At 61.8% G+C, this 56,882-nt stretch carries 53 protein-coding genes and 2 tRNA genes (1 of these 55 only partly in view); 25 read left to right on the forward strand and 30 right to left on the reverse strand.

What is annotated here, in order from left to right; translation table 11 throughout:
- The 6 genes from V8Z78_RS04340 to V8Z78_RS04365 all read right to left on the reverse strand — a co-directional run.
- Positions 1-218 carry the start of a hypothetical protein gene (locus V8Z78_RS04340; RefSeq protein WP_003065999.1) on the reverse strand. Its footprint begins 394 nt before the window's first position, so the window shows 218 of its 612 coding nt (coding positions 1-218); it begins with the start codon at positions 216-218; its stop codon lies off the left edge, out of view.
- Between the two features lie 139 nt (positions 219-357).
- The gene (locus V8Z78_RS04345; RefSeq protein ID WP_034362179.1) at positions 358-1,359 is read right to left on the reverse strand and encodes a Tim44 domain-containing protein; all 1,002 of its coding nucleotides are present in this window, start codon (positions 1,357-1,359) and stop codon (positions 358-360) included.
- A 51-nt stretch (positions 1,360-1,410) separates the two neighbouring features.
- Positions 1,411-2,142, reverse strand: a complete 732-nt coding sequence (gene ubiE / locus V8Z78_RS04350) for a bifunctional demethylmenaquinone methyltransferase/2-methoxy-6-polyprenyl-1,4-benzoquinol methylase UbiE (RefSeq protein ID WP_003065997.1) — start codon at positions 2,140-2,142, stop codon at positions 1,411-1,413.
- Between the two features lie 243 nt (positions 2,143-2,385).
- Positions 2,386-2,805 (reverse strand): gamma-butyrobetaine hydroxylase family protein, encoded by a 420-nt coding sequence (locus V8Z78_RS04355; RefSeq protein WP_003065996.1) that lies wholly within the window; start codon positions 2,803-2,805, stop codon positions 2,386-2,388.
- Positions 2,806-2,879: 74 nt separating this feature from the next.
- Complete coding sequence (locus V8Z78_RS04360; RefSeq protein ID WP_034389225.1) at positions 2,880-3,317, reverse strand: HIT family protein; 438 nt, start codon at positions 3,315-3,317, stop codon at positions 2,880-2,882.
- Between the two features lie 111 nt (positions 3,318-3,428).
- Complete coding sequence (locus tag V8Z78_RS04365) at positions 3,429-7,346, reverse strand: DUF3683 domain-containing protein (RefSeq protein WP_034357568.1); 3,918 nt, start codon at positions 7,344-7,346, stop codon at positions 3,429-3,431.
- Between the two features lie 503 nt (positions 7,347-7,849).
- Here V8Z78_RS04365 and ugpB point away from each other — a divergent pair.
- The 5 genes from ugpB to ugpQ all read left to right on the forward strand — a co-directional run bounded on the left by ugpB (position 7,850) and on the right by ugpQ (position 13,051).
- Entirely contained in the window at positions 7,850-9,163 is a 1,314-nt protein-coding gene (ugpB, locus tag V8Z78_RS04370) for a sn-glycerol-3-phosphate ABC transporter substrate-binding protein UgpB (protein WP_003065990.1), read from the forward strand.
- A gap of 123 nt (positions 9,164-9,286) precedes the next feature.
- Positions 9,287-10,168, forward strand: a complete 882-nt coding sequence (gene ugpA, locus V8Z78_RS04375; protein WP_003065988.1) for a sn-glycerol-3-phosphate ABC transporter permease UgpA — start codon at positions 9,287-9,289, stop codon at positions 10,166-10,168.
- 2 nt (positions 10,169-10,170) lie between these two features.
- On the forward strand, positions 10,171-11,019 hold the full coding sequence (ugpE, locus tag V8Z78_RS04380; RefSeq protein WP_003065986.1) for a sn-glycerol-3-phosphate ABC transporter permease UgpE: 849 nt from the start codon (positions 10,171-10,173) through the stop codon (positions 11,017-11,019).
- Between the two features lie 65 nt (positions 11,020-11,084).
- A complete protein-coding gene (locus tag V8Z78_RS04385) occupies positions 11,085-12,092 on the forward strand; it encodes a sn-glycerol-3-phosphate import ATP-binding protein UgpC (protein WP_279087373.1) in 1,008 nt (335 codons plus the stop codon).
- Positions 12,093-12,274: 182 nt separating this feature from the next.
- Entirely contained in the window at positions 12,275-13,051 is a 777-nt protein-coding gene (gene ugpQ / locus V8Z78_RS04390) for a glycerophosphodiester phosphodiesterase (protein WP_034362157.1), read from the forward strand.
- Between the two features lie 201 nt (positions 13,052-13,252).
- Here the strand turns inward: ugpQ and V8Z78_RS04395 are convergent, their stop codons facing one another.
- The 4 genes from V8Z78_RS04395 to V8Z78_RS04410 all read right to left on the reverse strand — a co-directional run bounded on the left by V8Z78_RS04395 (position 13,253) and on the right by V8Z78_RS04410 (position 18,134).
- Positions 13,253-14,236, reverse strand: a complete 984-nt coding sequence (locus V8Z78_RS04395; protein ID WP_349730993.1) for a Bug family tripartite tricarboxylate transporter substrate binding protein — start codon at positions 14,234-14,236, stop codon at positions 13,253-13,255.
- 183 nt (positions 14,237-14,419) lie between these two features.
- Positions 14,420-16,048: a tetratricopeptide repeat protein gene (locus tag V8Z78_RS04400; RefSeq protein WP_057091566.1), complete on the reverse strand. Its 1,629-nt coding sequence runs from the start codon at positions 16,046-16,048 to the stop codon at positions 14,420-14,422.
- A gap of 191 nt (positions 16,049-16,239) precedes the next feature.
- Positions 16,240-17,133, reverse strand: coding sequence for an N-formylglutamate amidohydrolase (locus V8Z78_RS04405; protein ID WP_179625553.1), 894 nt, complete (start codon positions 17,131-17,133; stop codon positions 16,240-16,242).
- An 11-nt stretch (positions 17,134-17,144) separates the two neighbouring features.
- Positions 17,145-18,134, reverse strand: coding sequence for a tripartite tricarboxylate transporter substrate binding protein BugE (locus V8Z78_RS04410; RefSeq protein WP_003058506.1), 990 nt, complete (start codon positions 18,132-18,134; stop codon positions 17,145-17,147).
- 158 nt (positions 18,135-18,292) lie between these two features.
- Between V8Z78_RS04410 and V8Z78_RS04415 the strand changes: the two genes are divergently transcribed.
- Positions 18,293-19,198, forward strand: a complete 906-nt coding sequence (locus tag V8Z78_RS04415) for a LysR substrate-binding domain-containing protein (RefSeq protein WP_314352983.1) — start codon at positions 18,293-18,295, stop codon at positions 19,196-19,198.
- A gap of 89 nt (positions 19,199-19,287) precedes the next feature.
- Here the strand turns inward: V8Z78_RS04415 and V8Z78_RS04420 are convergent, their stop codons facing one another.
- On the reverse strand, positions 19,288-19,563 hold the full coding sequence (locus V8Z78_RS04420) for a hypothetical protein (RefSeq protein WP_003065972.1): 276 nt from the start codon (positions 19,561-19,563) through the stop codon (positions 19,288-19,290).
- Positions 19,564-19,635: 72 nt separating this feature from the next.
- Here V8Z78_RS04420 and hemA point away from each other — a divergent pair, with 72 nt between their 5' ends.
- From hemA to paeA, 8 genes are all read left to right on the forward strand, one after another.
- Entirely contained in the window at positions 19,636-20,940 is a 1,305-nt protein-coding gene (gene hemA / locus V8Z78_RS04425) for a glutamyl-tRNA reductase (RefSeq protein ID WP_012837115.1), read from the forward strand.
- A gap of 126 nt (positions 20,941-21,066) precedes the next feature.
- Complete coding sequence (gene prfA / locus V8Z78_RS04430; protein ID WP_349730994.1) at positions 21,067-22,146, forward strand: peptide chain release factor 1; 1,080 nt, start codon at positions 21,067-21,069, stop codon at positions 22,144-22,146.
- Between the two features lie 70 nt (positions 22,147-22,216).
- Positions 22,217-24,193 (forward strand): PEP/pyruvate-binding domain-containing protein, encoded by a 1,977-nt coding sequence (locus tag V8Z78_RS04435; RefSeq protein WP_349730995.1) that lies wholly within the window; start codon positions 22,217-22,219, stop codon positions 24,191-24,193.
- Between the two features lie 9 nt (positions 24,194-24,202).
- A complete protein-coding gene (locus tag V8Z78_RS04440) occupies positions 24,203-24,736 on the forward strand; it encodes an SUKH-3 domain-containing protein (RefSeq protein ID WP_349730996.1) in 534 nt (177 codons plus the stop codon).
- A gap of 31 nt (positions 24,737-24,767) precedes the next feature.
- Positions 24,768-25,625 carry a peptide chain release factor N(5)-glutamine methyltransferase gene (gene prmC, locus V8Z78_RS04445; RefSeq protein WP_349730997.1) on the forward strand — a complete coding sequence of 286 codons (858 nt, stop codon included), beginning with the start codon at positions 24,768-24,770 and terminating at the stop codon, positions 25,623-25,625.
- A gap of 127 nt (positions 25,626-25,752) precedes the next feature.
- Entirely contained in the window at positions 25,753-26,073 is a 321-nt protein-coding gene (gene grxD / locus V8Z78_RS04450) for a Grx4 family monothiol glutaredoxin (RefSeq protein WP_003058519.1), read from the forward strand.
- A gap of 33 nt (positions 26,074-26,106) precedes the next feature.
- Positions 26,107-26,565 carry a ribonuclease HI family protein gene (locus V8Z78_RS04455; RefSeq protein ID WP_052951066.1) on the forward strand — a complete coding sequence of 153 codons (459 nt, stop codon included), beginning with the start codon at positions 26,107-26,109 and terminating at the stop codon, positions 26,563-26,565.
- A 97-nt stretch (positions 26,566-26,662) separates the two neighbouring features.
- A complete protein-coding gene (paeA, locus tag V8Z78_RS04460; protein ID WP_046461089.1) occupies positions 26,663-28,045 on the forward strand; it encodes a polyamine export protein PaeA in 1,383 nt (460 codons plus the stop codon).
- A gap of 111 nt (positions 28,046-28,156) precedes the next feature.
- On the opposite strand, the gene V8Z78_RS04465 is transcribed toward paeA, so the two are convergent.
- Both V8Z78_RS04465 and V8Z78_RS04470 read right to left on the reverse strand, forming a co-directional pair.
- Positions 28,157-28,810, reverse strand: a complete 654-nt coding sequence (locus tag V8Z78_RS04465; protein ID WP_046461088.1) for a lytic transglycosylase domain-containing protein — start codon at positions 28,808-28,810, stop codon at positions 28,157-28,159.
- Positions 28,811-28,822: 12 nt separating this feature from the next.
- Positions 28,823-30,565 carry a proline--tRNA ligase gene (locus tag V8Z78_RS04470; protein WP_057091559.1) on the reverse strand — a complete coding sequence of 581 codons (1,743 nt, stop codon included), beginning with the start codon at positions 30,563-30,565 and terminating at the stop codon, positions 28,823-28,825.
- 94 nt (positions 30,566-30,659) lie between these two features.
- Between V8Z78_RS04470 and V8Z78_RS04475 the strand changes: the two genes are divergently transcribed.
- Complete coding sequence (locus V8Z78_RS04475) at positions 30,660-31,364, forward strand: RNA pyrophosphohydrolase (RefSeq protein ID WP_349730998.1); 705 nt, start codon at positions 30,660-30,662, stop codon at positions 31,362-31,364.
- A 52-nt stretch (positions 31,365-31,416) separates the two neighbouring features.
- On the opposite strand, the gene proB is transcribed toward V8Z78_RS04475, so the two are convergent.
- The 4 genes from proB to rplU form a co-directional block, all read right to left on the reverse strand.
- Positions 31,417-32,556: a glutamate 5-kinase gene (proB, locus tag V8Z78_RS04480; RefSeq protein WP_034381631.1), complete on the reverse strand. Its 1,140-nt coding sequence runs from the start codon at positions 32,554-32,556 to the stop codon at positions 31,417-31,419.
- A gap of 110 nt (positions 32,557-32,666) precedes the next feature.
- The gene (cgtA, locus tag V8Z78_RS04485; protein ID WP_003062200.1) at positions 32,667-33,782 is read right to left on the reverse strand and encodes an Obg family GTPase CgtA; all 1,116 of its coding nucleotides are present in this window, start codon (positions 33,780-33,782) and stop codon (positions 32,667-32,669) included.
- 156 nt (positions 33,783-33,938) lie between these two features.
- Complete coding sequence (rpmA, locus tag V8Z78_RS04490; protein WP_003058534.1) at positions 33,939-34,196, reverse strand: 50S ribosomal protein L27; 258 nt, start codon at positions 34,194-34,196, stop codon at positions 33,939-33,941.
- A gap of 16 nt (positions 34,197-34,212) precedes the next feature.
- Positions 34,213-34,524 (reverse strand): 50S ribosomal protein L21, encoded by a 312-nt coding sequence (gene rplU / locus V8Z78_RS04495; RefSeq protein WP_003058536.1) that lies wholly within the window; start codon positions 34,522-34,524, stop codon positions 34,213-34,215.
- 344 nt (positions 34,525-34,868) lie between these two features.
- On the opposite strand from rplU, the gene V8Z78_RS04500 reads away from it, so the two are divergent.
- The 8 genes from V8Z78_RS04500 (at position 34,869) to V8Z78_RS04535 (ending at position 41,691) form a co-directional block, all read left to right on the forward strand.
- On the forward strand, positions 34,869-35,798 hold the full coding sequence (locus V8Z78_RS04500; RefSeq protein WP_003062198.1) for a polyprenyl synthetase family protein: 930 nt from the start codon (positions 34,869-34,871) through the stop codon (positions 35,796-35,798).
- A 39-nt stretch (positions 35,799-35,837) separates the two neighbouring features.
- Positions 35,838-35,914 (forward strand) — tRNA-Pro (locus tag V8Z78_RS04505).
- 137 nt (positions 35,915-36,051) lie between these two features.
- Positions 36,052-37,794 carry a type IV-A pilus assembly ATPase PilB gene (gene pilB / locus V8Z78_RS04510; RefSeq protein ID WP_046461087.1) on the forward strand — a complete coding sequence of 581 codons (1,743 nt, stop codon included), beginning with the start codon at positions 36,052-36,054 and terminating at the stop codon, positions 37,792-37,794.
- Positions 37,795-37,818: 24 nt separating this feature from the next.
- Complete coding sequence (locus V8Z78_RS04515; protein ID WP_003062193.1) at positions 37,819-39,036, forward strand: type II secretion system F family protein; 1,218 nt, start codon at positions 37,819-37,821, stop codon at positions 39,034-39,036.
- The gene (locus V8Z78_RS04520) at positions 39,036-39,905 is read left to right on the forward strand and encodes a prepilin peptidase (RefSeq protein ID WP_314351657.1); all 870 of its coding nucleotides are present in this window, start codon (positions 39,036-39,038) and stop codon (positions 39,903-39,905) included. Before V8Z78_RS04515 ends, V8Z78_RS04520 begins: the two co-directional genes overlap by 1 nt.
- Before the next feature lie 3 nt (positions 39,906-39,908).
- The gene (gene coaE, locus V8Z78_RS04525; RefSeq protein WP_314351658.1) at positions 39,909-40,535 is read left to right on the forward strand and encodes a dephospho-CoA kinase; all 627 of its coding nucleotides are present in this window, start codon (positions 39,909-39,911) and stop codon (positions 40,533-40,535) included.
- A gap of 87 nt (positions 40,536-40,622) precedes the next feature.
- On the forward strand, positions 40,623-41,378 hold the full coding sequence (zapD, locus tag V8Z78_RS04530; RefSeq protein WP_039049612.1) for a cell division protein ZapD: 756 nt from the start codon (positions 40,623-40,625) through the stop codon (positions 41,376-41,378).
- A 103-nt stretch (positions 41,379-41,481) separates the two neighbouring features.
- Positions 41,482-41,691, forward strand: coding sequence for a DNA gyrase inhibitor YacG (locus V8Z78_RS04535; protein ID WP_034357520.1), 210 nt, complete (start codon positions 41,482-41,484; stop codon positions 41,689-41,691).
- Between the two features lie 117 nt (positions 41,692-41,808).
- On the opposite strand, the gene V8Z78_RS04540 is transcribed toward V8Z78_RS04535, so the two are convergent.
- The 4 genes from V8Z78_RS04540 to secA all read right to left on the reverse strand — a co-directional run bounded on the left by V8Z78_RS04540 (position 41,809) and on the right by secA (position 47,843).
- A complete protein-coding gene (locus V8Z78_RS04540) occupies positions 41,809-42,279 on the reverse strand; it encodes an NUDIX domain-containing protein (RefSeq protein WP_052052682.1) in 471 nt (156 codons plus the stop codon).
- A 12-nt stretch (positions 42,280-42,291) separates the two neighbouring features.
- Entirely contained in the window at positions 42,292-43,227 is a 936-nt protein-coding gene (locus tag V8Z78_RS04545) for an ATP-binding protein (RefSeq protein WP_034381627.1), read from the reverse strand.
- 296 nt (positions 43,228-43,523) lie between these two features.
- Positions 43,524-44,753, reverse strand: a complete 1,230-nt coding sequence (argJ, locus tag V8Z78_RS04550) for a bifunctional glutamate N-acetyltransferase/amino-acid acetyltransferase ArgJ (RefSeq protein WP_057091555.1) — start codon at positions 44,751-44,753, stop codon at positions 43,524-43,526.
- A 330-nt stretch (positions 44,754-45,083) separates the two neighbouring features.
- Entirely contained in the window at positions 45,084-47,843 is a 2,760-nt protein-coding gene (secA, locus tag V8Z78_RS04555) for a preprotein translocase subunit SecA (RefSeq protein ID WP_057091554.1), read from the reverse strand.
- Positions 47,844-48,158: 315 nt separating this feature from the next.
- Between secA and V8Z78_RS04560 the strand changes: the two genes are divergently transcribed.
- On the forward strand, positions 48,159-48,464 hold the full coding sequence (locus tag V8Z78_RS04560; protein WP_003062178.1) for a hypothetical protein: 306 nt from the start codon (positions 48,159-48,161) through the stop codon (positions 48,462-48,464).
- A 56-nt stretch (positions 48,465-48,520) separates the two neighbouring features.
- Here the strand turns inward: V8Z78_RS04560 and V8Z78_RS04565 are convergent.
- The 6 genes from V8Z78_RS04565 to petA all read right to left on the reverse strand — a co-directional run bounded on the left by V8Z78_RS04565 (position 48,521) and on the right by petA (position 52,810).
- Positions 48,521-48,596: transfer RNA gene (locus V8Z78_RS04565), tRNA-Thr, on the reverse strand.
- A gap of 84 nt (positions 48,597-48,680) precedes the next feature.
- Positions 48,681-49,193, reverse strand: a complete 513-nt coding sequence (locus V8Z78_RS04570; protein ID WP_046461081.1) for a ClpXP protease specificity-enhancing factor — start codon at positions 49,191-49,193, stop codon at positions 48,681-48,683.
- A 99-nt stretch (positions 49,194-49,292) separates the two neighbouring features.
- Positions 49,293-49,904 carry a glutathione S-transferase N-terminal domain-containing protein gene (locus V8Z78_RS04575; protein ID WP_003058564.1) on the reverse strand — a complete coding sequence of 204 codons (612 nt, stop codon included), beginning with the start codon at positions 49,902-49,904 and terminating at the stop codon, positions 49,293-49,295.
- A gap of 100 nt (positions 49,905-50,004) precedes the next feature.
- Positions 50,005-50,760, reverse strand: coding sequence for a cytochrome c1 (locus tag V8Z78_RS04580; RefSeq protein WP_003062174.1), 756 nt, complete (start codon positions 50,758-50,760; stop codon positions 50,005-50,007).
- 17 nt (positions 50,761-50,777) lie between these two features.
- Entirely contained in the window at positions 50,778-52,193 is a 1,416-nt protein-coding gene (locus tag V8Z78_RS04585; protein WP_003062172.1) for a cytochrome b, read from the reverse strand.
- 14 nt (positions 52,194-52,207) lie between these two features.
- Complete coding sequence (gene petA / locus V8Z78_RS04590; protein ID WP_003062170.1) at positions 52,208-52,810, reverse strand: ubiquinol-cytochrome c reductase iron-sulfur subunit; 603 nt, start codon at positions 52,808-52,810, stop codon at positions 52,208-52,210.
- 149 nt (positions 52,811-52,959) lie between these two features.
- Between petA and mscL the strand changes: the two genes are divergently transcribed.
- A complete protein-coding gene (gene mscL, locus V8Z78_RS04595) occupies positions 52,960-53,394 on the forward strand; it encodes a large conductance mechanosensitive channel protein MscL (protein ID WP_003062168.1) in 435 nt (144 codons plus the stop codon).
- A 158-nt stretch (positions 53,395-53,552) separates the two neighbouring features.
- On the opposite strand, the gene pdxA is transcribed toward mscL, so the two are convergent.
- The 3 genes from pdxA to V8Z78_RS04610 all read right to left on the reverse strand — a co-directional run bounded on the left by pdxA (position 53,553) and on the right by V8Z78_RS04610 (position 56,864).
- A complete protein-coding gene (pdxA, locus tag V8Z78_RS04600; RefSeq protein ID WP_080554090.1) occupies positions 53,553-54,611 on the reverse strand; it encodes a 4-hydroxythreonine-4-phosphate dehydrogenase PdxA in 1,059 nt (352 codons plus the stop codon).
- A gap of 71 nt (positions 54,612-54,682) precedes the next feature.
- On the reverse strand, positions 54,683-55,435 hold the full coding sequence (locus V8Z78_RS04605) for a Nif3-like dinuclear metal center hexameric protein (protein ID WP_279088798.1): 753 nt from the start codon (positions 55,433-55,435) through the stop codon (positions 54,683-54,685).
- Between the two features lie 103 nt (positions 55,436-55,538).
- Positions 55,539-56,864, reverse strand: coding sequence for an MFS transporter (locus V8Z78_RS04610; protein ID WP_229228143.1), 1,326 nt, complete (start codon positions 56,862-56,864; stop codon positions 55,539-55,541).
- Positions 56,865-56,882: the final 18 nt, after the last annotated feature.

The following is a 56,882-nucleotide window of genomic DNA, read 5'->3' on the forward strand; positions in this document are numbered from 1 at the left end:
AGCAAGGCGACCGAATACTGGCGCCATTGCACGCGCGCAATACGCCCCTTCTGGCGCACGAGGCGGTCCATGGCCTCTTTTTCCTGCATCAGCACGTGATTGAGGAAAAGCACCAGACGCTGGTGCATTTCACTCACCAGCCATTCGGGAGCTTGGGGACCGGCCATCACGCGTTCGACGAGACCGCCCAGAAAAGAAAAAGGGGACTGTGTTGCCATAGTCCCCGATTATTCATGAAATTGATTCCCCCCTGTGGCGCTTTGCGCCTTCCCCCCAAGGGGGACGGCACCATCGCTGCGGGGCGGCCCTTGCTCGGTGCCCCTTGCATGGGCCGCGAGCAATCTCCTCCTGCGGCGCTTATTGCAGCGCCTGCACGCCTGCCACCAGCCAGCCGCTGGTGCCACTCTTGGGCTTGGTCATGTTCCAGACTTCACGGAAGGGGCTGGGGCCTGCCGATGCCTCTTCGCGGATCATGCCGGAGAACTCGACGCTGGCCATATAGCCATTGCCCAGATCTTCGATGCCCAGCAGTTGCGCATCGATCATCAACACGTCGGTGTGGTTGGGTTCACCGGCACGCTGGCTCTCGCGCTCGGACAGCTGGCTGCGGATTTCCGCGAGCATCTCGTCGGTCATCATCGAGCGCAGAGTGGTGATGTCGGACCTGTCCCAGGCCGACTGCAGCGTCACGAAGTTGCGCTTGGCTGCCGTGAGAAAGCCTTCGGCATCGAAGTCTGCAGGCACGCCCCAGTTCTGCGAACCCGACAGGGCAGAGCCGATCATGGAGCCGCCAGCTGCAGCTGCGGCTTCGGGAATATGGTTCTGTTCCCAAGGACGAGCCGACGCGTCATTGCCCACTTTTTCGGGGTTGTACTGGCGTGCCTGAGGTGCATTCACATCACCGCCCAGATTGCCTGCGCCCTGAAAGGCGAATGGACTGCTGGTGCTCTGCACGGCAGGCGCTGCCTTGCGACGGCGCATGATCATGCCAACCACCACCATGATCACCATGGCCAGCAGACCGAACATCAGCATATTGGCAAAGGCTTCGCCCATGCCCAGCGAGTTGGCCAGCCAGGCCAGGCCCAGGCCTGCGGCCAGGCCGCCCAGCATGGCGCCCCATGGCTTCTTGGGTGCAGCAGCCGGAGCCGCTGCAGGCGGAGCAGCACGGTTTTGCTGCGCCGCACTCTGCTGCGGAGCCTGCTGGGTATTCTGAGCGGGAGCACGAGACGCTTCGCGTTGAGTGACGTTGCCCGACTGCTTGCCGAACGATGAGCCACCGCCCATGCGTTTTGCATCGGCCTGACCATGTGCCACCACCAGCATTGCCACCAAGGCGATTGACCAAAGTTTCTTCATCTCATCTCCCTTCTTATAGAAAGTCGCTACAAATCTGCGCACAGGGCGCATTTAACATTTGATTCCCACATGCAAGGCACAGACGCCTCCTGTCATGTTGTGATAGTCCACATGGCCAAAGCCGCATTGCTGCATCAGGGCCTTGAGCTCCTTCTGGCCTGGGTGCATGCGGATGGACTCCGCCAGATAGCGATAGCTTTCGGCATCGCCGGCAATCATCTTGCCCATGGTCGGCAAAATCTTGAACGAGTACCAGTCATAGACTTTCTCCAGCGGTTTGGCCACCTTGGAAAACTCCAGCACCAGCAGCTTGCCGCCGGGGCGCAGCACGCGGTTCATTTCCTTGAGCGCTGCATCCTTGTGCGTCATATTGCGCAGACCGAAGGCCACGCTGACCAGATCGAAATAGTTGTCGGGGAAGGGCAGCTTTTCAGCATCGCAGACCAGCGTGGGCAGGATCACGCCCTTGTCGGTCAGGCGGTCACGCCCCACGCGCAGCATGGCTTCGTTGATGTCGGTGTGCACCACCTGACCGCTAGCTCCCACCTTCTTGGAAAAAGCCAGGGACAGATCTCCTGTGCCGCCTGCGATGTCCAGCGCCTTGTCGCCTTCCTTGAGGTTGGCCACCATCAGCGTGTAAGCCTTCCAGGCACGGTGCAGACCGCCCGACATCACGTCGTTCATGACGTCGTACTTGGAAGCCACGGAGTCGAACACACCGCGTACGCGCGATGCCTTCTCGCTTTCATCAACAGTCTGGAATCCGAAGTGTGTGGAGCTCATAACAAAGAATGCTAAGCAGGCAGTGCTTGCGCGTACAGCGACAACCCCGTATGGCTACAGGCTTTGAAGCACTATGGTTTTTTGAAAGAATTCGCCTTGAGCGCTTATTTCACATGCGCTGCCAGCTATTGGAAATATAGCACCAGCCTCAATAACCCTGTACCGTACGCATGGGCTATGTGGCGTGTACGGGACGTTGCTGCCGGCTTTTGAGCCGACATGCAAGCCCCTGGGAGTCAAAGCTCAATGCACGCTGCAGCCATGACCGCCGGCGCCCTTCTCGGGCATGGGCGTGTCGCGCTCCATCCCGGCCTCTTCAAGGCGCTGCAGATATTGCTGCCACAGAGCATCCTGCTGGCTGCCCAGCTGGTAGAGGTATTCCCAGGTGTACAGACCGCTTTCGTGCCCATCGCTGAAGAAGGGCTTGATGGCGTAGTTGCCGACCGGCTCTATGGTGTTGATGCCCACATCGCGCTTGCCGGTCTGCAGCACTTCCTGGCCCGGGCCATGGCCTTGCACCTCGGCCGAGGGCGAGTACACGCGCAGCAGCTCGAACGGGATGCGGAAAGTCTTGCCGTCCGAATAAGAAACCTCCAGCACGCGCGATGCGCCATGCACGGTCAATGACTGGGGGGTGGGAGTATTGGCTTGCAGTCCTGCCATGGTTCTCTCCTAATCAATGCATAAAAGGGCAGCCTCAAGCTGCCCTTTGAATCTCCCGACGGAGATGAAAAACATCACGCGGCCCAGAGGGCCAACGCCTTTTGCAGCACTTCATCCACCTGCGGCAGCTGGCGGGCGATCTCAGCTTCGCGCTCTTCATTGCGCTCGCGCTGGGCCGCTGCCCAGACCGAAGCGGGAAAGTGGCTGTCCCAGTCATAGCGCGCAATCACATGCCAGTGCAGATGCGCCACCATATTACCGAGAGCCGCCAGGTTGATCTTGGTTGGAGCCAGTTGCTCGCGCAGCACGCGCTCCACCAGGGCCACGGCATCCATGCAGACAATGCGATCCGCCGCGCTCAGATCCGAGAACTCGGCAGCATGCTCATTCCAGACCACGCGATAGAAGGCCGGAAAGCCAGCTTCCGCTGCGCGGATCACGCGCAGCTTCTCACCGCTCCAGATCAATGCGCCGCCATCGGTTGCACACAGAGGACAATTTTCAACCAGCATCTGAAATCTCCATTGCAATGCTTCTCGATGTGACCCCAGCATAGGCCGGAGACACCGAGGCAGGACCGCCCCGGCCTCCCTTGGGAAAGGCGCGGAGCGACTCAGGGGGCATCACACCAGCACACGCTCGATACCGCCCTGGTTGGCGCGATTGACATACTCGGCCATCCAGTTCTCGCCCAGAATGTCACGCGCCATCTCGACCACGATGTAGTCGGCTTCGAGCAGACCGTTGTTCAGATCGTTGCCATAGCGGCTCAGGCCTTGCAGGCAGCTGGGGCAGCTGGTCAGGATCTTGACGTTGTCCTGGGCGCCGAGCTGACCGTTGTCGCGCAGCGCGGCCTCGCCCTTGCGGATCTCCTCGGTCTTGCGGAAACGGATCTGCGTGGATATATCGGGACGCGTCACCCCCAGCGTGCCGGATTCGCCGCAGCAGCGCTCGCTCTTGAGCACGTTGTCGCCCATCAAGGCCTTGACGGTCTTCATCGGGTCCTGCTGCTTCATGGGCGTATGGCAGGGGTCGTGGTACAGGTAAGCACCCTTGTTCTGCAGCGTGATGCCCTTTTCGAGCAGATATTCGTGGATGTCGATGATGCGGCAGCCGGGGAAGATCTTGTCGAACTGGTAGCCCTGCAACTGGTCATAGCAGGTACCGCAGCTCACCACCACGGTCTTGATGTCCAGATAGTTGAGCGTGGTCGCCACACGGTGGAAGAGCACACGGTTGTCCGTGATCATCTTCTCGGCCTTGTCGAACTGGCCCGAACCGCGCTGGGGATAGCCGCAGCACAGATAACCGGGCGGCAGCACGGTCTGCACGCCGGCATGCCAGAGCATGGCCTGCGTGGCCAGACCCACCTGACTGAACAGGCGCTCCGAGCCGCAGCCGGGGAAGTAGAACACTGCCTCGGTGTCCGACTTGGTGGCCTGCGGGTCGCGGATGATAGGCACGTAATCCTTGTCTTCGATATCCAGCAAGGCGCGCGCCGTCTTGGTCGGCAGACCACCGGGCAGCTTCTTGTTGATGAAGTGAATCACCTGCTCCTTGATGGGAGCCGTGCCCACAGATGCGGGCGGATGTGCGGTCTGCTTCTTGGCGACAGCCCCCAGCACGTCGGCCGCCAGGCGCTGGGCCTTGAAGCCCACACCCACCATGGCCGTGCGCATGAACTTGATGGTGTCGGGGTTGGTGGCATTGAGCATGGCCATGGCCAGCTTGTTGCCGGGACGGAAGCTCTTCTTGTCCATCTTGCGCAGCAGATTGCGCATATTCATGGTCACGTCGCCGAAGTCGATCTTGACCGGGCAGGGGTTGAAGCACTTGTGGCAGACCGTGCAGTGGTCGGCCACGTCTTCGAATTCCTGCCAGTGCTTGATGGAGACGCCACGGCGTGTCTGCTCTTCGTAGAGGAAGGCCTCCACCAGCAGCGAGGTAGCCAGGATCTTGTTGCGCGGCGAGTACAGCAGATTGGCGCGCGGCACATGGGTGGCGCACACGGGCTTGCACTTGCCGCAGCGCAGACAGTCCTTGACGGAGTTGGCGATGGCGCCGATGTCCGACTGCTGCATGATGATGGATTCATAACCCATCAGGCCGAAACTGGGCGTGTAGGCATTGGTCAGATCGGCAAACATCAGCGACTCGCGCGGCGAGCGACCGTCGTGACTCTGGTGCGCCAGGGCATCCCACTCTTCGTTGCGGATCAGCTTGCCCTTGTTGAAGCGGCCTTCGGGGTCCACACGCTTCTTGTAATCGGCAAACGGAGCCAGCTCGGCATCCGAGAGGAATTCCAGCTTGGTGATGCCGATGCCGTGCTCGCCCGAGATCACGCCGTCCAGACTGCGCGCCAGCTCCATGATGCGGGCCACGGCTTCGTGCGCGGTCTGCAGCATTTCATAGTCATCGGAGTTGACGGGGATGTTGGTGTGCACATTGCCGTCGCCGGCGTGCATGTGCAAGGCCACCCAGACACGGCCCTTGAGCACAGTCTGGTGAATCTCGTTGACGGACTCGCGCAGCGGCTGGAAGGCAGCGCCCGCGAAAATCTTGGACAGCGGCTCCTTGAGCTGGGTCTTCCAGCTCGCACGCAGGCGGTGATCCTGCAGCTCGGGGAACAGGGTGGCCACGCCGTCCAGCCAGCCCTGCCAGAGCTCGCGCACCTCGGCCACCAGCGCCAAAGCCTGCTGCACGCGGTCTTCCAGCAGTTCGGCACTGGGGATGTCGCCGGCATCGTCGCTCTTGCCCAGGGGCAGATCGGAGTGCTTGAAAAAGCCGCTCAGCTCGTCGCAGAGCTTGAGCTTGTTGCGCAGCGACAGCTCGATATTGATGCGCTCGATGCCATCGGTGTACTCGGCCATGCGCGGCAGCGGAATCACCACGTCTTCGTTGATCTTGAAGGCGTTGGTGTGGCGCGAGATCGCTGCCGTGCGCTTGCGGTCCAGCCAGAATTTCTTGCGCGCCTCGGCGCTGACGGCGGTAAAGCCCTCGCCGTTGCGCGAATTGGCGATGCGCACCACCTCGGCAGCCACGCGGGCCACTTCGTCGGCATCGTCACCGGCGATATCGCCCAGCAGCACCATCTTGGGCAGACGGCCGTTGCCCTTCTTGCTCTTGGTCGCGTAGCCCACGGCCTTGAGGTAGCGGTCGTCCAGGTGTTCAAGGCCGGCCAGCAGCACGCCCGAGCGCTTTTGCTCGGCGAACATATAGTCCTTGATCTCGACGATGGAGGGCACGGCATCCTTGGCATTGCCGAAGAATTCCATGCAAACGGTGCGCGTATGCGCCGGCATGCGGTGCACCACCCAGCGCGCGCTGGTGATCAGGCCGTCCGTGCCTTCCTTCTGGATGCCGGGCAGGCCCGAGAGGAATTTGTCGGTCACGTCCTTGCCCAGGCCTTCCTTGCGGAAGGTGTGGCCGGGGATGTCCAGGCGCTCGGTGCGCACATGGGTCTTGCCGTCCGCCTCGAAGTACTTCAGCTCGAAACAGGCCATCTCGGCATCATGGATCTTGCCGAGGTTGTGATCCAGGCGTGTGACCTCCAGCCACTGCGCATCGGGTGTGACCATGCGCCAGGACACCAGATTGTCCAGGGCAGTACCCCAGAGCACGGCCTTTTTGCCACCCGCGTTCATGGCGATATTGCCGCCTATGCAGGAGGCCTCGATGGAGGTCGGGTCCACGGCGAACACAAAGCCGCCGCGCTCGGCCGCATCGGCCACACGCTGGGTCACCACACCGGCTTCGGAGTAGATGGTGGGCACTTCGTGATCCACGCCGGGAATCATGCGCATCTCGACTTCGGTCAGCGCTTCCAGCTTCTCGGTGTTGATGACCACCGAGCGCCAGGTCAAAGGAATGGCGCCGCCCGTGTATCCGGTACCGCCTCCTCGCGGAATGATGGTCAGACCGAGTTCGATGCAGCCCTTGACCAGACCGGCCATCTCGGCTTCGGTATCGGGCGTCAGCACGACAAACGGGTATTCGACGCGCCAGTCGGTCGCATCGGTCACATGGGCCACGCGCGACAGACCGTCGAACTTGATGTTGTCCTTGGCGGTATAGCGACGCAGCGTCTTCTGCGCGCGGCGGCGCAGCTGCTCGGCCTCGACAAAAGTGGCGTTGAATTCATGCACGGCGCGGTGGGCCGCTTCCACCAGCTGACCCACCAGCTGATCGCGCAGCGCATCCTCGTTGGGCTCGCGGCGCTTGTCGATCTCGGCCAGGCGATGCTCCAGCGCCTCGACCAGCGACTTGCGGCGGTCGGGGTTGTGGATCAGGTCGTCCTGAAGATAGGGATTGCGCTGCACAACCCAGATATCCCCCAGCACTTCGTAGAGCATGCGGGCGGATCGGCCGGTACGGCGTTCCTGACGCAGCTGATTGAGCACATCCCACATGGATGAGCCCAACAGACGAATCACAATCTCACGGTCAGAGAACGATGTGTAGTTATAGGGAATCTCGCGCAGTCGTGCGGGTTCGGCAGCCTGGGCCTGGAGGGCGGCAGCCAACGCAATCGGTACATTCATGGGGGTAGACCGTGTCGGGCGCCCTCTGTGTGGCGCCCCTAAGCCAGTGGGATGACGATTTTAAGCGACGGAGGCTCAGCCATGCTTTGCTATGGGTTCTGAGTGGCCAGCCCTGCTATCGCCAAAGCAGCAAGCCCCACCGACATTTCCCCGGCGATTCGCTGAATGACAGTGCACAAAGGCGCTGCGAACCCGTTCACCGCTGCACGCAGCCAAAGGGTAGATGAATCTTTCATAGGCTATTTAGACAAAAATCATACATTTCCGAATCAAAAACAACTCAATACGAAAGACTACCAACAACAAACGAAATGCCGTTGACCTAGAATGGCGCAGCTTCGCGCACCATCAAATGTCACCGGATCGTCATACAAAGGCTTGTGACTGCGGGTTCTGCCCATGGTGCGGCGCGTTGCCCATGCAAACAATGACATCCATATGTCATACGGATGACTTAGTGTGCATCACCGCATATTTCGTCAACGATCGTTAGAGGAGCCTTCATGCAATTCAAGCAACTGGCCATGGCCGCCGCCGTCGCCGCTACTACTTTCTCGGCACAAGCCGTCACCGAAATCCAATGGTGGCACTCGATGACTGCCGTGAATAACGAGTGGGTCAATGACCTGGCCAAGCAGTTCAACGAAAGCCAGAAGGATTACAAGGTCGTGCCCACGTTCAAGGGCGTGTACGACGAATCCATGACGGCCGCGATTGCAGCCTTCCGCTCGGGCAACGCCCCTCACATCCTGCAGGTGTTTGAAGTGGGTACCGCCACCATGATGGCTTCCAAGGGCGCGACCGTGCCCGTGGGCAAGGTGATGCATGACGCCGGCGTCGCTTTCGATCCCAAGGCCTATATCCCCGCCGTGGCCGGTTACTACACGGCCCCCAACGGCCAGATGCTGAGCTTCCCCTTCAACAGCTCGACAACCATCTTCTACTACAACAAGGACGCCTTCAAGAAGGCCGGCCTGAACCCCGACGTCGCCCCCAAGACCTGGCCCGAAGTCTTTGCTGCCGCCAAGAAGCTCAAGGAAAGCGGCCACAGCTGCCCCATGACCCTGGCATGGCAAGGCTGGACCCAGCTGGAGTCCTTCTCCACCTGGCACAACGTGGAATTCGCCACCGAGCACAACGGTCTGAGCGCCAACGGCTACAAGGCGCGCATGAAGATCAACTCGCCTCTGCACGTCAAGCACATCGACAACCTGGCCGCAGCAGCCAAGGCCGGCGAGTTTGTCTACAAGGGTCGTGCCTCCACTTCCCAGGCTTCGTTCACCGCCGGTGAGTGCGCCATGATCCAGACTTCGTCCGGCTTCTACGGCGACGTGGCCAAGAACGCCAAGTTCAACTACGCCCTGGCTCCCCTGCCCTACTACCCCGATGTCAAGGGCGCTCCCCAGAACACCGTGATCGGCGGCGCTTCGCTGTGGGTCATGGCAGGCAAGAAGGCCGAAGAGTACAAGGGCGTGGCCAAGTTCTTCGAGTTCCTGTCGCAGACCAAGGTGCAGGCCGCTTCGCACCAGCGCACCGGCTACCTGCCCGTGACCATGGCGGCCTATGACCTGACCGAAAAGTCCGGTTTCTACGCCAAGCACCCCGGCACCGACACCGCCGTGACGCAGATGATCCGCAAGGTGACCGACAACTCGCGCGGCATCCGTCTGGGCAACTACGTGCAGATCCGTACCATCGAGGACGAAGAACTCGAACAGGTGTGGGCTGGCAAGAAGACCGGCAAGCAGGCGCTGGACTCCATCGTGAGCCGCGGCAACGAACTGCTGGCTCGCTTCGAGCGCTCCTACAAACAGTAAACCCTCCAGGCACCCGCAAGGGTGCCGCCAAGGCCTGCGGGGCCTTCAAACAAGGCTCTGCACCCCCAAATACCCCGTTGACTGCACCCAGGCTCCGGCGGTTTTTTTTATTTGTAACTCCTCATGGAAAAACGCGTTCTTTTCCGATCCAAGTGGCTTCCCTGGGTGCTGATCGCCCCCCAGCTACTGATCATCGGCATCTTCTTCTTCTGGCCCGCCGGTCAGGCTGTGCTCCAGTCATTCCAGATGGAAGACGCGTTCGGCATGAGTACCGAATGGGTTGGCCTGGACAACTTCCGCCAGTTGTTCGCCGACCCCACCTATCTGAATTCCTTCAAGCGCACAGCACTGTTCTCCGTGCTGGTGGCCGGCGTCGGCATTGCCGTTTCGCTGGCTCTGGCCATCTTTGCGGATCGCATCATCCGCTTTGCCATGGTCTACAAGACCTTGCTGATCATCCCCTACGCAGTGGCTCCCGTGATCGCAGGCGTGCTGTGGGTCTTCATGTTCTCGCCCTCCATCGGTGTGGTGACCCATTACATGGGCAAGCTGGGCTATGAATGGAACCATCTGATGAACGAAAACCAGGCCATGGCCCTGATCGTCATCACCTCGGTGTGGAAACAGATTTCCTACAACTTCCTGTTCTTCCTCGCCGGGCTGCAGTCCATTCCCAAGGCACTGATCGAAGCCGCGTCCATCGACGGTGCCGGCCCATGGCGCCGCTTCTGGAACATCCAGCTGCCGCTGCTCTCGCCCACCACCTTCTTCCTGCTGGTGATCAACGTCGTCTACGCCTTCTTCGACACCTTCGGCATCATTGATGCAGCCACGCAGGGCGGCCCCGGCCAGTCGACATCGATTCTGGTCTACAAGGTCTACCAGGACGGCTTCAAGGCGCTGGACCTGGGCGGCTCCGCAGCCCAGTCCGTGATCCTGATGCTGATTGTTGTCGTGCTGACTGTGATCCAGTTCCGCTATGTTGAAAAGAAAGTGCAGTACTGATCATGGTCGATCGTAATCCCTGGCTTGCCTTCATCTCCCACGCCGTGCTGCTGCTGGGCGTGGCCATCGTGGCCTTTCCGCTGTATCTGGCGCTGGTCGCATCCACCCATACTGCGGACGCCATCGTGCAGTCCCCCATGCCGCTGCTGCCCGGCTCGCATATGTGGGAAAACTACCGCGAAGCCCTGCTCGGTTCGGGCAAGCTCGGCTCCAACACCAATGTCGTGCAGATGATGTGGGTGAGCTTTGTCGTGGCCATGGTCATCACCGTGGGCAAGATCGCCATCTCGCTGCTGTCGGCCTTTGCCATCGTCTACTTCCGCTTCCCGTTCAAGATGGTCTGCTTCTGGGCGATTTTCCTGACGCTGATGCTGCCCGTGGAAGTGCGTATCCTGCCCACCTACAAGGTCGTGGCCGAGCTGGGCATGCTCAACAGCTACGCTGGCCTGACCCTTCCCCTGATTGCCTCGGCAACCGCCACCTTCCTGTTCCGTCAGTTCTTCCTGACCGTGCCGGACGAGCTGGTGGAGGCCGCGCGCATCGACGGCGCCGGCGCCATGCGCTTTTTCAAGGACATCCTGGTGCCCTTGTCCAAGACCTCGATTGCCGCGCTGTTCGTGATCCAGTTCATCTACGGCTGGAACCAGTACCTGTGGCCGCTGCTGATGACCACCTCGGAAGACATGTACCCCGTGGTGATCGGCATCAAGCGCATGCTGGCCGGCGGTGAAGCCGCCGTGGACTGGAACATTGTGATGGCGACCGCCATTCTGGCCATGCTGCCCCCGACAGCCGTGGTGATGCTGATGCAAAAGTGGTTTGTCAAAGGCCTGGTGGATACCGAGAAATAAAGCTCGCCCCCACTGCCTCCACCACCTTCTTTTGACCCATTGAACGAATACCTGGAATACCTCTCATGGCATCCATCTCCCTGAAGAACATCGTCAAGCGCTACGGCTCCGGCAAGTCCGCCGTACCCGTCATTCACGGCATCAACGTCGAAATCAACGACGGCGAATTCATCGTGCTGGTCGGCCCCTCGGGCTGCGGCAAGTCCACCCTGCTGCGCATGATTGCCGGCCTCGAAGAAATCACCGACGGCGACCTGCTGATCGGCAGCAACAAGGTCAACGACCTGGAGCCCGCCAAGCGCAATATCGCCATGGTGTTCCAGAACTACGCGCTCTACCCCCATATGAGCAACTACGAGAACATGGCCTACGGCCTGAAGCTCGCCAAGGTGCCCGAGGACGAGATCAAGCGCCGCGTGGACAAGGCTGCCAAGATTCTGGAGCTGAGCCATCTGCTGGACCGCAAGCCGCGCCAGCTCTCCGGCGGCCAGCGCCAGCGCGTGGCCATGGGCCGCGCCATCGTGCGCCAGCCCCAGGTCTTTCTGTTCGACGAACCCCTGTCCAATCTGGACGCCAAGCTGCGCGGCCAGACCCGCCTGGAAATCCAGAAGCTGCACGCCGAGCTGGGCATCACCAGCCTGTTCGTGACCCATGACCAGGTCGAGGCCATGACCCTGGCCCAGCGCATGGTGGTGATGAACGGCGGCAATGTGGAGCAGTTCGGCACGCCCGAAGAGGTCTATCACACGCCCGCCTCTACCTTTGTGGCAGGTTTCATCGGCTCTCCTCCCATGAACCTGCTCAAGCACTCGCCCAACGGCAAGCCCGGCATGATCCTGGGCATCCGTCCCGAGCATATCGACCTGGTGGAAGCCGGCGGCGTGGAGTTCAAGGTCCAGACCGTGGAACTGCTGGGCGCCGAACGCCTGCTCTACGGCAAGGTGGGCGACGAAGACGTCACCGTGCGCGTGGAAGAAGGCAAGCCCTATCCCAAGCCCGGTGAAACGGCCCGCATCTCGGCACGCGAAGACCGCCTGCACTGGTTCAACGCCGAAACCGGCAAACGCGCCTAAATCGAAACTCCCCCTGAGCGGCTTCGCCGCTTCCCCCTCTCTGGCGCGAGCGCCGGAGGGGGACGACACCCTCGGTGCGGGGCGGCCCTTCCTCGGTGTCTCCTGTTTGAATGCTGCCTGCTCCAGGCGCAGCGCCAAACTCGCAGAAAAGTGTTGAGCCGCAAACCTTTGTTGGATTGATCATGACTACTGCTTTGAAACCCTGGCCCTATCCCCGCTGGGTGGCCCACCGCGGCGCCGGCAAGCTGGCACCTGAGAACACCATGAGCGCCTTCCGTCTGGGCGCGCAACATGGCTACCGCTTTTTTGAATGCGATGCCAAGCTCAGCCAGGACGGCGTGCTGTTTCTGATGCATGACGCCACGCTGGAGCGCACCACCAACGGCCACGGCATTGGCGGCGCACTGAGCATGGGAGAGATCGCCCAGCTCGACGCTGGCAGCTGGCACTCGCGCGCCTATGCGGGCGAAGCCCTGCCCACGCTGGAGGCCCTGGCACGCTGGTGCCTGGCCAACCATCTGCACCTGAATGTGGAAATCAAGCCGACCCCGGGCCAGGAACTGGAAACCGGCCGCGCCTGCGGCGAGCTGATGCAGCGCATCTGGCCGCAAACCGAGGTACAGCCGCTGTTCACCTCGTTCAAGTCCGAATCGCTCAAGGGCGCCCGCGAGACCGCAGCCCATATTCCGCGCGGCCTGCTGGTGGACAAGCTGGCCGACGCCAGCGGCGACGCCGACCTGAAGCTGGCCCTGGAGCTGGACTGCAGCGCCATGGTGCTCAACCATGCGCTGTGGACACCCGAGCTGGTGGCCAAGGTGCATGGCGCAGGCCTCTACTGCAGCAGCTATACCGTCAACGACCAATGGGCCGCACAACGCCTGATCGACCTGGGCACGGACGGCATCATCACCGACCGCGTGGATATGTTCAGCCCCGCGCAGACAGGCGATCAGCTGTAAATCAGTAGCTGCTTACGCAGATCCACCTTGAATTTCAGCATCAATCAATGCTGGAGTCCTTTCAAATCAAGCGCAAACAGCTTCGATACCCATAGCAAAACAAAAGCCCGGCCACCCAAAGTGACCGGGCTTTTTTGCGTTCACCACCTCCAATACTGGCACTGACAAATCAGGGCAGCCGCGCAAGGGCCTCAGGGGGTGTCAATCCAGTTTCGTGCCCGAGGCCTTGACGGCTGCCGCCCAGCGCGGCGTCTCGCCGGCCAGGAACTTGCCGAAGGCTTCAGAGCCCAGGAAGGCCGGGTCGGCGCCCTGCTCCACCATGCGGCTCTTCACATCGGGCATGTTCATCACCTGCTGGAAGGCATTGCTGAGCTTGGCCGTCACGTCCTTGGGCAGGCCGGCAGGCGCGAGGAAGCCATAGAAGCCCACCACCTCGAAGCCCTTGAGGCCGGACTCGATGGCGGTCGGCACCTCGGGCAGCGCGGGGTTGCGCTCCTTGCTGGTCACGGCCAGAGCGCGCACCTTGCCCTGCTTGTGATAGGCCGCAGCCTGAGGAATGCTCTCGGCCATGAACTGCACCTGGCCGCCGATCAGATCGGTGAACGCAGGCGCACTGCCCTTGTAGGGAATGTGCACCAGGTCCACGCCTGCGGCGCTCTTGAACATCTCGGGCACCAGATGGCTGATGCCGCCGTTGCCGGCCGAGCCGAAGTTGATCTTGCCGGGGTTGGCCTTGGCATAGCTAGTGAACTCGGTCAGCGTCTTGGCCGGCACCTTGTTATTGACCAGCAGCGCCAGCGGCTGCATGGCGGTGCGGGCAATCGGTGTGAAATCCTTGAGCGTGTTGTAGGGCAGTTTGCTGTAGAGCGCAGGGTTGATGACCATCACGCCGGTATTGGCCAGCATCAGCGTGTAGCCGTCGGCGGGCGAGCGCATCACGTCCTGCGCCCCCACCGAGCCGCCCGCTCCGGGCTTGTAATCCACCACCAGCGGCTGACCGAGCACGCCTTGCAGCTTGTCGGTCAGCAGACGGGCATGCTGGTCCAGCGGGCCGCCGGCGGGAAAGCCCAGCACGATGCGAATCGGCTTGATCGGAAAGGCGTCCTGAGCCTGTGCGCTCGCGGACAAAAGCAGGCCTGCACCAGCCATCAGGCCGGCCAGTATGTTCATTGAAGTCTTCTTCATTGTTGTCTCCATGGTTTTAGAAATCACCGGCCGCACAAAGCGCTGTCCGGGCAGGCTGATCTGGCAGCCAGCCTGCGCTGGATCGCTGCATTCGAGCCATGATTTGAACCATGGCGAGAGCCGGCCGGCATAAAAAAGCGCTTCTCGAGGGAAGCGCTTGGGTGCCTGAGTGCAAAGCGGCAATCAGCGCTTGGGTTGCCAGGCCAGCGCCTTGTTCTGCTGCTCGGCTACCTGGGCAATGCTGAGCTTGTTGGCCGCTTCATCGCGGCGCTTGGCGGCATCGCCGCCCAGCTCCATGGCCGCCAAGTTGTACCAGAAGTAGGCCCTGGCATTGTCACGCGGCACGCCCTGACCCTGTGCATAGACCATGCCCAGGTTGTACTGGGCGGCGGCATCGCCCTGCTCGGCCGCACGCTGATACCACTGCACGGCCTTGCCGTAGTCGCGCGCAGCGCCCTGGCCTTCGGCGTACATCACACCCAGGCGGTTCTGCGCACCGGAATGGCCTTGCTCGGCTGCCGCCGCATACCACTTCATCGCCTGAGCGGGGCTGGCGGCACTGCCCTGGCCATCGGCATACAGACGCGCCAGGTTGAACTGGGCCGAGGCATCGCCCTTGTCGGCCGCGCGGCGGAACCACTGCATGGCCGTCGCATAGTTCTGCGCAACGCCACGGCCTTCGGCGTACAGCGTACCCACGTTGTTGATGGCAGCAGCATGACCTTGCTCGGCCGCCTTCTGATACCACTGCAGAGCCGTGCCGTAGTTCTGGGGCGTGCCCAGGCCTTCGGCATAGATGGTGCCCAGGTTGTACTGGGCATCGGCATGATTCTGGTCGGCCGCGCGCTGGAACCATTGCGCCGCATAGGCTGGGCTTTGCTCCACACCCAGACCGTAGAGATACAGACGACCCAGATGGTTCTGGCCGTCGGCATTCCATTGCTCGGCGCTCTTCTGGAACCAGGAAGCCGCCAGCTTGTAGTCGCGCGGGACACCCACGCCATCCATATACATGCGGCCCAGGCTGTTCTGGGCCCTGGCATCGCCCTGCTCGGCAGCGCGCTGCAGCCACTGAGCGGCCTGCACGGGGTCCAGCTTCACGCCCACGCCGTCGGACAGCATGGAGCCCAGCTGGTTCTGCGCTTCCGCATGGCCTTGATCGGCCGCTTTCTTGAACCAGTCGGCAGCCGTCATGTAGTTCACGGCCACGCCATTGCCCTTGAGGTAGCGCTGGCCCAGCTCGAACTGGGCCGTCACATGGCCTTGAGCGGCAGATTTTTCCAGCCACTGGGCTGCGGTGCTGAAGCTCTGGGGCACGCCCAGACCTTCCTGATAGAGGTGGGACAGGTTGTACTGGGCCACGGCATTGCTCTGCTGCGCCGCGCGGCCATACCACTGGGCAGCCTCGCGATAGTTCTGCGGCAGGCCCTGGCCGTTGGCATACAGCGCCCCCAGGCTGTTCTGGGCACCCGCATGTCCCTGGGCCGCGGCCTTGCGGAACCATTGCGCGGCCGTGGCGGCATTCTGGGGCACGCCCTGTCCATGCACATACATCTCGCCCAGCTGGTTCTGCGCCTTGGCATCGCCGCGCTCGGCAGCCTGCAGCGGACCGGCCGTGGAGGCTACGCGCGAGCCTGCAATCGGCAGCGGGCCGTATTGCAGACGACTGAATTCAAACTGGGGGCCCGATGTGGCGGCTCTGGAATCGCGCAAAAAATTCATGCGACCTTCCGCACCGGTTTGCGCGGATGCGCTCTGGGCAAAGGCCGCCAGACTCGACATGACCAGCGCTGCGATGGGAGTGAACTTCATTCCGGTACGATTCCTAGACGCTTGTTGTTACATCAGACATACGATGACACCAACCTGCGAGCGTAACTGATTCTGATAGCAGCTTCGATAAGGAATCCCTCAATCGCGGCATCCTCGCCACAGTTTTTTTTGACATTTGACCGTGACATGAAAAAGCCCGGCAACGCCGGGCCTGGAGCGATGGACGGGTTTCAGCCTCTGATCATCTGCTGGCGCACATAGTCCGCCAGCACCTGCATGAGCCCGGCAAAATGCCTGCGCAGCGGCTCGAAGCCGGCATTCGGTTCGCGCGTGTCCTCATCCATATAGACGGGGCGACGGATCTCGATCTGCATGGAGTGGCGATTGAGCTGCGGCTGGCCTATGCGCCCGATCAACTCCACGCCCTTGTAGGGCTCGTTGTAGGCCACGCTGTAGCCAAAGCCCTTGAGCGTATCGCCCACCAGATGGATGAACTCGGGCGCGCAGGTCGTGCCGTCGCGGTCGCCCAGCACGAAGTCGGCCAGCGGCGGCGCATCGCTGCGCCCCAGTCGCTGGTACACATCGTTGGGCATGGAGTGCAGGTTCAGGTGCCACACGGCTCCGAAGCGCGCCACGCTGTCGTCGATGGCCTGCGCCAGCGCCGCGTGATAGGGGCGCCAGTAGCGCTCGATACGGTGCTGGACCTCGGCCACGGTGCGCTTGCGCTCATACAGGGGCGTGGCCACGCCGGCCTTGCTGATGCGCTGCCAGATCAGGCCCAGCCCCTGCTGGGTCTTGATGCTGGGCGACAGCGGCACCGGCCATTCGCCCTCGATCTGCGCGGGGTCCAGGTCGGACTCGTTGCGGTTCGGATCGACATAGGTGCGCGGGAAAGTCGCTTCCAGCAATGTGGCGCCGAACTCGGGCCAGCGGTCCCAGAGCGCTGCCACATGCGTGTCCTCGCCACGGCGCAGCAGGCTCATGGGCACGACGGCACCGAAATCCTCGGGATAGGCCGTGCCGCTGTGCGGCGAGTCGCAGACTATGGGCAGAACCTCGCCCCGGGCCGGGTGCACCAGCACCGGCTCGGCCGGTCTGGCTTGCAGAAAATCAGGCACAGACATTGAAGCCTTCATCAGTCCAGCTTGATATTGGCGCGCTTGGCCACGGCCGTGTAGCGCTCGATCGCAGTCTTGATCTGCTTGGCAAACTGCTCGGGCGTGTTGCCCATGGACTCGCCGGAGATGGACTTCTGCTTTTCCAGATAGTCGGGCGAAGCCATGACCTTGTGTGCCGCAGCATTGAGCTTGTCGATGATGGGCTTGGGTGTGCCCGCAGGCGCCACCAGGCCGAACCAGCCGCCGTCACCCATCTGGGGGTAGCCCAGCTCGGTATAGGTGGGCACATCGGGCAGCACATCGCTGCGCTTGAGGGCCAGCACGGCCAGGGGACGCAGCTGGCCGGCCTTGATATGAGGCAGGGTCGAAGGCAGGTTGTCCGTCATGGCATTGACCTGTCCGCCCAGTGCATCGGTGATCGCCTGGCCCGCTCCCTTGTAAGGAATGTGCAGCAGCTGGATACCGGCCAGGTTCATGAAGTTCTCGATATTGGCATGTCCCAGCGAACCCGTGCCCGGTGAGGCAAAGGTGTACTTGTCGGGGTTGGCCTTGGCCAGCGCGATGAATTCCTTCATGGTCTTGGCAGGCACGCTGGCGTTCACTACAAACACGCTGGGCACGCTCATCACATTGGTGATGGGAGCAAAGTCCTTGATCGCGTCATAGGGCAGCTTGCGGAAGATGGCAGGGTTGGAGCCATGGGTGGACACCGTGGCCATGCCGATGGTGTACCCGTCGGGAGCGGCCTTGGCAATTTCCGAAGCGCCGATGGAGCCGCCGGCTCCGCCACGGTTGTCCACCACCACGGCCTTGCCCAGTATCTGGCCCATCTTGTCGGCCAGCAGGCGCGCCACCATGTCGGTGGAGCCACCGGCTCCAAAGGGCACGATCAGGCGGATAGGGCGATTGGGGTAGTCCGCTGCGGCATTGGCAGCGAACGCAGGGGACAGCGCGGCTGCCGCTGCGCAGGCGGCAATGGACGACAGAACGGTACGACGAATGGCCATGCGGCATCTCCTTGGATCTCTTGAAAGACTGGTTATGGGCCGGTTCAGAGCGTTTCACCGGACGCTCCGACCTTTGTTTCATTCTGTGCCCCAGGCCGCATGGCGAAAAGCGACAAGACGGCACGCAAGTATTACCAGCCGTCATAATCCAAACCGTCATGCGCATGCACTCTCCGTCCCTCTCCGAACTTCACGCCTTTGCCGCGGCCGCCCGCCTGGGCAGTTACTCGCTCGCTGCGCAGGAGCTGTATGTGACGCAGGGCGGCATCAGCCGGGCCATTGCCAGGCTTGAGGAACATCTGGGTTTTGCCCTGTTCGAGCGCCTGGGCAGACGCAACGCGCTCACCGCGGCAGGACAGGACTATCTGCAGGCGATAGAGCCTGCCGTGATGGCGATAGAGGCCGCGTCGGCCGCCGCCCGCAGGCGCCGCCACGGGCCGCAGCTGCGCCTGTCGGTCATTCCCACGCTGTTCAGCCACTGGCTGATTCCGCGCCTGCCCGACTTCAACCGCCGTTATCCGCAAATCATGCTTTCCTTCGCGCCCTACCGGCGCGACGATCCGCTCAATGCGCCGGAGATCGATGCTTGGATTCGCGTCGGCAGCCAGCACTGGCCGGCAGGCGTGGAGGCCGAGTATGTGATCGGCCGCGACCTCATTCCCATATGCCACCCGCGCGAACTGCAGGGACCGAACCCCATCCGCAGCGAGCAGGATCTGCTGAACCGCCCGCTGCTGTTTCACACCAACTACCCTGGCAACTGGGCCAGTTGGATGCAGGCCCGGGGCATGAGCCAGTCCTGCCCCGCCCCGGTTGCGGACTTCGAGACCGTGGCCCTGCTGGTGCAGGCCGTGGCAGCCGGCATGGGTGTGGCCATGGTACAGCGCTGCCTGGTGGAAGAGGATCTCGCATCGGGCCGTGTGGCTCTGGCGCTGGATGCGCCGGTGCATATCGAGCGCGGCTACTTTCTGTGCCAGCAAGGCAACCGACCTCCCACGGAGGCCTTGAAGCAGTTTCGCAGCTGGATACTGGAGCAGGCCGAGCCCAGGGCCGTCAGCGACTGAGGCCTGGCCAGACACTGGCGCGAATACAACAGGCTCTCTTGAGTCAGATCAAGATTTCACGCAAAACAGCTTTCCGGCCGGTACGCCAATCAGCGCCAGGCTCTGGAAAGCACCCACTGGCAGCAGGCACTTGTGCAGACCAGTGCGGCATAAGCGAGCATCTTGCCGTCGCGTGAAAACAGCCAGAGACTGAGCAGCAAAACCGCTACACCCAATATGAAATTAATAGCTACCTGCGCAATAAAGGATTGGGCTCCAGCCTTGTTTTGCTTTAAAAAGCGAGCACAGATTGCCAGGCCCAGAGCGAGAAAAAACGCAGGGGCGAGGAAGTTGAGTAAATGATTAACGCTCGCAACAAAATCCATGGCAACAATCGATTCCAAGGCTTTGAGCCCGGGGGGTGCCCAATTCGGTACTAAATTTTATAATCCCCTGTTATGGCAGTCTGGGCTTTAGGTATCAATCACCACACGGCTCCGCTCGATATGCGGGGCCGTTTTGCGTTCGCGCTCGATCAGATCGCGCCGACGCTGCAAGGCCTGCGCGCATCCCTGTCCCACGCTGGCCGGGCTCACAGCGCCGTGGAAACCGCCATCCTCTCCACCTGCAACCGCACCGAGATCTACTGCGCTGCCGACGCCCCCGCCATGGATCACACCATGCACTGGCTGGCCAACAGCGGCGGCGTGGCGCCTGAATTGCTGCGCCAGCACTCGTATCTGCTGCAGGATGGCTCGGTCGCCCGCCACGCCTTCCGCGTGGCCTCGGGACTGGACTCCATGGTGCTGGGCGAGGCGCAGATCCTCGGCCAGATGAAGAACGCCGTGCGCGCGGCCGAGACTGCGGGCGCCCTGGGCACCACGCTCAACCAGCTGTTCCAGCGCAGCTTTGCCGTGGCCAAGGAAGTGCGCAGCTCCACCGAGATCGGTGCGCACAGCATCTCCATGGCTGCCGCTGCCGTACGCCTGGCCGGCCAACTGTTCGAAGACCTCAGCAAGATTCGCGTGCTGTTCGTGGGCGCGGGCGAGATGATCGAGCTGGTCTCCACCCACTTCGCTGCCCGCAACCCCAGGCAGATCACCATCGCCAACCGCACCATGGAGCGCGGCGAAAAGCTCGCCGCCCAGTTCGGCGCCGGCACCATGCGTCTGGCCGACCTGCCCGAGCATCTGCACGAGTACGACGCCATCATCAGCTGCACGGCATCCACCCTGCCCATCATCGGCCTGGGTGCCGTGGAGTCCGCTCTCAAGAAGCGCAAGCGCCGCCCCATCTTCATGGTCGACCTGGCCGTGCCGCGCGATATCGAATCCGAGGTCAAAGACCTCAACGACGTCTACCTCTATACCGTGGACGATCTGGCAACCGTCGTGCGTACCGGTCAGGCCCAGCGCCAGGCCGCCGTGCAACAGGCCGAAGTCATCATAGACACCGGCGTGCAGAGCTTTATGCAGTGGATGGACCAGCGCAATCCCGTTGGTGGCGCGGTCTCGCTGATCCAGCAGGTCAATGCCCAGGCCGACGAATGGCGTGCGCTGGAAATTGCCCGCGCCAAAAAGCTGCTGGCCAAGGGCGAAGACATCGATACCGTGCTGGAAGCGCTCTCGCGCGGCCTCACACAGAAAATGCTGCACGGCACCATGGCCGAGCTGCACAAGGGCGATGCCGAAGAGCGCGCCCAGACGGCGGACACCGTCTCCCGCCTGTTCCTGCGCGCCAGCCGCAACCCCAGCAAGCTTTAGCGACGCTCGCCCGCTTGGTCGCTGCCGTCCTCGCGCAGCGCAAGGCCCGACCGTGGCCTGCCCTCCCTCTTCCCTGACTCCACAAAGGTGAGCCCCTTCACCTTTCCCAAGCCCTCGGTACCCCCTATGCAAGACTTTTTGCGCAACCAGCTCGAACGCTATGCCCAACGCCTGCAGGAGCTGGATTTTCTGCTCTCGCGCGAAGACATCATGGGCGACATGAAGCAGTACCGCACCATCTCGCGCGAACATGCCGATGTGACGGCCATTGCCAGTCGCTACACCCGCTACCTGCAGACCGAAGCCGACATCGCCGCCGCGCGTGAAATGCTGGACGACCCCGACATGGCCGAAATGGCTCAGGAAGAGATCGGCAGCGGCGAGGCCGAGCTGATCAAGCTCGAGGACGAACTGCAGCGCCTGCTGCTGCCCAAGGACTCCGACGATGCGCGCCCCGCCTTTGTCGAAATCCGCGCCGGCACGGGCGGCGACGAATCGGCCCTGTTTGCCGGCGACCTGACCCGCATGTACACCCGCTACGCCGCCAATGTGGGCTGGAAGGTGGAAGTGATGAGCGCCAGCGAAAACGAAATCGGCGGCTACAAGGAAGTGGTGCTGCGCATCGAGGGCGACAATGTGTACGGCGCGCTGCGCTTCGAGTCGGGCGGCCACCGCGTGCAGCGTGTGCCTGCCACCGAAACCCAGGGACGCATCCACACCAGCGCCTGCACCGTGGCCGTGATGCCCGAGCCCGACGAGGCCGAGGCCATCACGCTCAATCCCGCCGATCTGCGCATCGACACCTTTCGCGCCAGCGGTGCCGGCGGCCAGCACATCAACAAGACCGACTCCGCCGTGCGCGTGGTCCACCTGCCCACGGGCATCGTGGCCGAATGCCAGGACGGCCGCAGCCAGCACAGCAACAAGGCCAAGGCACTGCAGGTGCTGCAGGCCCGCATCCAGGAAAAGGAACGCAGCGAGCGGGCCGCCAAGGAAGCCGCCATGCGCAAGGGCCTGATCGGCTCGGGCGACCGCAGCGACCGCATCCGCACCTACAACTTTCCCCAGGGCCGCCTCACCGACCACCGTATCAACCTCACGCTGTACAAGCTGCTGGCCGTGATGGAAGGAGATCTGGGCGACGTGATCCAGGCCCTGCAACATGCACGCGAGGCCGAGTTGCTGGCGGAGCTGGCCGCTTCCTGAGCAGCCAGGCTTCAGCCGGCTCGAGCCGGGTCCGTTAGAACGCTTCGCCAGAAATGGGAACAATTTCAAGATGACACAGCGCTTTTTGCCGGTTCTGGTTTCTGCTCTGCTATCCGGCCTGTTGTTCACATCGACCGCCGCCCAGGCTCAGGCCTTGCGCAAGCCATCGGCCTATGACTCGGGTGCGGGGCGCCCGGTCGACGCCAGCGGCAACCGCAACGCTCCTGCCAGCCTGCCGGCCCTGACCAGCCGCGCCGATTTCGATCGCGTGGCCCGCATCTTCGATCCGGTCAGCGCCATGCCCCATGTGCTGTTTGTGATCGACCGCCAAAGCAAGAGCACGTCGCTGCATTTCATCAACACGCCGCGTTACGCGTTTCACGAAGATTTTCTGCGCGCCAAAAGCCTGCTACAGGGCGGCAAGCCAGAGCTCAACCGCAATTACCGCGAGCCGGGCCGTCGCTTCATTCTCGGCACGCTGAGCTGGCAGCCCGTGCTCAAGGACTACAGCTACGAGTTCTGGGAAGGCGACCAGCTCACGCCCGAACTGCTGCAGACCACGGCGGCCGCGCTGAAAACCGGCTTCTTCGCCCCTGTGCGCTTCAAGGCCAACTCCACGCAGCAGGAAGCCGTGGCCCAGCAGGCCGGTGTTGCAGCGGTCACCCAGGCCCAGTTGCTGGGAGCCCAGACCTATCTGCCGCTGAACCAGGGCCAGGCCGTGGGCCGGCTGCGCATCCTGAACCAGGCCGAAGCCGTGAATGACCTCCAGCCCAGGGACATCGTGCTGTTGCGTGAAGTCCCCATCAGCCTGCCGCCCGTGGCCGGCGTGGTGACGGAGCGCCCTTCCACGGTGCTATCCCATGTCAATCTGCTGGCGCGTGGCTGGGGCATACCCAATGCCTATGTGCAAAAAGCGGCCGAGCAATACGCGGACTTCCACGGCCGCTGGGTGCATATCGACGTACAGCCCGCCGGCTTTGCGCTGCGCGCCGCCACGGCTGCCGAACAACAGAGCGCCGAAAAGCAGGCCCAGCAACCGCCGGCCAAGGGCCGCAAGGTCTTGCTGCAGCCCGATCTGCGTCGCAGCGAACTGGTGCCTCTGGCCGCTCTGCGCAGCGCGGACCGCCGCCGCTGCGGTGCCAAGGCCGCCAATCTGGGCGAGATCCAGTCCGCCCGCCTCGCGGACGTCAGCGTGCCCGATGGCTTTTGCATTCCGTTTGCCGCCTATGCCGACTTCATGCGCTCCAACGGCCTGGCCGAGCGCATTGCCCGCATGCGCCAGCAGCCCGGCTTCGCGACGGATGCCGGTATCCGAAGGCAGGCCCTGTCCGCGCTGCAGGCCGAAATCGAGCAATGGCCCGTCAGCCCGGCCGTGGCCGATGCCTGGACCCAGCGCTGGTCCGGCCAGCTAGGCAGCCAGGGAGTGTTCGTGCGCAGTTCGTCCAGCTCCGAGGACCTGCCCAACTTCAGCGGAGCAGGCCTCTACACCACCGTGCCCAATGTGCGCAGCGAGACGGACCTGGTCGCCGCCGTGCGCAAGGTCTGGGCCTCGATCTACAACTTCGAGGCCTGGGAAGCCAGACAGGCAGCGGGCATCGACGATGCGCAGCTGATGATGTCGGTGTTTGTGCAAAAAGCCGTGGACTCCTCCGCCTCTGGCGTGATGATCACCCGCGACCCCTTCGATGCCTCGCACCGCCACATGAGCTATATCGCCGCCAAGCGCGGCATAGGCATCCGCGTGGTCGAGGGCAAGCGGGTCGCTGAGCAAATCCTCTACTCCAGCCGCAGCAAGGCCGTGCAGGTACTCAACCGTTCCCAGGACGATGTGGCGCTGCAGCTGGACACCAGGGGCGGCGTGCGCGAAGTGGCCGTGACTGCCGGCCGCGCCGTGCTCAGCGACGCACTGGTGCAGCGACTGGCCCGCGCAGGAGCCGGCATCAAGCAACGCTTTGGCGGCCGGGATCAGGACATCGAGTGGGCCGTGCAGGGCAATCAGCTCATCATCCTGCAGGCGCGCCCCTTCATCTCGGCGCCCGGGCGTTGAAAATCCGCCATGCTGAATTTCGAGTCACCTGTCGTCATCGAGCTGCTGCAAGCCCGGGGCTGGACCCCGCAGCGAGAGGTCGCCATTCCCGTGCCTGTGCAAAGCGCTCTGGACCAACAGCCCAGTCTGACCAGCCACCCTGCCGTGGCGGCACTGCAGAACCTGGCGGGCTTGCACATAGGCCAGGTGGGCAAGGGCCGGGAATGCGCCAGCAGCAATATAGAGTTTGACTGGCTCGAAGCGTATTTCACCGGGGAAGATGCAGACGACGCCCTGCTCTCCTGGGAACAGCGCCTGCACACCCGGCTGATAGCAGTTGCCGAAGTTCACCACTCCCACGGCCAGCTGCTGATGGCAGGCGATGGACGCTGCTTTTCCTGGTCCTTTGTAGGCATGAGCTTCGAGGGCGAGAATCTTCAGCAGGCGCTGGAGCATCTGTTGCGGGGAATACGTTCGCGCCCCATGCTGGAGCCCGGCCAGTCGTCGACCCAGCTGTACGGCACGCTCTACAAGGCGGGCGACCCCGAGATATACCGCTACTGAATTTCTGAAGACGATCGCCACCGGCCAAGCCATGACCGAATTCTCGCCCCCCACTTTCTCCGTCGCCCAAGCCCTGCAGCAAGCCGCCCGCCAAGGCCTGGCGCGTGTCGATGCACAGATGCTGCTGCTGCACTTGATGCAGCAGCCAGCGCATGCCCGCGCCTGGCTCATCACCCATGACGGCGATGGGCTGAGCGCCGAGCAGCAGGCCCGCTGGGCCCAGCTCTGCGCCCAGCGCCAGCAGGGCGCGCCCGTGGCCTATCTGACCGGCAGCAAGGAGTTCTACGGCCTGGATCTCGCCGTGGACAGCAGGGTGCTGGACCCGCGCCCCGATACCGAGACCCTGGTGGATTGGGCGCTGGAGCTCATGCCCGAAGGGCAGCCGGTTAGCGTTGTAGACCTGGGCACCGGCAGCGGCGCCATTGCCCTGGCCCTGCAAAGCCAGCGCCCCTCAGCCCGGGTCATCGCCGTGGATGCCAGCGCCGATGCCCTGGCCGTGGCCCGCAGCAACGCCGCCCGGCTCCAACTGCCCGTGCAGTTCGCCCATGGCAGCTGGCTGCAGCCTCTGGACGGGCTGGAACCTGTCGATCTGATCGTCAGCAATCCGCCCTATATCCGCGCCGACGACCCGCACCTGGCGGCGCTGACCCACGAACCGCTGTCGGCCCTGGCCAGCGGCGCCGATGGGCTGGAGGACATACGCAGCATCATCGACCAGGCTCCGGCCCGCCTGAAAGACGGCGGCTGGCTGCTCTTCGAGCATGGCTGGGATCAGGCCGAAGACGTGGCGCAGCTCATGCAGGCGGCCGGCTTCGGGCAGGTCCAGCACCGCCACGACCTGGCCGGCATTGCACGCTGCACGGGCGGCTGCCGGACCGGCAAGGCTTGATTTCCAGACCTTCGCCCCCAGATAAACACGTAGCAAGATTTCCTCACAGCATCGCATTCCTTGCGGTCGGTGAAATAATTGCAGACATCGCGGCTGGTACCGCCATTTCCAAAATCCGGAGCCCACTATGAGCAACACTCAACAACGCATCGACGACCTGGTCAAGAACAACGACATCCTGCTGTTCATGAAGGGCAACGCCAGCTTCCCCCAGTGCGGCTTCTCCGGCCGTGCCATCCAGATCCTCAAGGCCTGCGGCGTGGACGCCAAGTCCATCGCCACCGTGAACGTGCTGGAAGACCAGGAAATCCGCCAGGGCATCAAGGACTACAGCCAGTGGCCCACGATCCCCCAGCTCTACATCAAGGGCGAATTCATCGGTGGCTCGGACATCATGATGGAGATGTACGAATCAGGCGAGCTGCAGCAAGTGCTGGCTGCCAAGTAAGCCCAACCCCGTCTGCAAGCCACCGGCACCCCGGTGGCTTTTTTCATGCCGCCCCCCAAACCTGTTCCCCCTCACCACTGCTGCATCCATATCGATGGCAGTGCCCTGCCCAACCCCGGCCCCATGAGCCTGGGCGTGTTGCTGCAGCTGCCCGATGGCAGCCGCCATACGCTGTCGCAGGATCTGCACCGCAGCGGCTGCAACAACGAAGCCGAGCTGCGCGCGCTGATGGCCGCCCTGAAGCTGGCACGCGATCTCGGCACGCGCAGCCTGACCGTGCGCACCGACTCCCAGGTGTTGCTGGAGCAGCTCGGCCCGCCCACGGCCAAGCCGGCGCGGCCCATCGCCCGGCTCGCCCCGCTGTTCGAGGCCGCCCGCGCACAGATGCAGGACTTTGACGAGCTGGTGCTGCAATGGGTGCCCAGACACCGCAATACCGAGGCCGATGCGCTGGCACGCATGGCCCGTTCGGCAGCCGCGCTTCAGCCCTGAAGCCAGTACAGCTGCCTGCCGCAGGCTTTATGTGGTCGAATAGAGACTCCTTGATAACCGGCCGCAGGCACTGCCAGGTGCCGCAGCAGCCCTGCCTATGAGTGTGTCCCAAAGCCTTGCGGTGATTGTTCTGCTGATTCTGCTCAGCGCCTTTTTCTCTGTGGCGGAGATTTCTCTGGCCGCCTCGCGCCGCCTGCGCCTGCGCCAGATGGCCGACGACGGCAACGAAGGAGCCGAGCATGCGCTGCGCGTACAGGAGCAGCCGGGCGAATATTTCACCGTGGTGCAAGTGGGACAGAATGCCGTCGCCATCCTTGGCGGCATCGTCGGCGAGGGTGCGTTCAGCCCCGCACTGACCGAGTTCTTCTCGATCTGGTTCTCGCCCAGCCTCTCGGCGACGCTCGGCTTCCTGCTCTCGTTTTTCATAGTCACCTCGGCCTTCATCCTGCTGGCCGACCTGCTGCCGCGCCGCATCAGCATGAACGAGCCCGAGCGCTATGTGGTGCGCGTGCTCGCCCCCATGCGCTGGTTTGTGGTGATCTTCAAGCCCATCATCTGGTTCTACAACCTGGCGACCGACACCTTGTTTCGCCTGCTGGGCCTGCCCGCGACGCGCGACGAGCGCATCACCAGCGACGACATCCTGGCCATGACCGAAGCAGGCACCAAGGCCGGCGTGCTGGCCGCCCGCGAGCAACAGGTGATTGCCAATGTCTTCGAGCTGGACTCGCGCACCGTGGCCTCTGCCATGACCCAGCGCGACAGCGTGGCCTTCTTCTACCGCGACGACAGCGACGCCATCATCCGCGCCCGCATTGCCGAGGAGCCCTTTTCCACCTACCCGGTCTGCGACGGCGATATCGACCATGTGATCGGCTATGTGGACGCCAAGGACCTGTTCCAGCGCGCGCTCAACAACCAGCCGCTGTCGCTCAGCGACGACAGCCTGATCCGCAAGGTGCTCATCGTGCCCGACCGCCTGACGCTGGCCGAGGTGCTGGAGCAGTTCCGCATGGTGCACGAGGACTTTGCCGTCATCGTCAACGAATACAGCCTGGTCGTGGGTGTGGTGACGCTCAACGACGTGATGAGCACGGTGATGGGCGATCTGGTCGGCCCGGCCGACGAGGAGCAGATCATCCGCCGCGACGAGCATTCCTGGCTGATCGACGGCATCACGCCCATCGAGGACGTGATGCGCGTGCTGCATCTGGACGATATGCCGCATGACGACGAGTACGAAACGCTGGCCGGCTTTCTCATGGTCATGCTGCGCCGCGTGCCGCGCCGCACCGATACCGTCACCTGGGGCGGCTTCAAGTTCGAGGTGCTGGACGTGGACAGCTACCGCATCGACCAGGTCATGGTGACCCATCTGCCCGAGCCCGCGGCCGAATCTGCCGCACCTTCTGCAGCCGCAGCGGCCAAGGTGCAGGGCAGCGCTGCCCAGTCCCAGGCTGGCAAAAGCACCCACTCCTGAATCAGGAGCTTCTTGCAATCATCTCCAAAGGACTTCAGGTTCTTTTCTTGCTGAAATCAATGAAAAGAGAGCGCCAGGCGCTCTCTTTTTTTTCTGTATATCGCCACGGCATCAGACCGGCTGCGGCTCTTCCACCAGCCAGCGCCGCTGGGCGCCGAACACGGCATTCGGATACTGGGGCTGGCCCCGGCTTCCGTTGTAGCGGCCCAGTGCCATATAGGCATCGCCTTTTTCGCGGTCCATGTAGTGGCGCAGGATCACGCAGCCGAAGCGCAGATTGGTCTGCATGTGGAACAGCTTGCCGATATCGCCGTCACCGATCAGCCGCATCCAGAACGGCATGATCTGCATATAGCCACGCGCGCCCACGCTGGAGATGGCGTATTTGCGATAGCCGCTCTCCACCTGTATCAGGCCCATGACCATGGACACATCGAGACCCGCGCGCTTGGACTCGTACCAGACGGTCTGCAGGAATTCGCGCCGTGCCTGAGGATCGGGCTTGCGCTTGGCCAGCTTGTCGCTGCTGGCCACCAGCCAGCGCAGATAGCTCATGCGCGCCGCTGTGGAGGCGAACTCCAGCTCGGGCGGCGCGCCCGAGCCCGCCACGGCCGCGCTGAGCGCCGTGCGCACGGAGTCGGCCAGCGGCTCTTCGAGCTGCCCGCCGGCCCAGGCCGCCTGCGGCCACAGCCAGCCGGCCGCCGGGGCGGCCAGCGCAGCGGCAGTCCTCAGGCAGTGGCGTCGGCTCAGCAGGGTCTCGGGCATGGAAACAGCAGCTTACAGGCCCAGGCGGCTCTTGAGGTGAGCCAGCACCTCATTCGTCGCCAGCTTTGTGGCTTCTGTGTCACGGCGCTGCTGGTACTCGACCACGCCTTCCTTCAGGCCGCGGTCGCCCAGCACCACGCGGTGGGGCACGCCGATCAGCTCCCAGTCGGCCAGCATGGCACCGGGGCGCTCATCGCGGTCGTCGAGGATCACGTCCACGCCCAGTGCCAGCAGCTCGCCGTAGAGCTTCTCGGCCTCGGTCTTCACGGCCTCGCTGCGACCCATGCCGATGGGGCAGATCACCACGGTGAACGGTGCAATCGCATCGGGCCATATCATGCCGCGCTCGTCGTGGTTCTGCTCCACGGCAGCGGCGGGCAGGCGGGTCACGCCAATGCCGTAGCAGCCCATCTCGAAGTGCTGGGGCTTGCCGTTGTCGCCGAGGAAAGTGGCTTCCATGGCCTTGGAGTACTTGGTGCCCAGATAGAACACATGACCGATTTCAATGCCGCGCTCGATCGCCAGCTCGCCCGCGCCGTCGGGCGAGCGGTCGCCAGCCACCACATTGCGCAGATCCGCCACCACGGCGGGCTCGGGCAAGTCGCGGCCGAAGTTCACGCCGGTGATGTGGAAGTCTTCCTCGTTGGCACCGCAGACCCAGTCGGCCATCACGGCCACATCGCGGTCCACCACGATGTTCACGGGCTTCTTGAGACCGATGGGGCCCAGATAGCCGGGCTTGGCACCGAAGTGCTCCTCGATCTCGCCCACGGTCGCGAAACGGAAGCCCGCCAGGCCCTCGACCTTGCCGACCTTGATCTCGTTCATCTCGTGATCGCCGCGCAGCAGCAGCAGCCACACTTGCGACTTGACGATCAGCCCCTTGTCGTCGAGCTCGTCCGTGGCCAGCACCAGCGACTTCACGGTCTGCGCCAGAGGCAGACCCAACTGCTCGGCCACGGCTTCGCAGGTGCTGTTGCCGGGCGTGGCGACCTTTTGCATGGCCTGGGCGGCAGCAGGACGGGCCTGGGTGGGCGCCAGGCTCTCGGCCTTCTCGATATTGGCCGCGTAGTCGCTGTTCGGGCAGTAGACGATGGCGTCCTCACCCGTGGAAGCGATGACCTGGAACTCCTCGCTCAGATCGCCTCCGATGGCGCCCGAATCGGCACGCACGGCGCGGTACTGCAGGCCGAAGCGGTCGAAGATGCGCTTATAGGCTTCGCGCATGGTCTGGTAGCTGATCTGGGCCGCATCGCGATCCTTGTCGAAGGAATAGGCGTCCTTCATGATGAACTCGCGACCGCGCATCAGGCCGAAGCGCGGACGGCGCTCGTCGCGGAACTTGGTCTGGATCTGGTAGAGGTTCTTGGGCAGCTGCTTGTAGCTCTTGAACTCCTGGCGCGCGATATCGGTGACCACCTCTTCGGACGTGGGCTGGATCACGAAATCACGGCCATGGCGATCCTGGATGCGCAGCAGCTCGGGGCCCATCTTCTCGAAACGGCCGGTTTCCTGCCACAGCTCGGCAGGCTGGACCACGGGCATGGTGGTTTCGATGGCGCCGGCGCGGTTCATTTCCTCGCGCACGATGGCCTCGACCTTGCGGATCACGCGCAGGCCCATGGGCATGTAGTTGTAAATGCCAGCACCCAGCTTTTTGATCATGCCAGCCCGCATCATGAGCTTGTGGCTGACCACTTCGGCGTCGGCCGGAGCTTCTTTCAGGGTGGAGATGAGAAATTGGGAGGCTTTCATGGAACTGGCAATTCAGTGGAAATAGGCATGGCCCGCTTGTCGATCACAAGGGGCCATGCATAATGAACACAATTCAAAAATTTGGGGTTTGATTATGCTTGACCGGGACGGATTTCGCCCGAACGTCGGCATCATCCTGCTCAACCAAAGAAACCAGGTGTTCTGGGGAAAACGCATTCGCACCCACAGCTGGCAGTTTCCGCAAGGTGGCATTGATCGGGGTGAGACACCCGAGCAAGCCATGTTCCGCGAGCTGCACGAGGAAGTGGGGCTGAAGCCCAATCACGTTCGCGTGGTTGCCCGCACCAGGGACTGGTTGCGCTACGAGGTGCCAGACAGGTACATCCGCCGCGACGCGCGCGGGCATTACAAAGGCCAGAAGCAGATATGGTTTTTGCTTCAACTGGTCGGGCATGACTGGGACTTGAACCTGCGTGCCACCGACCACCCTGAGTTCGATGCCTGGCGCTGGAATGACTACTGGGTTCCTCTGGATGTGGTGGTCGAATTCAAACGCGGCGTCTATGAAATGGCGCTGACCGAGCTCGCGCGCTTTTTGCCGCGCGGCGAGCAGCAGCGCAACCGCTATCTGCGCAGCGGCATGCGGCCGCGCGAGCAGGAGGCAGGCCAGACCACTGGCGGCACCGCCCATCCTGGGCAGCACCATCAGGTCATGTACCCCGCCCGCACAGGGAGCTTTCGCATCAACCCCGGCATAGAGCTGCCGCCCGGTGCCAGCTTTGACCCAGACCCGCAGACCGGCATAGACAATCCGCCCGATCACAAGCCTCTGCAATGAACAAAGCCGTAATGCCTCACAGCATTACGGCTTTTTTGTCGGCGGCCTGGGCTCAGTGTCCGGCCACCACCATATTGTCGCGGTGCATCATTTCGGGACCAGCGGAGTAGCCCAGCAGCGATTCAATCTCCGAGGAGCTCTTGCGGCACAGCAGCCGCGCCTCGGCGCTGGCATAGCTGGCCAGACCACGGGCGATCTCGGCACCGTTCTCATCACGCACTGCAATCACTTCCCCGCGCGAGAAATCGCCCTCCACGGTGATCATGCCTATGGGCAGCAGGCTCTTGCCTTCGTCACGCAGCTTGGAGACGGCACCCGCATCCACGGTCACCGAACCACGCAGCTGCAGATGGTCGGCAATCCACTGCTTGCGCGCCTGCATCTTGTGCGTGTTGGCAACCAGCAGCGTGCCTATGGACTCGCCACGCGTCAGACGCAGCAGCACGTCTTTCTCACGTCCCCAGGCGATCACGGTGGAAGCACCGGAGCCCGCCGCACGCTTGGCCGCCAGAATCTTGGTGATCATGCCGCCCGTACCAATGGACAGGCCCGCTCCGCCGGCCATGGCTTCCAGCTCGGGGTTGCCGGCTTCGGCCACGTCGATGAACCTGGCATCGGGGTTCTTGCGCGGATCGGCGCTGTAGAGGCCGCGCTGATCGGTCAGTATGACCAGTGCATCGGCCTCGACCAAGTTGGCCACCAGCGCGCCCAGGGTGTCGTTGTCGCCGAAGCGGATCTCGTCGATCACCACCGTGTCGTTCTCGTTGATGACGGGCACCACGCCCAGTTGCAGCAGCGTCAGCAGCGTGGTCCGGGCGTTCAGATAGCGCTCGCGATCGGCCAGATCCGCATGGGTCAGCAGCACCTGGGCGCTGGGCACGCCTTCGCCGCGCAGCTTGGTCTCGTACATCTGGGCCAGGCCCATCTGGCCGACGGCAGCAGCGGCCTGCAACTCATGCACCTCGGTCGGACGCGTGGCCCAGCCCAGGCGCTTCATGCCTTCGGCAATGGCGCCGCTGGAGACCATGATGACTTCGCGCTTGACGCCGTCTTCACCATTCACCAATGCCGCCAGCTGGCGACTCCACTCTTCAATGGCGGCCTCATCCAGACCACGACCTTCATTCGTAACCAGGCTGGAGCCGACTTTGACGACGATGCGACGGGCATCACGCAGCACATTGGAAGACATGAGAATTTACAGTGTTTTAAGCCTCTAACGCTTATAAGCAAAGCGCAAGAAGCTATTAAATTCAAAGCAAAACAGCGCACCAAGTGCGCTGCTGGGTTATACCCTCTAGCTTATTCCGGATCGTAAGAGGCAAAACGCGGATCGGTCATATCCAGACCAGAATCCTCACCTCCCGCAAAGCGAGGATCAATCTCCTTGGGTGCCTGCTCGGCGAGTTGCTGGTTGTGCACATGCTCGTAGATCTTGCGAATCAGCGGCTCGCAGCCTTCGCGGGTCAGCGCCGAGATCTCATAGACCGGGCCCTTCCACTTGAAGCGCTTGACGAAGTCCTTGACCTTGGCAGCACGTTCTTCCTCGGGAACCATGTCCAGCTTGTTGAGCACCAGCCAGCGCGGCTTTTCGTAGAGCTCGGCGTCGTACTTCTTGAGCTCGGCCACGATGGCCCTGGCCTGCTCGACCGGGTCCACGCCCTCGTCGAACGGTGCAATGTCCACGATATGCAGCAACAGACGCGTGCGCTGCAGATGGCGCAGGAACTGGTGGCCCAGGCCCGCACCTTCGGAAGCGCCTTCGATCAGACCGGGGATGTCGGCCACCACAAAGCTCTGCTCGGCAGCCACGCGCACCACGCCCAGATTGGGATGCAAGGTGGTGAAGGGATAGTCGGCAATCTTGGGACGGGCGTTGGAGACGGCCGTGATGAAAGTGGACTTGCCCGCATTGGGCATGCCCAGCAGGCCCACATCGGCCAGCACCTTGAGCTCCAGCTTGAGGTTGCGGCGCTCGCCGGGATAGCCGGGAGTCTTCTGGCGCGGCGCTCGGTTGATGGCGCTCTTGAAGCGCAGATTGCCGAAACCGCCGTCACCGCCCTTGGCGATGGTGATGACCTGGCCGGGCTCCAGCAGCTCGAACAGCACTTCGCCGGTATCCGCATCGCTAATGATGGTGCCCACAGGCATGTTCAGCGTGATGTCGTCACCGGCTGCACCGAACATGTCGGAGCCCATGCCGTGCTGGCCGCGCTTGGCCTCGTGGCGGCGCGAATAGCGGTAATCCACCAGCGTGTTCAGGTTCACATCGGCCACGGCATACACATGACCGCCACGGCCGCCGTCGCCACCGTCGGGGCCGCCAAATTCCTTGTATTTCTCGTGCCGGAAAGACACGCAGCCATTGCCGCCGTCACCGGCTGCAATGTCGATAAAAGCTTCGTCAACAAACTTCATGAGGCATCCAGTCTACAAAATCAGTGTGCACCAGAAGCTCCGGGCCACACTTGAGTGCTCTATTACCATGCCCCATCTGCCAGAAATCTGCTGCCTGGAGCCTTTTCAAACAACAAAGCCCCGACAAGTCGGGGCTTTGTTGGAGTCACAGACGACTTATGCAGCCGTGATGTTGACTGTTTGCTTGGACAGAGCGCCCTTCACACCGAACGACACGTGGCCGTCAACCAGTGCAAACAGGGTGTGATCCTTGCCCACGCCAACGTTCTCACCGGGGTGGAACTTGGTGCCGCGCTGACGCACGATGATGGAACCAGCTGTCACCAGCTCGCCACCAAAGGCCTTCACGCCCAGCATTTTTGGCTTGGAATCACGTCCGTTACGCGTAGAGCCGCCGCCTTTTTTCTGTGCCATGACTTAGCTCCTAAAATTAAGCAGCGATTGCCACGATTTGCAGTTCGGTGAACTGCTGACGATGGCCTTGGCGCTTTTGATAGTGCTTACGACGGCGCATCTTGAAGATGTGCACCTTGTCGTGCTTGCCGTGAGCAACCACAGTTGCCTTTACAGATGCACCGGACACCAGGGGGGCACCAACCTTGATTTCAGCGCCGTTGCCGACGGCCAAAACTTGGTCGATCACGATTTCCTGGCCTACGTCCGCAGCAATCTGTTCTACCTTGATCTTTTCGCCAGCTGCAACGCGATACTGCTTGCCGCCGGTTTTTATGACTGCGTACATTGAAAACCTCTAAAGTCTGAGAGTTCCATGAAATGATTTCCACGGAGCCGGCAATTCTAGCACGCATGCATTTTTTCTGCTGGCATACCCCTAGGAAGCGATTCAGGATCTCCGATGGCCGCGCGGAATGAGATGCCAGGCGCAGGTGCGCGGCAAGGCTTACTCCTTGCAAGCGACCGCAATGCCACAGAGTGCCCGCAAAGCCTCTGTTCACTTGAACGGGCTCTGAGGACACCACGCAAAACCCTGTTGCATCTTCCTATAATCGTGAGTCCACTTGGCGGTTCATCACCTTGACTACAGAAATTTCCACATCCAATCCGCTTGCCTTGATCGCAGATGACATGCGCGAAGTGGATATCGTCATTGCTCAGCGACTGACAACCAGCGTCCCCCTGATCGCACAGATCTCCCAATACATCATTGCCGCGGGCGGCAAGCGCCTGCGCCCGGCCCTGCTGCTGCTGATCGCCGGCGCCCTGGGACATCAGGGCAAGAACAAATACATTCTGGCCGCCGTGGTGGAGCTGATTCACACCGCGACCTTGCTGCACGACGATGTGGTGGACGAATCCACGCTGCGTCGTGGCAGGGCCACGGCCAACGAGACCTTTGGCAACCCTGCCAGTGTTCTGGTCGGAGACTTTCTGCACACCCGCTCCTTCCAGATGATGGTGGAAGTGGGCAGCATGCGCGTGCTGCAAATCCTGTCCGACGCCACCAACGTGATCGCAGAAGGCGAAGTCCAGCAGCTCATCAACACCCATGATGCTTCGCTGAATGAAGCCGGCTATCTGCACGTCATCCGCTCCAAGACCGCCCAGCTCTTCGAGGCCAGCGCACAGCTGGCAGCCGTGCTGGCCGGTGCCACGCCTGAAGTGGAGCAGGCCTGTGCCGCCTATGGCCAGGCACTTGGAACGGCATTCCAGATCATTGACGATGTGCTGGACTACACCGGCAACACTCAGGAAATGGGCAAGAACCTGGGCGATGACCTGCGCGAAGGCAAATGCACCCTGCCACTGATCGCCGCCATGCAGCGCGGCAGCGCCGAGCAGGCCGCCATCGTGCGCAACGCCATCGAACAAGGCTCTACGGATCAACTGGATGCCGTGGTGGAAATCGTGCGCAGCACCGGCGCCCTGGACGTTGCCCGAGCCGCCGCGCACGCGGAAGCCCAGCGCGCCATTGATGCACTGGCCTCGCTGCCAAGCAATGCATACACCGCAAGTTTGCTACAATTGGCCTCTCAGCTTTTGGAGCGCCGCACCTGAATCGCCAGGTGCACCACGGCGCTCGACAAACAAAGCCTGCGGGGTGTAGCTTAGCCTGGTAGAGCGCTACGTTCGGGACGTAGAGGCCGGAGGTTCGAATCCTCTCACCCCGACCAATCTCATTTTTGTCGCAGTTTCTTGCGCCATGTTCAATGACGCGGCATTGACACATGCATGCGCGCCTGGCGACCTGCCGTTTGCCACAACAAGAATGGTAGGATAGATCCTCTACTCCCCTCCCAGACTTGGATACATGGCTGCTGCCGACACTCTGCAAAAGAACACTCCTGCGCCCATTGCCATCCCAGGTTTAGGCAGGGCCCTGATTTCTGCAGGAAAGGTTTCGCAGCAAGCCGCCGAGAACGCAGCCAAGAAAGCCGCCACAGGCAAGACCCCGTTCATCACCGAGCTCAGCCAGTCTGGTGAAATCAGCGCACTGGAAATTGCCGAAACCATTTCCATGATGTTCAGCACTCCGCTGCTGGACCTCAACGCCATCGACGTCCAGCAACTTCCGCGCGAACTGCTGGACCCGAAAATCAGCAACGCCTATCGCGTGCTGGCACTCAGCAAGCGCGGCAATCGGCTCACCATCGCCACGGCAGACCCTACTCAGCAGGAAGCTGCCGAACAGATCAAATTCACGACTCAGTTGCTGGTGGACTGGGTGGTTGTCGAGGCCGACAAGCTGCAAAAGCTCATCGAGCAGACCGGCAAGAGCGTCAGCGAATCCCTGGACTCCTATTCCAGCTCAGGGGACTTCGACTTTGACGACGTCAAGATCGAGGATGCCCCCGAGGAAAAAGACAATGCCGTCGGCGCCGAGGTCGAGGATGCGCCGGTCGTCAAGTTTCTGCACAAGATGCTGCTGGACGCCTTCAATATGCGCGCGTCCGACTTGCACTTCGAGCCCTACGAACACAATTACCGCGTGCGCTTTCGTATCGACGGCGAGCTGCGCGAGATTGCCTCTCCTCCTATCGCGATCAAGGACAAGCTGGCTTCGCGCATCAAGGTGATCTCGCGCCTGGACATCTCGGAGAAACGCGTTCCGCAAGACGGCCGCATGAAGCTCAAGGTCGGCCCCGATCGCGTCATCGACTTTCGTGTCAGCACCTTGCCCACGCTGTTTGGCGAAAAGATCGTGATCCGTATTCTGGACCCGAGCTCGGCCAAGATGGGCATCGATGCCCTAGGCTACGAGCCCGAGGAGAAAGAGCGCCTGCTCAAGGCCATCAACCGCCCCTACGGCATGATTCTGGTCACCGGCCCCACGGGCTCGGGCAAGACCGTGTCGCTGTACACCTGCCTGAACCTGCTCAACCAGCCGGGCGTGAACATTGCCACTGCCGAAGACCCTTCCGAAATCAACATGCCCGGCGTCAACCAGGTGAATGTGAACGAGAAGGCCGGCCTGACCTTTGCTGCTGCGCTCAAGTCCTTTCTGCGCCAGGATCCGGACATCATCATGGTCGGTGAAATCCGCGACCTGGAAACCGCCGACATCTCGATCAAGGCTGCCCAGACCGGGCACCTGGTGCTGTCCACGCTGCACACCAATGACGCTCCGACCACGCTGACGCGCATGCGCAATATGGGCATCGCCCCTTTCAATATTGCCTCCAGCGTGATTCTGATCACCGCCCAGCGTCTGGCGCGACGCCTGTGTGCGCAGTGCAAGGAGCCCGCCGACATACCGCACGACGCCCTGATCGATGCCGGCTACGACGAAGCCGAACTCGACGGCAGCTGGGTCAGCTACAAGCCTGTCGGCTGCCCTGCCTGCAACAACGGCTACAAGGGACGTGTCGGTATTTATCAGGTGATGCCCATCAGCGAAGAGATTCAGCGCATCATCCTGCGTGACGGCAGCGCCCTGGAGATTGCCGCACAGGCCAAGGCCGAAGGAGTACGCTCTCTGCGCGGCTCGGGCCTGCATAAAGTCAAGCTGGGTCTGACCTCACTCGAAGAAGTGCTGGCGGTCACCAACGAATAAAACCAGTATCAGTGAGGGAACGCCATGGCAAGCGCAGCGTCCAAGGGAATCAAGGAATTTCTCTTCGAGTGGGAAGGCAAGGACCGCAACGGCAAGATCGTTCGCGGCGAGACTCGTGCCGGCGGAGAAAACCAGATCCAGGCCATGCTGCGCCGCCAGGGCGTGACTCCGTCCAAGATCAAGAAGCGCAGGACCCGCGGCGGCAAGAAGATCAAGCCCAAGGACATTGCGCTGTTCACGCGCCAGCTGGCCACCATGATGAAGGCCGGCGTGCCGCTGCTGCAGTCTTTCGACATCGTGGGCCGGGGCAACACCAACCCCAACGTCACCAAGCTGCTCAACGACATCCGCTCCGATGTGGAAACCGGCACTTCGCTGAGCGCCGCCTTTCGGAAGTTTCCGCTCTACTTCAACAGCCTCTACTGCAATCTGGTGGAGGCCGGCGAGGCCGCAGGTATTCTGGAGTCGCTGCTGGACCGTCTTGCCACCTATATGGAAAAGACGGAAGCCATCAAGTCCAAGATCAAGTCGGCGCTGATGTACCCCACATCGGTCATGATCGTGGCCTTCGTCGTGGTGACCGTGATCATGATCTTCGTGATCCCGGCCTTCAAGGAGGTCTTCACCTCCTTTGGCGCCGACCTGCCCGCGCCCACGCTGCTGGTGATGGGCATCAGCGATTACTTTGTCCAGTACTGGTGGCTGATCTTCGGCGTGCTGGGCGGCGGCATCTATTTCTTCATGCAGGCCTGGAAGCGCAACGAGCGCGTACAGCAGTTCATGGACCGCACCATACTCAAGCTACCCATCTTCGGCGTGCTGATCGAGAAGTCCTGCGTGGCCCGCTGGACACGTACGCTGTCCACCATGTTTGCCGCCGGCGTGCCGCTGGTCGAGGCGCTGGACTCCGTGGGAGGCGCCTCGGGCAACTACCTCTACAAAAACGCCACCGACAGGATTCAGTCGGAAGTCTCCACGGGCACCAGCCTGACCGTGGCCATGGCCAATGCCAACATCTTCCCTTCCATGGTGCTGCAGATGTGTGCCATCGGCGAGGAATCGGGCGCCATCGACCATATGCTGGGCAAGGCAGCCGATTTCTATGAAAGCGAAGTCGACGAAATGGTGGCGGGCCTCTCCAGCCTGATGGAGCCCATCATCATCGTCTTCCTGGGCACCTTGATCGGCGGCATCGTGGTGTCCATGTATCTGCCTATCTTCAAGCTGGGTCAAGTGGTCTGATGATTTCCGAACTGGTGTTGAATGCCGCTGCCGGCGGCGTGCTGGGCTTGCTGATCGGCAGCTTTCTGAATGTGGTGATCCACCGCCTGCCTCTGATGATGGAGCAGGAATGGCATGCCGAAGGTGCGCAATGGGCCGAGGAACAAAAGGACAAGGGCGCCAGAATCGAGCTGCCGCCGGCCAAGCCCGCCATCACGCTGAGCCAGCCTCGTTCGCGCTGCCCGCATTGCGGCCATCAGATCGCCTGGTACGAGAACATTCCCGTGCTGAGCTATCTGCTTCTGCGCGGACGCTGCGCCGAGTGCAAAACGCCCATCAGCCTGCGCTACCCTGTGGTTGAACTGGTCTGCGCCGCGCTGTTTGCCTTCTGCCTGGGCCGCGACGGCCTGACCGCCACCGGCTTTGCCTGGTGCGGCTTCAGCGCGGCGCTGCTGGCGCTTGCACTGATAGACTGGGACACCACGTTCTTGCCGGACTCCATCACTCTGCCCCTGCTCTGGGCCGGCCTGATCGCCTCCGCACTGCAGTGGACCAGCGTGCCTCTGCAACAATCGCTGTGGGGCGCCGTCGCAGGCTATATGTCGCTATGGCTGATCTTCTGGGCCTTCAAGCTGGCAACGGGCAAGGAAGGCATGGGCTACGGCGACTTCAAGCTGTTTGCCGCACTCGGTGCCTGGTTTGGCTGGCAGGCACTGGTGCCCATCATTCTCATGGCATCGGTCGTGGGCGCCGTCATCGGCATTGCGCTCAAGATCAACAGCAAGCTGCGCGAAGGCGGCTATGTGCCATTCGGCCCTTTTCTTGCCGGCGGCGGTTTCGTCAGCCTGATCTGGGGCCCGCAGGCGGTGCTCAGCTTTGCAGGCCTGTAAGCCATGAAAGTCGCACCTGAGCACTCACCATTCAGACTGGGGCTGACGGGCGGCATCGGCAGCGGCAAAAGCACGGTTGCAGCCAGGCTGCAGGCATGCGGCGCAACGCTGATCGATGCCGACCATATCTCGCGCAGCCTGACGGCAAGCGGCGGCATGGCCCTGCCCCTCATCGCTCAGGCTTTTGGTGCCGATCTGATCGACGCACAGGGCGCCCTCAACCGCGCCCGCATGCGCGAGCTGGTCTTCGCCGATCCGTCCGCGCGCCAGCGCCTGGAAGCCATTCTCCACCCCCTGATCGCCGAGCAGACCCGGCAGCAGCATGAAGCGGCCGTGGCTGCGGGCAGCAAGCTCATCGTGCACGACATTCCGCTGCTGGTCGAGTCCGGCCACTGGCGAACACGCCTGGATGGCGTGCTGGTCGTGGACTGCCGCGAGAGCACGCAGACAGAGCGCGTCATGGCGCGCAGCGCTCTCACACGCGAGGCCGTGCAGGCCATCATCGACGCCCAGGCCACGCGTGCCCAGCGTCTGGCCACGGCCGACTGGGTCATCTATAACGATGACGGGGTCACAATCGGAACTCTCCACGCATATACCGATCAAATCGCTGCATGGTTCGGGCTATGATGCAGACCATGGCTTGGCCTGTGCGTGTGATCGCCGCATGTGCACGTTGACCGCTGATTCCTGTGCACCCCGAGGAGCCCAGCAAACGTGATCCTGTACGAATATCCTTTTAACGAGCGTCTGAGAACTTATCTGCGTCTTGAGCAGTTGTATCGCCGTTTGCGCGAGCTGCTGACCCGCGCGCATTCGGTCGATCATCATTTCGCCCTGATCACCATCTTCGAGATCATGGACGTGGCCTCGCGCAGCGATCTGCGGGCCGACATCATCAAGGATCTGGAGCGCCAGAAGCACCTGCTAGACGTGTTGCGCGACAACCCCGATATTTCCCAGCACATGCTGCACCAGGTGGCGCGCCAGGTGGAGAGCTGCTTTGCCACCATCAATGCACAGACCGGCAAGACCGGCCAGGCGCTGACCGAAAACGAATGGCTGATGTCCATACGCAGCCGTGTGGGCATACCCGGCGGCACCTGCAGCTTTGACCTGCCGGCCTATCACGCCTGGCAGAACCTCGATCCGCGCTACCGCCAGCGCGACCTCGAAGACTGGGCCGGCGAGCTGACCCCGCTGGGTCAGGCGCTTGAGCTGATCCTGCAGCTGCTGCGCGAAACCGGCATTCCCCAGCGCGTGGTGGCCGAGCAAGGCGTGTTCCAGCAGGCCATGCCGGCCGGCCGCAGCTTCCAGCTGCTGCGCCTGCGCATAGACCCGCATCTGAATCTGGTGCCGGAGATCAGCGGCAACCGCCTGCTGGTGTCGGTGCGCCTGCTCAAGCTGGCCCATGGCAGCAAGCCCCAGCCCTGCAATGACGACGCCACTTTCGAGCTCACGCTCTGCGCATAAGCAAGTCCCCGGCAGTCTTCTCGTCCCGATTGAGCCGCACATTGCGGCTCAATGGCTTTCAGGGTCGGCCACCCGTGTTTTCCAGCTGTGATACATCTACGCCATGAGCACTGACAAGCAATCCCCCACCATGGTGAAATGCCCGACCTGCGGCGGCCCCAGCGTTTTTTTGCCCAGCAACAAATTCCGCCCCTTCTGCAGCGAGCGTTGCCGCAATATCGACCTGGGCGCCTGGGGCAATGAAGAATTCCGCGTTCCGGCTCAGACGCCTCCCGAAGATGCGCCGTTTGGTGATCCACGCACGGAAAACTAAGCGAGGCAGCAAAAACAAGAGCACCTTGCGCCTGGCATGTCTTGATTTCAGCTTGATTGATCAAGAAAATCGAGATTCAACCAGCGCAAGGCGCTCTTTATTTCAGAGCATCCCGTTTCAGGCCAGAGGCTGCTGCGCCTCGTAATGGCTTTGATCAAAGACCAGGCCGCGCTCCTCGCTCAGCCATTGCAGCACGGGATAGGCGCCGGGCAGGACGGGGTGCACATCGAGCGGCAACTGCTGCCAGGCCATTTGCTGGCCCTCGCGCATCTCGAACTCGCCTGTCCATTCCGTCACCTTGCACCAGTGCAGACGCACCAGCGCATGCGGGTAGTCATGCTCGGTCACCTTCCAGGCATGGGCCTGGCCAATGGTCACACCCAGCTCTTCGATCAGCTCGCGGCGCAAAGCCTGCTCCACGCTCTCGCCGGCCTCCAGCTTGCCGCCAGGAAACTCCCAGTAGCCCGCATAAGGCTTGCCTGCAGGGCGGCTTGAAATCAGCAGCGCCCCATCGGATTCGCGCAACAGCACGCCCACGGCCACTTCCGTGTGCTTGCGCTGCGCCTGTGTTTCAGCAGTCACTTCCACAACACTCTTTCTTCATTCCAGGTCGGCTTCTTCAGCCAGACCGTCCACATCTTCAATGCGCTTCTTGACCGTCACGGGGCGCTCGTTGCGGCCCGCGTAGTCGCGTGCGAACTGGTGGGCCACACGGCCGCTGCGCGAGCCGCGCTCCAGCGCCCAGACCAGGGCTTCGGGCCTGGCCGCCTCGATGGTGGCCTGATCCATGCCCAGCGCAGACAGCCACTGCGCCACCACGCGCAAATACTCGTCCTGGCTGAAGGGGTAGAAGCTCACCCAGAGACCGAAGCGCTCGGACAGCGATATTTTTTCCTCCACCACCTCGCCGGGGTGGATCTCGCCGTTCTCGCTTTTTTGCTGCGCCAGGTTGTCCGTCATGTACTCGGGCAGCAGATGGCGGCGATTGCTGGTGGCATAGACCAGCACATTCGGCGTGGCCGCGGAAACCGAGCCATCCAGCATGGATTTCATGGCCTTGTAGCCGGGCTCGCCCTCTTCAAAGCTCAGGTCATCGCAATAGATGATGAATTTCTCGCTCCGGCCGGCGACCACGTCGACGATGTCGGGCAGATCGGTTAGATCGGCCTTGTCCACCTCGATCAGACGCAGGCCCTGGGGCGCAAAGCTGTGCAGGCAGGCACGGATCAGCGAGGACTTGCCCGTGCCGCGCGCACCCGTCAGCAACACGTTGTTGGCCGTGCGACCGCTGACGAACTGCTCGGTATTGCGCGCAATCTTTTCCTTTTGCACGTCGATGTTCTGCAGATCGGACAACTGCATGGCGCCCACATGGCGCACCGGCTCCAGCACGCCGCAGCCGTTGGCGCGCTTGCGGTAGCGCCAGGCAATCGCCGCATCCCAGTCGGCGGGTGCCTGCAGGGGCTGGGGCAGCACGGACTCGATGCGCTGCATCAATTGCTCGGCACGCTCGACCAGGCGCTCCAAAGGGTTCATCACATCTTGCACGACCAGATCTCCATGTTTTTATAGCTTCTTGCGCTTGCTTAATCTTGATTTCAGAATAAAAAGCAATCAAAACTCAATATAGACAAGCGCAAGAAGCTCCTGAAATTGAAGCACACGCAGTCGCCTGCGAGGCATGAGGCTGGCGCGGCCCAAGCCAGAGATACCGAGCAAGAGCCGCCTCGCAGCGAAGGTATCGTCCCCCTCCCGATGCAACGCATCGAGAGAGGGGAAGGCGCGTTGCCCAGGCGGAACCGCCTAGGCAACGCGCCTCAGGGGGTGCTCAATTACGACCGGTAATCAGCGTTGATGGTCACATATTCGTGACTCAGATCGCAGGTCCATACCGTCTGCGCGGCATCGCCACGACCCAGCACCACGCGCACCACGATCTCCTGCTGCTTCATCACGCGCTGACCGTCTTCTTCCTTGTAAGAAGGATTGCGGCCGCCGTCGACCACCACATGCACATCGTCCAGGTACAGATCGATCTTGGTCTGGTCCAGGTCGGCAATGCCGGCATAGCCCACAGCGGCCAGGATGCGGCCCAGGTTGGGGTCGGAAGCAAAAAAGGCCGTCTTGACCAGGGGTGAGTGGGCAATGGAGTAAGCAACCAGACGGCACTCTTCCTCATTCTTGCCACCCTCGACCTTGACGCTGATGAACTTGGTGGCGCCCTCGCCATCGCGAACAATGGCCTGCGCGAGCTTTTGCGCCACTTCCAGCAATGCGGCCTTGAGCTGCTCGCCTTCGGCGCTGGAGAGCTCCTTGATCTGGGCGTTGCCTGCCTTGTGGGTGGCGATCAGCACGAACGAGTCATTGGTGGAGGTGTCGCCATCAATGGTCACGCGGTTGAAGGAGCCGTCGGCCAGCTCCTTGACCAGGGGCTGCAGCAGCTCGGGTGCGATCGCCGCATCGGTAGCCAGAAAGCCCAGCATGGTCGCCATATTGGGACGGATCATGCCAGCGCCCTTGCTGATGCCGGTGATGGCAACCGTCTTGCCGCCAATGCTGACGCTGCGGCTGAAAGCCTTGGGCAAGGTGTCGGTGGTCATGATGCCTTCGGCAGCCGTGGCCCAGTTATCCGCCTTGGCAGCAGCAATGGCCTTGGGCATGCCCGCCACGATGCGGTCAACGGGCAGCTCTTCCATGATCACGCCAGTGGAAAAAGGCAGGATCTGGCCTGCGTTCAGATCCAGCTCCTTGGCCAGAGCCGCGCAGGTGGCGCGGGCATTGGCCAGACCGGCGGCGCCGGTGCCTGCATTGGCATTGCCGGTGTTGACGACCATGGCGCGGATGCCGGTGCCGGCCGCCAGATGCTCGCGGCAGATCTGCACGGGAGCTGCGCAGAAACGGTTCTGGGTGAACACGCCGGCCACCGAGGCGCCTTCGTCGAGCAGGAACACCGTCAGGTCCTTGCGATTGGCCTTGCGCACGCCGGCTTCGGTAACGCCAATGCGAACGCCATTGATCGCCAGCAGATCAGCGGCGACGGGAGCGGAAAGATTCACGGACATTTCTGTATGTTCCTGAGAAAAGCCTCCCCCTGAGCCGCTGCGCGGCTTCCCCCTGAGGGGGACGACATCTTCGCCGCGAGGCGGCTCTTGCTCGATGTCTCCGGCCAAGAGCGCGCCCCGTGCAGCAGCCTAGGGGTCGAAAGTTAAAACGTTACCCATTATCGGAACAATCAAGCCGACCTCAGGCTTTACTGGCATTGCCCGAGTAAAAAGCCAACGCACAAATGCAAACACGGGCCAATGCCCGTGTTGTAAATGCAGCTTGAGAAGCCATCCTCACGGCTGGGCCGTGAGTTCCCCTTGGAGCAAGGCGCGAAGCGCCTCAGGGGGTCAGGACAGCTTGCCGTGGCAAAGCTTGAACTTCTTGCCGCTACCGCAAGGGCAAGGGTCGTTGCGGCCCACGTGCACGCCCTCGGGCATGGCCAGAGGCTCGGCCAGCATCACGTCGTCTTCGATGCTCATGCCTTCGGTCTCCGAGGGCGAGGCATAGCTCATGTGCTCCAGGCTCTGCGCACCGCGCTCGTTCATGGCGACGGCGGCTTCGTCCATCTCTTCGCGCGAGCGAACCTGGACCGTCATCAGCACGCGGGTGACTTCGGTCTTGACCTGATCGATCAGCTGGCGGAACAGCTCGAAAGCCTCGCGCTTGTATTCCTGCTTGGGCTGCTTCTGGGCATAGCCGCGCAGGTGAATGCCCTGGCGCAGATAGTCCAGCGCGGCCAGGTGGTCGCGCCAGTTGGTGTCGAAGCTCTGCAGCAGCACGGCACGCTGGAATTGCGTGAAGTTCTCCTGGCCGATCATGGCCACCTTGGCGTCGAACAGATCGTGGGCCGCCTTGACGACCTTCTCCAGAATGTCTTCGTCGGTGATGGATTCGGAACCCGCCACGTCCTGCTGCAAGGAAAGATCGATCTGCCATTCGCTGGCCAGCGCCTTCTCCAGGCCGGGCACATCCCACTGCTCTTCCATGGATTCGGCCGGCACGTACTGACGCACCAGGTCGGTGATCACGTCCTCGCGCATCGCGGCCAGCATGCCATTCAGGTCTGTGGAATCCAGAATGTCGTTGCGCTGCTGGTAGATCACCTTGCGCTGGTCGTTGGCCACGTCGTCATATTCGAGCAGTTGCTTGCGCATGTCGAAGTTGCGTGCTTCGACCTTGCGCTGCGCCGACTCGATGGAGCGGGTCACGATGCCGGCCTCGATGGCTTCGCCTTCGGGCATCTTCAGGCGGTCCATGATGGCCTTGACTCGGTCGCCCGCGAAGATGCGCATCAGCTGGTCGTCCAGACTCAGATAGAAGCGCGAAGAGCCGGGGTCGCCCTGGCGGCCCGAGCGGCCACGCAGCTGGTTGTCGATACGGCGCGATTCATGACGCTCGGTGGCGATGATGCGCAGACCGCCCAGTGCCACGATCTTGTCGTGAGCCACTTGCCAGTCGGCACGCAGCTGCTCGATCTGCTGCTGGCGCTCGGTCTCGCTGAGCGCCTCGTTGCTCTCGATGGCCTTGAGCTGCTTGTCGATATTGCCGCCCAGCACGATGTCGGTACCACGGCCGGCCATATTGGTGGCGATGGTGATCATGCCTTCGCTGCCCGCCTGGGCAATGATGTCGGCCTCGCGCTCATGCTGCTTGGCGTTGAGCACCTGATGGGGCAGCTTTTCGCGCGTCAGCAACTGGTCGATGATTTCGGAGTTTTCGATCGAGGTCGTGCCGACCAGCACGGGCTGGCCGCGCTCGTAGCACTCGCGGATGTCCTTGATCGCCGCGTCGTACTTTTCCTTGGTGGTCTTGTAGACGCGATCGAGCTGGTCCTGGCGCTTGCTGGGCTTGTTGGGCGGCACCACCACGGTTTCCAGGCCATAGATTTCCTGGAATTCGTAGGCCTCGGTGTCGGCCGTACCGGTCATGCCCGACAGCTTCTTGTACAGACGGAAGTAGTTCTGGAAGGTGATCGAGGCCATGGTCTGGTTCTCGGCCTGGATGGCCACACCTTCCTTGGCTTCCACGGCCTGGTGCAGGCCATCGCTCCAGCGACGACCGGCCATCAGACGGCCGGTGAACTCGTCCACGATCACGATTTCGTCGTTCTGCACCACATAGTGCTGGTCGCGGAAATACAGCTGATTGGCACGCAGCGCGGCGTACAGATGATGCACCAGAGAGATGTTGGAGGGGTCGTACAGGGACGAGCCTTCGGCGATCAGTCCGGCATGGGCCAGCAGGCGCTCGGCCGCTTCATAGCCTTGATCGGTCAGGTAGACCTGATGGGATTTCTCATCGACCGTGAAATCGCCGGGCTTGGTCACGCCTTCACCCGTACGGGGATCGGCTTCGCCCTCCTGACGCACCAGATTCGGCACGATCTGGTTCATGGCCACGTACATGGCCGTGTGATCTTCGGCCGGACCGGAGATGATCAGCGGAGTACGCGCCTCGTCGATCAGGATGGAGTCCACCTCGTCGACGATGGCGTAGTTCAGCACGCGCTGCACGCGGTCGCCGGGCTCGTACACCATGTTGTCACGCAGGTAGTCGAAGCCGTATTCGTTGTTCGTACCGTAGGTGATGTCGGAGTTGTATGCCTGCTGCTTTTGTTCGCGCGACAGATTGGGCAGGTTGATGCCCACCGACAGGCCGAGGAAGTTGTAGAGGCGAGCCATGGTCGTGGCATCGCGATTGGCCAGGTAATCATTGACGGTCACGACATGCACGCCCTCGCCCGACAGGGCATTGAGGTACACGGACAGCGTCGCGGTCAGCGTCTTGCCTTCTCCGGTGCGCATTTCGGCAATCTTGCCGTAATGCAGCGCCATGGCGCCCAGCATCTGCACGTCGAAGTGACGCATCTTCATGACGCGCTTGGAGCCTTCACGCACTACGGCAAAGGCTTCGGGCAACAACTCGTCCAGCGCCTCGCCCTTGGCAACGCGGTCCTTGAACTCCTGCGTCTTGGCGCGCAATGCCTCATCGCTGAGCTTTTCGTACTCAGGCTCCATCGCATTGATGCGAGCGACTGTTTTACGGTATTGCTTGAGCAACCGGTCATTGCGGCTGCCGAACAGTTTGGTGAGGAAATTGGTGGCCATGCGTGCGAAGGCACATTGCTTTTTTGCCTGTTGCGCAAAGCAATGTGTCCAGAATCCCTTGATTGTTGGTCTTCAGATGGGGCCGTCCCTGCGGCAGTCAAGAGCCACACCCGAAATGGGTGAAAAAACCTCCTGACGCACCCCAAACAGGGACAGGACCAAAAAATGATTCTAACCGCGCAAGCCTGCCTTGGCTTTTCGCCACTCCAGAGCACGTATGGGATTGCACCGGGCGCGCAAATAGCCGGCACTGCGGCATTCATTCCCGGCTGAGCTAAGCTCGGGCTTGCCCTTGCCCAACTGTTTGCCGCTCGCATGACCATTGTTCGCCGCCATCACGCCGTAACTGCCATCAATGCCATGGAGTCTTCTCCCACATTGGCGCGCCTGGCAGCACTGACTCAGGACTCCAGCAACCGGCTCAAAGCCGTTTTACCCCTGGTTCCGCCCATGCTGCGCGCCAGCTTGCAAGCCGGCCCCATTGATGAAGACGGCTGGTGCCTGATTGTGAAAAACAACGCTGCTGCGGCCAAAGTGCGCCAATTGCTGCCGGCCATGGCGGCTCATCTGCGCACCAAAGGCTGGGCTGTCAACAGCATCCGCATCAAGGTTCAGGCCTGACAAGACCTTTTTAGAGGCAGAAAAACAAAAAAGGCCTCCGAAGAGACCTATTTGTTTGGTGCCGGTTGTCGGATTCGAACTGACGACCTACCGCTTACAAGGCGGGTGCTCTACCAACTGAGCTAAACCGGCGAAGACTGAATTCTAACGTAGAAATTCAGCCCCAAAAGAAGAATCCTGAAATTTCCCGATCTGCCGGCAAAAACACTGGCCGGACTACTTCACACGCTTGAGCGCCGGACGACCACCTGCGGGTGGCGGCGTACGAGGAGCATCATCTTCGCCGGAAGCTTCTGCTTCCGCCTTGACGGGAACCAGTTGCACCACACGCTCGGCCGAGGACTCCTCATCCGACTCCATGTCGGGCTCGGCGTCCTCCAGCGCATCGTCGTCCTCGGGGACTTCGTCCTCCTCGGGCGGGAAGGCCATGCCCTGGCCGGTCTCGCGGGCATAGATGGCCATGACGTTCGCCACAGGCACCATGATTTCCCGTGGCTGGCCGCCAAAGCGTGCCTTGAATTCAACATACTCATTGCCGATCAGCAGGCCGCTGGTCGCGTCATAGCTGATGTTGAGCACGATCTGGCCATCACGCACAAACTCCATGGGCACCTGGGTGCTGCGGTCCACACGCACGGCAATATGCGGCGTCAAACCATTGTCGGTACACCATTCAAACAATGCCCGCAGCAGATACGGACGGGTTGAAGTCGTTTCAGGGGCTGTCATCTCATTTCCTGACGAATCAAATCCAGAAGATCGCAAAGACAAAAAAGCGGGCAGATGAAGGAAAGCCCTTCAACATGCCCGCTATGCGCTCATGTGCAATTACTTGCGCATGACCTTTTCAGAGGGAGTCAGTGCTTCAATGTAAGCGGGGCGCGAGAAAATGCGCTCGGCATACTTGAGCAGAGGGGCAGCATTCTTGGACAGCTCGATGCCGTAATAGTCCAGGCGCCACAGCAGGGGAGCAATCGCCACATCCAGCATGGAGAAGTTCTCGCCCATGATGTACTTGTTCTTCAGGAAGATGGGCGCCATCTGGGTCAGGCGGTCACGGATATGGGCACGAGCCTTCTCCAGAGCCTTTTCATTGCCCTTGACGTTGCGCTCTTCCAGAGCGCTCACGTGCACGAACAGCTCCTTTTCGAAGTTCAGCAGGAACAGGCGCACACGGGCACGGTCCACAGGGTCGCCAGGCATCAGCTGGGGATGGGGAAAGCGCTCATCGATGTACTCGTTGATGATGTTGGACTCGTACAGAATCAGGTCGCGCTCGACCAGGATTGGCACTTGACCATAGGGGTTCATCACGGCGATTTCTTCGGGCTTGCTGAACAAGTCCACATCGCGGATCTCGAAATCCATGCCTTTTTCAAACAGCACAAAGCGGCAGCGGTGTGAGAAGGGGCAAGTCGTTCCCGAATAAAGCACCATCATGGTGGAGACTCCTAAAAATCAAAAAGAGTGGGTTGCCCACGGCACCCCACTCTGCACTAACACGGTTTGGCTGCAGACAACTTCTGCACGGCGGCAAAGCCTATTTCACGTCTTTCCAGAACGCGGCATTCAGGCGCCAAGCGATAAAGATGAAGAAGGCCAGGAAAATCAACACGCCCACCCCGATACGGGTTCGGGTGTTCTGAGCCGGCTCCCCCATCCATTGCAGGTAATTCACCAGATCGCCAACTGCCTGATCGTACTGCACTGCGCTCATCTTGCCAGGAGACACCTGCTCCCAACCCTTGAAGACCTGGGTCTTAGTTCCATGGTCGTCATGCTCTTCGAAGATGGCGCGACGCTCACCCTGCAGCTCCCACAGCGCATGCGGCATGCCTACGCTGGGAAAGGCAAGATTATTCCAGCCCGTGGCCTTGGTGTCATCCCTGTAGAAAGTACGCAAGAAGGTATACAGGTAATCAGCGCCCGAGCCGCCCGAGCCGGCACGCGAGCGCGCGATCACGGTCAGGTCGGGAGGGTTGGCACCGAACCACTCCTTGGCTTCCTTGGGATTGATGGCTGCCTTCATGGTCTCACCCACCTTGTCGGTGGTGAACAACAGATTGTCCTTGATGTCCTGATCGGTCAGGCCGATGTCCTTCAAGCGATTGAAACGCATGAAGGCAGCGGAGTGGCAGCTCAGGCAGTAGTTGACAAAGATCTTGGCACCATTTTGCAGGGATGCCGTGTCGCTGGTGTTGACTGGCGCCTTGTCCCAGTGGATGCCGCCTTCAGAAGCTTGCGCTGCACCGGCAATACCCAGGGCTGCAACCAGGGTCAGAATCAGTTTCTTCATTCTTGTTCTCTCCTGCTTCAGTGAGGCTTGAAGGTGACACGCTCGGGCACGGGCTTGGTTTCACCCAAGCGGCTCCACCAGGGCATGAGCAGGAAGAAGCCGAAGTAGAACAGCGTGCCGACCTGCGACACCTTCTCGCCCACCGGCGACGGAGGCTGCACCCCCAGATAGGCCAGGACGACGAAGTTCACCACAAACACTGCATACACATATTTGTGCCAGCTGGGACGATAGCGGATCGACTTGACCGGGCTGCAATCGAGCCAGGGCAGGGCAAACAGGATGATGACCGCACCACCCATGACGACCACGCCCCAGAACTTGGCATCGATGGACAGCATCATGGCGATGGCACCCAGGGCCACGATGGCGACGGCACCCTTGGCAAAACCGGGCAGACGCGACTTGAGAATGCCGTAGCCGGCACCCAGCACCACGCAGGCGATCAGCACATACATCATCTCGCTGGTGATGGCACGCAGCATTGAATAGAAGGGCGTGAAGTACCAGACAGGGGCAATGTGATTGGGCGTCTTGAGTGGGTCGGCAGGGATGAAGTTGTTGTACTCCAGGAAGTAGCCGCCGAACTCGGGCGCAAAGAACACCACGGCCGAGAACAGGAACAGGAACACCGTCACGCCAAAGATGTCATGCACCGTGTAATAAGGATGGAAGGGCACGCCATCCAGAGGGCGGCCCTTTTCATCCTTGGGCGCATTCGGGCCCTTGATCTCGATACCGTCGGGATTGTTGGAGCCCACGTCGTGCAGCGCCAGCAAATGCGCAACCACCAGACCCAGCAGCACCAAAGGCACGGCGATCACGTGGAAGCTGAAGAAGCGGTTCAGAGTCGCATCGCCCACCACATAGTCGCCACGAATCAGCAGAGCCAGATCGGGACCGACAAAGGGGATGGCGGAGAACAGGTTCACGATCACCTGGGCGCCCCAGTACGACATCTGGCCCCAGGGCAGCAGATAGCCCATGAAGGCTTCGGCCATCAGCACCAGGAAGATGGCGCAACCGAAGATCCAGACCAGTTCTCGCGGTTTGCGGTAAGAACCGTACAGAAGACCGCGGAACATATGCAGATAGACCACCACAAAGAACGCCGAGGCGCCCGTGGAGTGCATGTAGCGGATCAGCCAGCCCCAGGGCACATCACGCATGATGTATTCCACCGAAGCAAACGCCTTTTCGGCATCGGGCTTGTAGTGCATCACCAGGAAGATGCCGGTGACGATCTGGATCACCAGCACCAGCAGCGCCAGCGAGCCGAAGATGTACCAGAAGTTGAAGTTCTTGGGAGCGTAGTACTCCGACATATGGACGCGGTACGCATCGAATGCCGTCGGAAACCGGTTCTCCAGCCAGTTCATGGCCTTCGCTCCGGTTGTGGAGTTCGGGTCGATTTGCTTGAATTCGTGAGCCATTGTTCTTGTCTCCCTCAGGCTGCCTTGGTGTCTTCACCAATCAGCAGCTTGGTGTCGGACAGATACATATGTGGCGGCACTTGCAGGTTGTCCGGCGCTGGCTTGTTCTTGAACACCCGGCCGGCCATGTCAAAGGTGGAGCCATGGCATGGGCACAGGAAACCGCCCTTCCAGTCTGCAGGCAGCGAAGGCTGAGGCCCGGCGACGAACTTGTCGGTGGGAGAGCAGCCCAGATGCGTGCAGATGCCCACGACCACCAGGATTTCAGGCTTGATGGAGCGCGCTTCATTGCGTGCATAGGGAGGAGTGAACTCTTCGGGATGACGCGCCGAGGTCGGGTCTGCCAGTTCGCCATCGAGGCCGGGCAAGTCCTTGAGCTGCTCGGGTGTGCGCTTGATGATCCACACCGGCTTGCCACGCCACTCGACGGTGAGCTTCTCACCATCCTTGAGATTGGAGATATCCACCTCTACCGCAGCGCCTGCTGCTTTGGCTTTTTCAGAAGGCTGGAAGGAGCTCACGAAAGGGACGGCCGTTGCCACACCGCCCACGGCACCAGCACATGCTGACGTGATGATCCACGTGCGCTTGCTGGAGTCGACTGGAGAGTCACTCATGGATTTCCTCGAAGTACATCGCTTGATTTGGGGTCAACTGCAAATTCTAGCGGTGGGGTTATGGTTATTCCAGCCCCAGTCCGACGTTGACAACCGCCAAAGTCACGCAATACTGCGCTATCTCAAACTCTTAGTGACTGGAACTGCTTATGGGCATGATGCAAGAATTCCGCGAGTTCGCAATCAAGGGAAACGTCATGGATCTTGCCGTGGGCGTGATCATCGGCGGCGCGTTCGGGAAAATCGTTGATTCCGTGGTCAACGACCTCATCATGCCTCTGGTGGGCCTGTTCTTTGGCAAGCTGGATTTTTCCAACCTGTTCGTCGTTCTGGGCACCATGCCCGAAGGAGTTCCACGCACTCTGGATGCACTGAAAAAAGCCGGCATTCCCGTATTTGCCTATGGCAACTTCATCACGGTTGCGGTGAACTTCGTGATTCTGGCCTTCATCATTTTCATGATGGTCAAACAGATAAACCGCCTCAAACGCGAGGCTCCGCCTGCACCGGAGCAAGCGCCCGCTACGCCTGAAGACATTCAGCTGCTGCGCGAGATCCGCGACAGCCTCAATCGCAAGGCCTGAGAGCGTTCAGCCCAGTGAAGAAAAGCCTGCTGACCTCCAGCAGGCTTTTTTCATGGCATCGAGCATTCGGCGCGACCCAGCACAATGCATGAATCCATCCGGCAAACGCTTGGATGCCTGAAGCATTGACGACTGGTGAACCTGCAGTTGAAGTCCCATCAACTCGCCAGGCTACGGGCCATATGCACGGCTTCAAGCAGGCTGGCCTCATCGGCCACGCCCTGACCGGCAATATCAAAGGCCGTGCCATGATCGGGACTGGTGCGTACCAACGGCAAACCCAGGGTCACATTGACGCCTTTTTCCACACCCAAATATTTGACTGGGATCAACCCTTGGTCGTGGTACATCGCCAACACCACATCGAATTCACCCGGGTGGGCTGGCGTATTTCGCGCCCGCATGAAGACCGTGTCCGGCGCAAACGGTCCCTGCACATTCATGCCTTCGGCCTGCGCTGCCGCGATCGCCGGGGCAATGATTTCGATTTCTTCACGTCCGAAGATGCCGCCCTCGCCCGCATGCGGATTGAGCCCTGCCACGGCAATGCGAGGCCTACGCCCCAGGTTCCTGCCCAGCGCCTGATGCGTGATGCGCAAGGTCTGCAGAATCTGCGACCCGGTCACGGCCTCGATGGCCTCGCGCAGCGAGACATGGATGCTGACCAGCACGGTGCGCAACTCGTCATTGGCCAGCATCATACGCACCGGCATCTGCTCCAGCGAAACGCCCGCATGGGCGGCCGCCTCGGCCTGCAGCAGCTCCGTATGCCCGGGGAACGTCACGCCGGCCAGATGCAGTGCCTCTTTATGCAAGGGCGCCGTAACCATGGCGGCAATCTCGCCACGCAAAGCCGCCTGCGCGGCCCAGACCACGCATTGCGCCGCGGCCTGCCCAGCAGCCGCGCAAATCCGACCATAGGGCTGAGGCCCCGCCAGCCCCGGCAGGTTCAGCAGTGCAACAGCACCCTCCGGAACAGACCAGGCTTCGCCCGGCTCATCGATCACCACCACGGGCTGGGCGATGGCCTGATCGCCGTCGGCGGCCCGAGCTGCCAGCGCCGTGGCTCGGCGCAGAGTCTGCAACTCGCCCACCACAAAACAGCCACGCATGGCCTGCGGCGCAGCCCGGAAGGCCTTGGCGATGATTTCAGGCCCTATGCCTGCGCAGTCGCCTTGGGTGATGGCGATGGTTTGGGTTGAAGCAATGACGGACATAGGCATCAGAGTTGCCGCAAGCCCCCTGTTCCAAAGTGCTTGCAGTCATCAAAGTGAAAGGCGGAGGCGGATCAGGCCGGGTTGTCGATATCGATGAAGCGGTGCTCCAGCCCGCACTCCTGGGCTACATGGGCCGCCACGGCCGGCGCGCCGTAGCGCTCGGTCGCATGATGGCCGGCAGCGATGAAGCTCACGCCCATCTCGCGTGCCAGATGCATCTGGGGCTCGGAGATCTCGCCGGTGATATAGGCATCGGCGCCGGCGGCAATCGCGGACTCGAAAAAGCCCTGCGCCCCTCCGGTGCACCAGGCCAGCCTGCGGATCGGCTTGTGCTCTTGCGCACCGGCCAGCGTCACCTTGCGCCCCAGCACGCTTTGCACATGCCCTGCCAGGGCGGCGGCATCGGCAAAGTCCACATCGGCCAGCCAGCCCAGGTTCTGCTCGCCAAAGGCCGCCTGGCCCCGCACGCCGAGCCTGGCACCCAGTTGCGCGTTATTACCCAGTTCGGCATGGGCATCCAGCGGCAGGTGATAGGCAAACAGATTGATGTCATGCGCCAGCAGCAGACGGATGCGCTCCTTGAGCCAGCCCGTGATGCGACCATCCATGCCGCGCCAGAACAGACCGTGGTGCACGAAGACGGCATCGGCCCCGGCCTCAATCGCCGCCTCGATCAAGGCGCGACTGGCCGTCACACCGCTGACGATGCGACGAATCTCGCCCTTGCCTTCGACCTGCAGGCCGTTGGGTCCGTAGTCCTTGAAACGTTCGGGCTGCAGCAACCCGTTGAAAACGGATAACAGGGTGTTTCGCTCAATGCTCATGGCTCGATTGTGCCCAAGCCCGCACGCAGACCCGGCCAGCAAGGCTTTGACAGACGTAAAAAGGGCAGCTCAGAGCTGCCCTTTTTTATCAGAACAAGTGACTTCAAGCCTTCTTGGCTTGCCAGCCCTTGCAGGCCAGAGGCCAGAAGCCCATGGCCATGCCCAGCACGCCCATGGCCGCCACATAGTGGGCGGGAGCCATCACATCCACCTGCTGCCATACGGACACCAGCATCGGTGTCAGACCGCCGAACACGGCATAGGCCATGTTGTAGGAGAAGGACAGACCGGTGAAGCGCACCTCGGGCGGGAAGGCCCGCACGCCCACCACGGGCAGCAGCGAGATGGAGCCCACGAAGAAGCCCACGGTCGCATAGTTGCAGATCAGAGACGCCTCGTTGCCAGGCAGGTTCAGGTAGAACAGATAGGCCGTGGCCGTCATGCCGCCCCAGCCGATGAGCATGGTCAGCTTGGTGCCGATCTTGTCGGACAGCCAGCCCCAGAACACGCAGCCTATGGTCAGCGTCACGGTCGCCACGGCATTGGCCTTCAGGGCCATGGCAGGTTCGATGTGGAACACCTTTTGCAGATAGGCTGGTGTGAACAGAATCACCACCACGATCGCCGTGGACAGCACCCAGGTCATCAGCGCCACGACGACACAGGCTTCGCGGTGGTCGCGCAAGATGGTCTTGATCGGCAGTTCGCGGTCGGCGGCCTTGCGGGCCTGCAGCTCCTGGAAGATGGGAGTCTCGTGCAGGAACTTGCGCAGATACACCGACACCAGACCGAAGACACCGCCCAGGATGAAGGGCAGGCGCCAGGCCCAGTCGTGGATCTCGCCCTGGCTGTAGGTGCTGTTGAGCCACACCCCGATGATGGAGCCCAGGAAAATGCCGCCGGTAATGCCGGAGGTCAGTGCGCCGATCGCAAAGCCGTAACGCTTCTGGGGAGCATGCTCGGCCACGAACACCCAGGCACCGGGCATTTCACCGCCGATGGCAGCACCTTGCATCACGCGCATCAGCAGCAGCAGGATGGGAGCGGCCAAGCCTATGGTTTCATAAGTCGGCAGCAGGCCGATGACCAGTGTGGGCACGGCCATCAGGAACACCGACAGCGTGAACATCTTCTTGCGGCCCAGGATGTCGCCGAAGTGGGCAATCAAGATGCCACCAATGGGGCGCGCCAGATAGCCGGCCGCGAAAATGCCCAGCGTCTGCAACTGGCGCATCCACTCCGGCAGCGAGGCTGGAAAGAACAGGCTGCCGATCACATTGGCAAAAAAGACGAACACCACGAAGTCGTAAAACTCCAGCGTTCCGCCCAGGGCCGATAAGCCCAGGGTCTTGTAGTCCTCCCGGTTCAGGAGACGATTCGGCGCTGCAGCCGGCGCGTCAGCCGATGCAGCGTGGTCAAGCGTAGTCATGGTGTTTCCTAGATCGAA

Origin of the sequence: Comamonas sp. wu1-DMT, from assembly GCF_040187805.1 — a bacterium.
Classification (GTDB): domain Bacteria; phylum Pseudomonadota; class Gammaproteobacteria; order Burkholderiales; family Burkholderiaceae_C; genus Comamonas; species Comamonas thiooxydans.

Coding starts and splice junctions, on each gene's coding strand:
- V8Z78_RS04345 (WP_034362179.1), bottom strand. CDS start 1,359: ATGAAGAAACTTTGGTCAATCGCCTTGGTGGCAATGCTGGTGGTGGCA.
- ubiE (WP_003065997.1), bottom strand. CDS start 2,142: ATGAGCTCCACACACTTCGGATTCCAGACTGTTGATGAAAGCGAGAAG.
- V8Z78_RS04355 (WP_003065996.1), bottom strand. CDS start 2,805: ATGGCAGGACTGCAAGCCAATACTCCCACCCCCCAGTCATTGACCGTG.
- V8Z78_RS04360 (WP_034389225.1), bottom strand. CDS start 3,317: ATGCTGGTTGAAAATTGTCCTCTGTGTGCAACCGATGGCGGCGCATTG.
- V8Z78_RS04365 (WP_034357568.1), bottom strand. CDS start 7,346: ATGAATGTACCGATTGCGTTGGCTGCCGCCCTCCAGGCCCAGGCTGCC.
- ugpB (WP_003065990.1), top strand. CDS start 7,850: ATGCAATTCAAGCAACTGGCCATGGCCGCCGCCGTCGCCGCTACTACT.
- ugpA (WP_003065988.1), top strand. CDS start 9,287: ATGGAAAAACGCGTTCTTTTCCGATCCAAGTGGCTTCCCTGGGTGCTG.
- ugpE (WP_003065986.1), top strand. CDS start 10,171: ATGGTCGATCGTAATCCCTGGCTTGCCTTCATCTCCCACGCCGTGCTG.
- V8Z78_RS04385 (WP_279087373.1), top strand. CDS start 11,085: ATGGCATCCATCTCCCTGAAGAACATCGTCAAGCGCTACGGCTCCGGC.
- ugpQ (WP_034362157.1), top strand. CDS start 12,275: ATGACTACTGCTTTGAAACCCTGGCCCTATCCCCGCTGGGTGGCCCAC.
- V8Z78_RS04395 (WP_349730993.1), bottom strand. CDS start 14,236: ATGAAGAAGACTTCAATGAACATACTGGCCGGCCTGATGGCTGGTGCA.
- V8Z78_RS04400 (WP_057091566.1), bottom strand. CDS start 16,048: ATGAAGTTCACTCCCATCGCAGCGCTGGTCATGTCGAGTCTGGCGGCC.
- V8Z78_RS04405 (WP_179625553.1), bottom strand. CDS start 17,133: ATGTCTGTGCCTGATTTTCTGCAAGCCAGACCGGCCGAGCCGGTGCTG.
- V8Z78_RS04410 (WP_003058506.1), bottom strand. CDS start 18,134: ATGGCCATTCGTCGTACCGTTCTGTCGTCCATTGCCGCCTGCGCAGCG.
- V8Z78_RS04415 (WP_314352983.1), top strand. CDS start 18,293: ATGCGCATGCACTCTCCGTCCCTCTCCGAACTTCACGCCTTTGCCGCG.
- V8Z78_RS04420 (WP_003065972.1), bottom strand. CDS start 19,563: ATGGATTTTGTTGCGAGCGTTAATCATTTACTCAACTTCCTCGCCCCT.
- hemA (WP_012837115.1), top strand. CDS start 19,636: ATGGCAGTCTGGGCTTTAGGTATCAATCACCACACGGCTCCGCTCGAT.
- prfA (WP_349730994.1), top strand. CDS start 21,067: ATGCAAGACTTTTTGCGCAACCAGCTCGAACGCTATGCCCAACGCCTG.
- V8Z78_RS04435 (WP_349730995.1), top strand. CDS start 22,217: ATGACACAGCGCTTTTTGCCGGTTCTGGTTTCTGCTCTGCTATCCGGC.
- V8Z78_RS04440 (WP_349730996.1), top strand. CDS start 24,203: ATGCTGAATTTCGAGTCACCTGTCGTCATCGAGCTGCTGCAAGCCCGG.
- prmC (WP_349730997.1), top strand. CDS start 24,768: ATGACCGAATTCTCGCCCCCCACTTTCTCCGTCGCCCAAGCCCTGCAG.
- grxD (WP_003058519.1), top strand. CDS start 25,753: ATGAGCAACACTCAACAACGCATCGACGACCTGGTCAAGAACAACGAC.
- paeA (WP_046461089.1), top strand. CDS start 26,663: ATGAGTGTGTCCCAAAGCCTTGCGGTGATTGTTCTGCTGATTCTGCTC.
- V8Z78_RS04465 (WP_046461088.1), bottom strand. CDS start 28,810: ATGCCCGAGACCCTGCTGAGCCGACGCCACTGCCTGAGGACTGCCGCT.
- V8Z78_RS04470 (WP_057091559.1), bottom strand. CDS start 30,565: ATGAAAGCCTCCCAATTTCTCATCTCCACCCTGAAAGAAGCTCCGGCC.
- V8Z78_RS04475 (WP_349730998.1), top strand. CDS start 30,660: ATGCTTGACCGGGACGGATTTCGCCCGAACGTCGGCATCATCCTGCTC.
- proB (WP_034381631.1), bottom strand. CDS start 32,556: ATGTCTTCCAATGTGCTGCGTGATGCCCGTCGCATCGTCGTCAAAGTC.
- cgtA (WP_003062200.1), bottom strand. CDS start 33,782: ATGAAGTTTGTTGACGAAGCTTTTATCGACATTGCAGCCGGTGACGGC.
- rpmA (WP_003058534.1), bottom strand. CDS start 34,196: ATGGCACAGAAAAAAGGCGGCGGCTCTACGCGTAACGGACGTGATTCC.
- rplU (WP_003058536.1), bottom strand. CDS start 34,524: ATGTACGCAGTCATAAAAACCGGCGGCAAGCAGTATCGCGTTGCAGCT.
- V8Z78_RS04500 (WP_003062198.1), top strand. CDS start 34,869: ATGCGCGAAGTGGATATCGTCATTGCTCAGCGACTGACAACCAGCGTC.
- pilB (WP_046461087.1), top strand. CDS start 36,052: ATGGCTGCTGCCGACACTCTGCAAAAGAACACTCCTGCGCCCATTGCC.
- V8Z78_RS04515 (WP_003062193.1), top strand. CDS start 37,819: ATGGCAAGCGCAGCGTCCAAGGGAATCAAGGAATTTCTCTTCGAGTGG.
- V8Z78_RS04520 (WP_314351657.1), top strand. CDS start 39,036: ATGATTTCCGAACTGGTGTTGAATGCCGCTGCCGGCGGCGTGCTGGGC.
- coaE (WP_314351658.1), top strand. CDS start 39,909: ATGAAAGTCGCACCTGAGCACTCACCATTCAGACTGGGGCTGACGGGC.
- V8Z78_RS04535 (WP_034357520.1), top strand. CDS start 41,482: ATGAGCACTGACAAGCAATCCCCCACCATGGTGAAATGCCCGACCTGC.
- V8Z78_RS04545 (WP_034381627.1), bottom strand. CDS start 43,227: ATGAACCCTTTGGAGCGCCTGGTCGAGCGTGCCGAGCAATTGATGCAG.
- argJ (WP_057091555.1), bottom strand. CDS start 44,753: ATGTCCGTGAATCTTTCCGCTCCCGTCGCCGCTGATCTGCTGGCGATC.
- secA (WP_057091554.1), bottom strand. CDS start 47,843: ATGGCCACCAATTTCCTCACCAAACTGTTCGGCAGCCGCAATGACCGG.
- V8Z78_RS04560 (WP_003062178.1), top strand. CDS start 48,159: ATGACCATTGTTCGCCGCCATCACGCCGTAACTGCCATCAATGCCATG.
- V8Z78_RS04570 (WP_046461081.1), bottom strand. CDS start 49,193: ATGACAGCCCCTGAAACGACTTCAACCCGTCCGTATCTGCTGCGGGCA.
- V8Z78_RS04575 (WP_003058564.1), bottom strand. CDS start 49,904: ATGATGGTGCTTTATTCGGGAACGACTTGCCCCTTCTCACACCGCTGC.
- V8Z78_RS04580 (WP_003062174.1), bottom strand. CDS start 50,760: ATGAAGAAACTGATTCTGACCCTGGTTGCAGCCCTGGGTATTGCCGGT.
- V8Z78_RS04585 (WP_003062172.1), bottom strand. CDS start 52,193: ATGGCTCACGAATTCAAGCAAATCGACCCGAACTCCACAACCGGAGCG.
- petA (WP_003062170.1), bottom strand. CDS start 52,810: ATGAGTGACTCTCCAGTCGACTCCAGCAAGCGCACGTGGATCATCACG.
- mscL (WP_003062168.1), top strand. CDS start 52,960: ATGGGCATGATGCAAGAATTCCGCGAGTTCGCAATCAAGGGAAACGTC.
- pdxA (WP_080554090.1), bottom strand. CDS start 54,611: ATGTCCGTCATTGCTTCAACCCAAACCATCGCCATCACCCAAGGCGAC.
- V8Z78_RS04605 (WP_279088798.1), bottom strand. CDS start 55,435: ATGAGCATTGAGCGAAACACCCTGTTATCCGTTTTCAACGGGTTGCTG.
- V8Z78_RS04610 (WP_229228143.1), bottom strand. CDS start 56,864: ATGACTACGCTTGACCACGCTGCATCGGCTGACGCGCCGGCTGCAGCG.